Annotated in this window: 53 protein-coding genes (1 of these 53 running past the window's edge); 27 read left to right on the top strand and 26 right to left on the bottom strand. The window is 73.1% G+C overall.

The genetic code is table 11. The features are described 5' to 3' along the window. Positions 1–46: 46 nt before the first annotated feature. On the bottom strand, positions 47–784 hold the full coding sequence (locus tag ACTMS9_RS22135) for a GntR family transcriptional regulator (RefSeq protein ID WP_441165888.1): 738 nt from the start codon (positions 782–784) through the stop codon (positions 47–49). 184 nt (positions 785–968) lie between these two features. Here ACTMS9_RS22135 and iolC point away from each other — a divergent pair, with 184 nt between their 5' ends. The 5 genes from iolC (at position 969) to ACTMS9_RS22160 (ending at position 7,036) form a co-directional block, all read left to right on the top strand. Further along, positions 969–1,952: a 5-dehydro-2-deoxygluconokinase gene (gene iolC / locus ACTMS9_RS22140; RefSeq protein WP_441165889.1), complete on the top strand. Its 984-nt coding sequence runs from the start codon at positions 969–971 to the stop codon at positions 1,950–1,952. Further along, the gene (locus tag ACTMS9_RS22145; RefSeq protein WP_088961981.1) at positions 1,949–2,836 is read left to right on the top strand and encodes a Cgl0159 family (beta/alpha)8-fold protein; all 888 of its coding nucleotides are present in this window, start codon (positions 1,949–1,951) and stop codon (positions 2,834–2,836) included. Before iolC ends, ACTMS9_RS22145 begins: the two co-directional genes overlap by 4 nt. Beyond that, a complete protein-coding gene (gene iolB, locus ACTMS9_RS22150) occupies positions 2,833–3,735 on the top strand; it encodes a 5-deoxy-glucuronate isomerase (RefSeq protein ID WP_441148459.1) in 903 nt (300 codons plus the stop codon). The genes ACTMS9_RS22145 and iolB overlap by 4 nt, the downstream gene beginning before the upstream one ends. Continuing rightward, positions 3,735–5,591, top strand: coding sequence for a 3D-(3,5/4)-trihydroxycyclohexane-1,2-dione acylhydrolase (decyclizing) (iolD, locus tag ACTMS9_RS22155; RefSeq protein WP_441165890.1), 1,857 nt, complete (start codon positions 3,735–3,737; stop codon positions 5,589–5,591). Before iolB ends, iolD begins: the two co-directional genes overlap by 1 nt. Positions 5,592–5,746: 155 nt before the next feature. Further along, positions 5,747–7,036 (top strand): FUSC family protein, encoded by a 1,290-nt coding sequence (locus ACTMS9_RS22160; protein ID WP_441148457.1) that lies wholly within the window; start codon positions 5,747–5,749, stop codon positions 7,034–7,036. Positions 7,037–7,128: 92 nt separating this feature from the next. On the opposite strand, the gene ACTMS9_RS22165 is transcribed toward ACTMS9_RS22160, so the two are convergent. Together ACTMS9_RS22165 and ACTMS9_RS22170 are read right to left on the bottom strand one after the other, a co-directional pair. After that, a complete protein-coding gene (locus ACTMS9_RS22165; RefSeq protein ID WP_441165891.1) occupies positions 7,129–9,786 on the bottom strand; it encodes a glycoside hydrolase family 3 N-terminal domain-containing protein in 2,658 nt (885 codons plus the stop codon). 185 nt (positions 9,787–9,971) lie between these two features. Beyond that, the gene (locus ACTMS9_RS22170; RefSeq protein ID WP_441165892.1) at positions 9,972–10,730 is read right to left on the bottom strand and encodes a methyltransferase domain-containing protein; all 759 of its coding nucleotides are present in this window, start codon (positions 10,728–10,730) and stop codon (positions 9,972–9,974) included. A gap of 216 nt (positions 10,731–10,946) precedes the next feature. Here ACTMS9_RS22170 and ACTMS9_RS22175 point away from each other — a divergent pair, with 216 nt between their 5' ends. Then, positions 10,947–12,503, top strand: coding sequence for a PP2C family protein-serine/threonine phosphatase (locus ACTMS9_RS22175; protein WP_441148454.1), 1,557 nt, complete (start codon positions 10,947–10,949; stop codon positions 12,501–12,503). A 7-nt stretch (positions 12,504–12,510) separates the two neighbouring features. On the opposite strand, the gene ACTMS9_RS22180 is transcribed toward ACTMS9_RS22175, so the two are convergent. From ACTMS9_RS22180 to ACTMS9_RS22190, 3 genes are all read right to left on the bottom strand, one after another. Next, on the bottom strand, positions 12,511–12,909 hold the full coding sequence (locus ACTMS9_RS22180; RefSeq protein WP_441165893.1) for an ATP-binding protein: 399 nt from the start codon (positions 12,907–12,909) through the stop codon (positions 12,511–12,513). A gap of 27 nt (positions 12,910–12,936) precedes the next feature. Next, the gene (locus tag ACTMS9_RS22185; protein ID WP_441165894.1) at positions 12,937–13,269 is read right to left on the bottom strand and encodes an anti-sigma factor antagonist; all 333 of its coding nucleotides are present in this window, start codon (positions 13,267–13,269) and stop codon (positions 12,937–12,939) included. 194 nt (positions 13,270–13,463) lie between these two features. Beyond that, complete coding sequence (locus tag ACTMS9_RS22190; RefSeq protein WP_441148451.1) at positions 13,464–14,180, bottom strand: alpha/beta hydrolase; 717 nt, start codon at positions 14,178–14,180, stop codon at positions 13,464–13,466. Positions 14,181–14,358: 178 nt separating this feature from the next. On the opposite strand from ACTMS9_RS22190, the gene ACTMS9_RS22195 reads away from it, so the two are divergent. Further along, positions 14,359–14,913 (top strand): dihydrofolate reductase family protein, encoded by a 555-nt coding sequence (locus tag ACTMS9_RS22195; RefSeq protein WP_441148450.1) that lies wholly within the window; start codon positions 14,359–14,361, stop codon positions 14,911–14,913. Here the strand turns inward: ACTMS9_RS22195 and ACTMS9_RS22200 are convergent. Then, on the bottom strand, positions 14,879–17,959 hold the full coding sequence (locus tag ACTMS9_RS22200; RefSeq protein ID WP_441165895.1) for a BTAD domain-containing putative transcriptional regulator: 3,081 nt from the start codon (positions 17,957–17,959) through the stop codon (positions 14,879–14,881). The two genes, ACTMS9_RS22195 and ACTMS9_RS22200, sit on opposite strands and share 35 nt — an antisense overlap. Before the next feature lie 69 nt (positions 17,960–18,028). Between ACTMS9_RS22200 and ACTMS9_RS22205 the strand changes: the two genes are divergently transcribed. Both ACTMS9_RS22205 and ACTMS9_RS22210 read left to right on the top strand, forming a co-directional pair. Next, on the top strand, positions 18,029–18,793 hold the full coding sequence (locus ACTMS9_RS22205; RefSeq protein WP_441165896.1) for an alpha/beta fold hydrolase: 765 nt from the start codon (positions 18,029–18,031) through the stop codon (positions 18,791–18,793). A 51-nt stretch (positions 18,794–18,844) separates the two neighbouring features. Further along, the gene (locus tag ACTMS9_RS22210) at positions 18,845–19,351 is read left to right on the top strand and encodes an ATP-binding protein (RefSeq protein ID WP_441165897.1); all 507 of its coding nucleotides are present in this window, start codon (positions 18,845–18,847) and stop codon (positions 19,349–19,351) included. Between the two features lie 98 nt (positions 19,352–19,449). Here the strand turns inward: ACTMS9_RS22210 and ACTMS9_RS22215 are convergent, their stop codons facing one another. Both ACTMS9_RS22215 and ACTMS9_RS22220 read right to left on the bottom strand, forming a co-directional pair. Beyond that, positions 19,450–19,884, bottom strand: a complete 435-nt coding sequence (locus ACTMS9_RS22215; protein ID WP_441148446.1) for a hypothetical protein — start codon at positions 19,882–19,884, stop codon at positions 19,450–19,452. Beyond that, positions 19,881–20,330: a hypothetical protein gene (locus tag ACTMS9_RS22220; protein ID WP_441165898.1), complete on the bottom strand. Its 450-nt coding sequence runs from the start codon at positions 20,328–20,330 to the stop codon at positions 19,881–19,883. Before ACTMS9_RS22220 ends, ACTMS9_RS22215 begins: the two co-directional genes overlap by 4 nt. Positions 20,331–20,770: 440 nt before the next feature. Here ACTMS9_RS22220 and ACTMS9_RS22225 point away from each other — a divergent pair, with 440 nt between their 5' ends. Continuing rightward, positions 20,771–21,157 carry a DUF2267 domain-containing protein gene (locus tag ACTMS9_RS22225; protein ID WP_441148444.1) on the top strand — a complete coding sequence of 129 codons (387 nt, stop codon included), beginning with the start codon at positions 20,771–20,773 and terminating at the stop codon, positions 21,155–21,157. A gap of 100 nt (positions 21,158–21,257) precedes the next feature. On the opposite strand, the gene ACTMS9_RS22230 is transcribed toward ACTMS9_RS22225, so the two are convergent. The 7 genes from ACTMS9_RS22230 to shbA form a co-directional block, all read right to left on the bottom strand. Continuing rightward, positions 21,258–22,499: a styrene monooxygenase/indole monooxygenase family protein gene (locus ACTMS9_RS22230; RefSeq protein WP_441148443.1), complete on the bottom strand. Its 1,242-nt coding sequence runs from the start codon at positions 22,497–22,499 to the stop codon at positions 21,258–21,260. 21 nt (positions 22,500–22,520) lie between these two features. Next, positions 22,521–23,108 (bottom strand): GTP-binding protein, encoded by a 588-nt coding sequence (locus tag ACTMS9_RS22235; RefSeq protein ID WP_357609899.1) that lies wholly within the window; start codon positions 23,106–23,108, stop codon positions 22,521–22,523. Continuing rightward, on the bottom strand, positions 23,086–23,430 hold the full coding sequence (locus tag ACTMS9_RS22240) for a DUF742 domain-containing protein (protein WP_154936744.1): 345 nt from the start codon (positions 23,428–23,430) through the stop codon (positions 23,086–23,088). The genes ACTMS9_RS22235 and ACTMS9_RS22240 overlap by 23 nt, the downstream gene beginning before the upstream one ends. 29 nt (positions 23,431–23,459) lie before the next feature. Next, on the bottom strand, positions 23,460–23,921 hold the full coding sequence (locus tag ACTMS9_RS22245) for a roadblock/LC7 domain-containing protein (protein ID WP_357609896.1): 462 nt from the start codon (positions 23,919–23,921) through the stop codon (positions 23,460–23,462). Next, positions 23,921–25,099: an ATP-binding protein gene (locus ACTMS9_RS22250; protein ID WP_441165899.1), complete on the bottom strand. Its 1,179-nt coding sequence runs from the start codon at positions 25,097–25,099 to the stop codon at positions 23,921–23,923. Before ACTMS9_RS22250 ends, ACTMS9_RS22245 begins: the two co-directional genes overlap by 1 nt. Positions 25,100–25,742: 643 nt before the next feature. Continuing rightward, the gene (locus ACTMS9_RS22255) at positions 25,743–26,621 is read right to left on the bottom strand and encodes an anti-sigma-D factor RsdA (protein WP_441165900.1); all 879 of its coding nucleotides are present in this window, start codon (positions 26,619–26,621) and stop codon (positions 25,743–25,745) included. Beyond that, entirely contained in the window at positions 26,618–27,196 is a 579-nt protein-coding gene (gene shbA / locus ACTMS9_RS22260; RefSeq protein ID WP_441148440.1) for an RNA polymerase sigma factor ShbA, read from the bottom strand. The genes ACTMS9_RS22255 and shbA overlap by 4 nt, the downstream gene beginning before the upstream one ends. Before the next feature lie 161 nt (positions 27,197–27,357). Between shbA and ACTMS9_RS22265 the strand changes: the two genes are divergently transcribed. From ACTMS9_RS22265 to ACTMS9_RS22315, 11 genes are read left to right on the top strand one after another with little or no spacing between them, the layout of a single operon-like run. Beyond that, entirely contained in the window at positions 27,358–28,374 is a 1,017-nt protein-coding gene (locus tag ACTMS9_RS22265) for an ABC transporter ATP-binding protein (RefSeq protein WP_441148439.1), read from the top strand. Beyond that, entirely contained in the window at positions 28,371–29,141 is a 771-nt protein-coding gene (locus tag ACTMS9_RS22270; protein WP_441165901.1) for an MlaE family ABC transporter permease, read from the top strand. The genes ACTMS9_RS22265 and ACTMS9_RS22270 overlap by 4 nt, the downstream gene beginning before the upstream one ends. Position 29,142: 1 nt before the next feature. After that, a complete protein-coding gene (locus ACTMS9_RS22275; protein WP_210775907.1) occupies positions 29,143–29,946 on the top strand; it encodes an MlaE family ABC transporter permease in 804 nt (267 codons plus the stop codon). Positions 29,947–29,948: 2 nt separating this feature from the next. Further along, positions 29,949–31,232, top strand: coding sequence for an MCE family protein (locus ACTMS9_RS22280; protein ID WP_441148437.1), 1,284 nt, complete (start codon positions 29,949–29,951; stop codon positions 31,230–31,232). Then, positions 31,229–32,260 carry an MCE family protein gene (locus ACTMS9_RS22285; protein ID WP_441148436.1) on the top strand — a complete coding sequence of 344 codons (1,032 nt, stop codon included), beginning with the start codon at positions 31,229–31,231 and terminating at the stop codon, positions 32,258–32,260. Before ACTMS9_RS22280 ends, ACTMS9_RS22285 begins: the two co-directional genes overlap by 4 nt. After that, entirely contained in the window at positions 32,257–33,240 is a 984-nt protein-coding gene (locus tag ACTMS9_RS22290; RefSeq protein ID WP_441165902.1) for an MCE family protein, read from the top strand. The genes ACTMS9_RS22285 and ACTMS9_RS22290 overlap by 4 nt, the downstream gene beginning before the upstream one ends. Continuing rightward, positions 33,240–34,487: an MCE family protein gene (locus ACTMS9_RS22295; RefSeq protein WP_441165903.1), complete on the top strand. Its 1,248-nt coding sequence runs from the start codon at positions 33,240–33,242 to the stop codon at positions 34,485–34,487. The genes ACTMS9_RS22290 and ACTMS9_RS22295 overlap by 1 nt, the downstream gene beginning before the upstream one ends. Next, positions 34,484–35,893, top strand: coding sequence for an MCE family protein (locus ACTMS9_RS22300; protein WP_441165904.1), 1,410 nt, complete (start codon positions 34,484–34,486; stop codon positions 35,891–35,893). The genes ACTMS9_RS22295 and ACTMS9_RS22300 overlap by 4 nt, the downstream gene beginning before the upstream one ends. Further along, positions 35,890–37,146, top strand: a complete 1,257-nt coding sequence (locus ACTMS9_RS22305) for an MCE family protein (RefSeq protein WP_441165905.1) — start codon at positions 35,890–35,892, stop codon at positions 37,144–37,146. Before ACTMS9_RS22300 ends, ACTMS9_RS22305 begins: the two co-directional genes overlap by 4 nt. Continuing rightward, on the top strand, positions 37,143–37,931 hold the full coding sequence (locus tag ACTMS9_RS22310) for a hypothetical protein (RefSeq protein WP_441165906.1): 789 nt from the start codon (positions 37,143–37,145) through the stop codon (positions 37,929–37,931). The genes ACTMS9_RS22305 and ACTMS9_RS22310 overlap by 4 nt, the downstream gene beginning before the upstream one ends. A 14-nt stretch (positions 37,932–37,945) precedes the next feature. Beyond that, positions 37,946–38,473, top strand: a complete 528-nt coding sequence (locus ACTMS9_RS22315; protein ID WP_441165907.1) for a hypothetical protein — start codon at positions 37,946–37,948, stop codon at positions 38,471–38,473. 91 nt (positions 38,474–38,564) lie between these two features. On the opposite strand, the gene ACTMS9_RS22320 is transcribed toward ACTMS9_RS22315, so the two are convergent. Then, positions 38,565–40,715 (bottom strand): amylo-alpha-1,6-glucosidase, encoded by a 2,151-nt coding sequence (locus ACTMS9_RS22320; RefSeq protein ID WP_441165908.1) that lies wholly within the window; start codon positions 40,713–40,715, stop codon positions 38,565–38,567. 400 nt (positions 40,716–41,115) lie between these two features. Here ACTMS9_RS22320 and ACTMS9_RS22325 point away from each other — a divergent pair, with 400 nt between their 5' ends. The 5 genes from ACTMS9_RS22325 to ACTMS9_RS22345 all read left to right on the top strand — a co-directional run bounded on the left by ACTMS9_RS22325 (position 41,116) and on the right by ACTMS9_RS22345 (position 45,379). After that, positions 41,116–41,352, top strand: a complete 237-nt coding sequence (locus ACTMS9_RS22325; RefSeq protein WP_441165909.1) for a preprotein translocase YidC — start codon at positions 41,116–41,118, stop codon at positions 41,350–41,352. Positions 41,353–41,685: 333 nt separating this feature from the next. Further along, the gene (locus tag ACTMS9_RS22330) at positions 41,686–42,618 is read left to right on the top strand and encodes a hypothetical protein (RefSeq protein WP_441165910.1); all 933 of its coding nucleotides are present in this window, start codon (positions 41,686–41,688) and stop codon (positions 42,616–42,618) included. A gap of 221 nt (positions 42,619–42,839) precedes the next feature. Next, positions 42,840–43,658, top strand: a complete 819-nt coding sequence (locus tag ACTMS9_RS22335; protein WP_441148427.1) for a basic amino acid ABC transporter substrate-binding protein — start codon at positions 42,840–42,842, stop codon at positions 43,656–43,658. Positions 43,659–43,739: 81 nt separating this feature from the next. Then, positions 43,740–44,534, top strand: coding sequence for an amino acid ABC transporter permease (locus tag ACTMS9_RS22340; protein ID WP_210775896.1), 795 nt, complete (start codon positions 43,740–43,742; stop codon positions 44,532–44,534). Between the two features lie 5 nt (positions 44,535–44,539). Next, positions 44,540–45,379 carry an amino acid ABC transporter ATP-binding protein gene (locus ACTMS9_RS22345; protein ID WP_441165911.1) on the top strand — a complete coding sequence of 280 codons (840 nt, stop codon included), beginning with the start codon at positions 44,540–44,542 and terminating at the stop codon, positions 45,377–45,379. Between the two features lie 96 nt (positions 45,380–45,475). Here the strand turns inward: ACTMS9_RS22345 and prfH are convergent, their stop codons facing one another. The 7 genes from prfH to ACTMS9_RS22380 form a co-directional block, all read right to left on the bottom strand. Then, positions 45,476–46,165 (bottom strand): peptide chain release factor H, encoded by a 690-nt coding sequence (gene prfH, locus ACTMS9_RS22350; RefSeq protein ID WP_441165912.1) that lies wholly within the window; start codon positions 46,163–46,165, stop codon positions 45,476–45,478. Continuing rightward, positions 46,162–47,337 carry an RNA ligase RtcB family protein gene (locus ACTMS9_RS22355; protein WP_441165913.1) on the bottom strand — a complete coding sequence of 392 codons (1,176 nt, stop codon included), beginning with the start codon at positions 47,335–47,337 and terminating at the stop codon, positions 46,162–46,164. Before ACTMS9_RS22355 ends, prfH begins: the two co-directional genes overlap by 4 nt. Before the next feature lie 239 nt (positions 47,338–47,576). Then, positions 47,577–48,203: a response regulator transcription factor gene (locus ACTMS9_RS22360; protein ID WP_210775892.1), complete on the bottom strand. Its 627-nt coding sequence runs from the start codon at positions 48,201–48,203 to the stop codon at positions 47,577–47,579. Beyond that, entirely contained in the window at positions 48,200–49,438 is a 1,239-nt protein-coding gene (locus tag ACTMS9_RS22365; protein WP_441165914.1) for a sensor histidine kinase, read from the bottom strand. Before ACTMS9_RS22365 ends, ACTMS9_RS22360 begins: the two co-directional genes overlap by 4 nt. A gap of 4 nt (positions 49,439–49,442) precedes the next feature. Next, a complete protein-coding gene (locus tag ACTMS9_RS22370) occupies positions 49,443–49,898 on the bottom strand; it encodes an ABA4-like family protein (RefSeq protein ID WP_441148424.1) in 456 nt (151 codons plus the stop codon). After that, positions 49,895–50,824 carry a hypothetical protein gene (locus tag ACTMS9_RS22375; protein WP_441165915.1) on the bottom strand — a complete coding sequence of 310 codons (930 nt, stop codon included), beginning with the start codon at positions 50,822–50,824 and terminating at the stop codon, positions 49,895–49,897. Before ACTMS9_RS22375 ends, ACTMS9_RS22370 begins: the two co-directional genes overlap by 4 nt. Before the next feature lie 111 nt (positions 50,825–50,935). Then, positions 50,936–51,670 (bottom strand): FkbM family methyltransferase, encoded by a 735-nt coding sequence (locus tag ACTMS9_RS22380; protein ID WP_441165957.1) that lies wholly within the window; start codon positions 51,668–51,670, stop codon positions 50,936–50,938. A gap of 163 nt (positions 51,671–51,833) precedes the next feature. Here ACTMS9_RS22380 and ACTMS9_RS22385 point away from each other — a divergent pair, with 163 nt between their 5' ends. Continuing rightward, on the top strand, positions 51,834–52,577 hold the full coding sequence (locus ACTMS9_RS22385; RefSeq protein ID WP_441148422.1) for a YqjF family protein: 744 nt from the start codon (positions 51,834–51,836) through the stop codon (positions 52,575–52,577). A gap of 48 nt (positions 52,578–52,625) precedes the next feature. Here ACTMS9_RS22385 and ACTMS9_RS22390 read toward each other — a convergent pair whose 3' ends face one another. Together ACTMS9_RS22390 and ACTMS9_RS22395 are read right to left on the bottom strand one after the other, a co-directional pair. After that, positions 52,626–53,963 (bottom strand): serine hydrolase domain-containing protein, encoded by a 1,338-nt coding sequence (locus ACTMS9_RS22390; RefSeq protein ID WP_441165916.1) that lies wholly within the window; start codon positions 53,961–53,963, stop codon positions 52,626–52,628. Positions 53,964–54,466: 503 nt separating this feature from the next. Then, positions 54,467–55,492, bottom strand: partial view of an amylo-alpha-1,6-glucosidase gene (locus tag ACTMS9_RS22395; protein WP_441165917.1) — the 3' portion only. Its footprint extends 1,008 nt past the window's final position; 1,026 of the gene's 2,034 nt are visible here — the last part of the coding sequence; the start codon falls outside the window, past its right edge; its stop codon occupies positions 54,467–54,469.

Genomic DNA, 55,492 nt, shown 5'->3' on the forward strand with positions numbered 1-55,492 from the left:
GACGACGTAAATACCTGTCACTGAAATGAGCCCGAAACATCCACCGTCACCGCTCGGCGACGGTCACCTCAAGGGAGTAGCGGCTGGCCCGGTAGAGGTGCGCGCCGTGCTCCACGTACCGGCCCTGGTCGTCGTAGGCGGTGCGGGTCATGGTGAGCAGGGGCGCGCCGCGCCGCTCGCCGAGCATCTGTGCCTCGGCGGCGGTCGCCGCCCGCGCGCCGATCCGCTGGTGGGCGCCGCGGATGCGCATGCCGCCGGCGCGCAGGATCGCGTACAGGCCCTTGGCCTGCAACGCGTCCATGCTCAGCCGCACCAGGTCGGGCGGCAGCCAGTTCTCCATCACCGCGAGGGGTTCGGAATCGGAGAACCGCAGCCGGCGCAGGTGCTGCACCTCGCTGCCGACCGGTACGCCGAGCGCGGCGGCGACCTCGACCGGGCAGGCCACGGTGGCCAGTTCGAGCACCGAGGTGGACGGCTGCTGGCCGGCGCGCAGCAGGTCGTCGTGGAGGCTGGTCAGCTCCACCGCCCGGCGCACCTCGCCGCGTACCACCTGGGTGCCCACTCCGCGGCGGCGCACGATCAGTCCCTTGTCGACCAGGTGCTGGATCGCCTGTCGCACCGTCGGGCGGGACAACCCGAGCCGGTCGGCGAGCTGCAACTCGCTGTCCAGCCGGTCGCCGGGCGCGAGTTCGCCGCGCTGGATCGCCGCGGCGAACTGCTCCGCGACCTGGAAGTAGAGCGGGACCGGGCTGCTCCGGTCGACCGCGATCTCGGGGCCGGTCACGGCACCTCCTCGCTGGGCACGCGCGGGATCTCGGGGCACGATGATGGGCGCCACTGTACCGAAGCGATCACCGAACGCAGAGGGCGGATGTCATGACAACACATTGACAGAACTCGTAGAGCGCTGTTACCAATCAGGGGCAGGGCCGGCGGGCACGGCATCGCCGGCCGGGGAAGGACGCCGCATGCTCGATGTGCTCACCATCGGCCGGGTCGGGGTGGACATCTATCCGTTGCAGATCGGCACGCCGCTGGCCGAGGTCGAGACGTTCGGCAAGTTCCTCGGCGGCAGTCCCACCAATGTGGCCGTCGGGGCGAGCCGGCAGGGGCTGCGCGCCGGCGTGATCACCCGCACCGGCGCCGACGCGTTCGGCGACTACGTGCACCGGGCGCTGCGCGACTTCGGCGTCGACGACAGTCAGGTCCACCCGGTCGACGGGCTGCCCACCCCGGTGACCTTCTGCGAGATCTTCCCGCCGGACGACTTCCCGCTCTGGTTCTACCGCACCCCGACCGCCCCCGACCTGCAGATCCGCTCCGAGGAACTCGACCTGGACGCGATCGCCGCGGCCCGGGTCTTCTGGCTCACCGGCACCGGCCTGTGCCAGCAGCCGAGCCGGGACGCGCACGCGGCCGCGCTGGTCGCCCGCGACGGGCGCCCGCACACCGTGCTCGACCTGGACTACCGGCCGATGTTCTGGTCCGACCCGGCGGCGGCCACCGCCGCGGTCGCCGAGGTGCTGCCGCGGGTCACCGTGGCCGTCGGCAACCTCGACGAGGTGGAGATCGCCGTCGGCACCCGCGACCCCGAGCGGGCCGCCGGGCTGCTGCTCGACCGTGGGCCCCGGCTGGCGGTGGTGAAGCTCGGGCCGGCCGGGGTGCTGGCCCGCACCCGCACCGAGACCGTCCGGGTACCGCCGGTGCCGGTGACGGTGGTCAACGGGCTCGGCGCCGGCGACGCGTTCGGCGGCGCGCTCTGTCTGGGCCTGCTGCGCGACTGGCCGCTGGAGCGGACGCTGCGCTTCGCCAACGCCGCCGGCGCCATCGTCGCCTCCCGCCTGGCCTGCTCCGCCGCCATGCCCGATCACGCCGAGACCGCGGCGCTGGCCCGTGCCGTCCAGTCGGATCCGGCGTCGTCGACCGCCGCCGGGGGAGGAGAAGACCGGTGAGCACCGAGTACGACGCGCTGACCCTCACCCGCGCCCACCGGCCACAGGCGATCGCCGAGGCCGCCGCCCGCCGGACCCGCCGACCGTGGCCGGACCACGGCCGGCCGCTGTTCATCATCGCCGCCGACCACCCCGCCCGCGGCGCCCTCGGCGTGCGGGACCGGCCGATGGCGATGGCCGGGCGCGCCGACCTGCTCGACCGGCTGCGCCTGGCGCTGTCCCGGCCGGGCGTCGACGGCGTGCTCGGCACCCCGGACGTCCTGGAGGACCTGCTGCTGCTCGGCGCGCTGGAGGACCGCCTGGCCATCGGCTCGATGAACCGCGGCGGCCTCTCCGGCGCCACCTTCGAGCTCGACGACCGGTTCACCGCGTACGACGCCGACAGCATCGCCGCGATGCGCTACGACGGCGGCAAGATGCTCTGCCGCATCGACCCGGACGACCCGGGCACCGCCCCGACCCTGCAGGCCTGCGCCCGGGCGGTCACCGCCCTCGCGGCCCACCGGACGGTGGCCCTCGTCGAGCCGCTCTGGGTGGCGCGCACCGACGGCCGGGTGCACGCCGACCTGCGCCCCGAGGCGGTCATCAAGGGCGTCAGCGTCGGCCAGGCCCTCGGCGCCACCTCCGCGTACACCTGGTTGAAACTGCCGGCGATCGACGAGATGGAACGGGTGATCGCCGCGACCACCCTGCCGGTCCTGCTGCTCGGCGGCGACCCGGTGGAGGCGCCGGACGTCGTGTACGCGCGCTGGGCGCGGGCGTTGCGGCTGCCCGGTGTGCGCGGCCTGGTGGTCGGCCGGGCGCTGCTCTACCCGCCGGACGACGACGTGGCCGCCGCCGTGGACCTGGCCGGATCGCTGCTCCCCACCGGACAGCAGGCGTGAGCGCCGTCGAGGCGCACCTGCCCTGGGGCGCCACCACCCGGGCGCCGTGGGCGCTGGAGGTCACCCCCGAGCGGGCCGGCTGGCGCTACGCCGGCCTGCGGGTGCTCACCCTGCCCCCCGGTGGCACGGTCACCTTCGCCACCGGCGACGAGGAGATGCTGGTCCTGCCGCTGGCCGGCGCCGCGACGGTGCACTGCGACGGGCTGAGCCTCACCCTGGCCGGCCGCGCCTCGGCCTTCGCCGCCGTCACCGACTTCGCGTACCTGCCGCGCGACGCCACGGTGACGGTGCGGGGCGAGGGCCGGTTCGCCCTGCCGTCGGCGCGCGCCACCCGCCGGCTGTCGCCCCGCTACGGCGCGGCCCGGGACGTGCCGGTCGAGCTGCGCGGCGCGGGACCGGCCAGCCGCCAGGTCAACAACTTCTGCTCTCCGGAGGCGTTCGACTGCGACCGGCTGGTGGCCGTGGAGGTGCTCACCCCGGGCGGCAACTGGTCGTCCTACCCGCCGCACAAGCACGAGGAGGACCGCACCCACGACGACGGCCGGGTCGAGGCGGAGCTGGAGGAGATCTACTACTTCGAGGTGGCCGGCGGCGTGCCCGGCGACCCCGGGGGCCCGGTCGGCTACCAGCGCGTCTACGGCACCGCCCGCCGGCCGATCGAGGTGCTGGCCGAGGTGCGTGGCGGGGACGTGGTGCTCGTCCCGTACGGCTACCACGGGCCGTCGATGGCCGCGCCCGGCTACCACCTCTACTACCTCAACGTGCTGGCCGGGCCCGGTCCGGCGCGGAGCATGGCCTGTGTGGACGACCCCCGGCACCACTGGGTCCGGGGCAGCTGGGCGGACCAGCCGGTCGACCCGCGGCTGCCGCTGACCGGCCCGACGACGCGGGAGGCGTGATGCCCAGACTGACGGTGGCGCAGGCGCTGGTGACGTTCCTGGCCCGGCAGTGGTCCGAACGCGACGGGGCGCGGCAGCGGCTGATCCCGGCCTGCTTCGGCATCTTCGGCCACGGCAACGTCGCCGGGATCGGGGAGGCGCTGGCCGGGCCGGCGGGCGCGGAGCTGCCGTACCACCTGTGCCGCACCGAGCAGGGCATGGTGCACACCGCCGCCGCGTACGCCCGGATGACCGACCGGCTCAGCACCCTGGCCTGCACCACCTCGATCGGTCCGGGCGCGACGAACCTGGTCACCGGCGCCGCCGGGGCCACCGTCAACCGGCTGCCGGTGCTGCTGCTGCCCGGCGACATCTTCGCCACCCGGGTGGCCAACCCGGTGCTGCAGGAGCTGGAGGACCCACGGTCCCACGAGGTCAGCGTCACCGACGCGCTGCGGCCGGTCTCCCGCTACTGGGACCGGATCAACCGGCCGGAACAGTTGCCGGCGGCGCTGCTGGCCGCGATGCGGGTGTTGACCGATCCGGTGGAGACCGGCGCGGTCACCCTCGCGCTGCCGCAGGACGTGCAGGCGGAGGCGTACGACTGGCCGGCGGAGCTGTTCGCCGAACGGGTCTGGCACGTGCCGCGTCCCCGCCCGGACTCCGCCGCGGTCGCCCGGGCCGCCCGGGCCGTCACCGCCGCCCGGCGGCCGCTGGTGGTGGCCGGCGGCGGGGTGATCTACAGCGGGGCGTGCGCGGCGCTGCGCCGCTTCGCCGAGGAGCACGGGGTGCCGGTCGCCGAGACGCAGGCCGGCACCGGCGCCCTGCCGCACGGTCACCCGCTCGCGCTCGGCGCCGTCGGCGTCACCGGCACCACCGCCGCCAACGAGATCGCGGCGACCGCGGACCTCGTGATCGGGGTGGGCACCCGCTACAGCGACTTCACCACCGCCTCCGGCACCCTCTTCGGCGACGACGCCCGGTTCGTCAACGTCAACATCACCGGCTTCGACGCCGCGAAGCTCTCCGGCGTGCAGGTCGTCGGGGACGCCCGGGAGAGCCTGGCGGCGCTGGACGCCGCGTGCGCGGGCTGGGGCACCGCGCCGGCGTACCGGGCGTCCGTGGCGGAGCTGACCGAGCGGTGGGCGGCCGTGGCGGACCGGGCCCGGCACGCCGACCCCGAGGCACGGCCCACCCAGACCGCCGTGATCGGCGCGGTCAACGACGCCGCCGGGCCGCGCGACGTGGTGGTCTGCGCGGCCGGGTCCATGCCCGGCGACCTGCACCGGCTGTGGCGCAGCGCCGACCCGAAGAGCTACCACGTCGAGTACGGCTACTCCTGCATGGGCTACGAGATCCCCGGCGGGATCGGGGTCCGGCTGGCCGCGCCGGACCGCGAGGTCTTCGTGTTGGTCGGTGACGGCTCCTATCTCATGCTGCCCAGCGAGCTCGCCACCGCGGTGGCGGAAGGGGTGAAGCTGGTCGTTGTGCTGGTGGACAACCAGGGGTTCGCCTCGATCGGCCGGCTCTCGGAGAGCGTCGGCGCGCAGCGGCTCGGCACCGCCTACCGCGACCGGACCGGCGGCCGGCTCCCGGTCGATCTGGGCGCGAACGCGGCGAGCCTCGGCGCGGACCTGATCCGGGTGACCACCACGGCGCAGCTGCGGGCCGCGCTGGCCACCGCCCGGGCGGCGGAGCGCACCACGGTCGTCCACGTCGAGACCGACCCGTTCGAGGCCGGCCCGGACGGCGGCGCCTGGTGGGACGTGCCGGTCGCCGCCGTCTCGACCACCGCGCGGACGCGGGCCGCCCGGGCCGCGTACGAGGCCGGGTCCAAGGCCCGCCGTACCCGCCTGAGCGGTGATGCCACGGCCTGAACCGGTCCGGCCCGCCCGCTCCGAGCGGCGACACCGCCCACACCGGCCCGATCGGGACGCCGCGTCCGTCACGGGCGCCTGCGGTGGTGGGAGGTTGGACGCGAGCCTGCCGGGTAAACGCCGCCATGGCCCATCGTCGTCCGGGCGACGGTCCCGTGCGCTCAGCGCTCGACGCGGTCGCCGAGCGGACCGTCCGGTCGGTGGCCGAGGCCCGTCGGCGCGGCGGCGCGGGCGGCCGGGTACGGCTACGCCAGCTCGAGGTGACCGTCGTGATCGCGGTGCAGGCCGGACTGGCCGCGGCGCTGGCGGCCCTGATCGCCCAGCACCTGCTCGGCCCCGGGGCGCACGTCTTCGCCCCGGCCGCGGCGGTCGGCACCATCGCCACCGCCATCGGGCAGCGGGCCCGCCGTACCTTCGAACTGCTGGCCGGGGTCGGGATCGGCATCATGATCGGTGACGGGCTGCGGTTCCTGCTCGGCTCCGGCCCCTGGCAGACCGGGGCGGTGGTCGCGTTGGCGATCGCCAGCGCGCTGCTGGTGGCCGGTCGGGGCGGGGCCCTGGTCGGGCAGGCCGGCGGTACCGCGGTCCTGATCGCGACGCTCGCCCCGATGGAACGGGGCCTCGAGCTGCCCCGCGTCTTCGACGCGCTGGTCGGCGGCGCGGTCGGCCTGCTGGTGGTGGCGCTGCTGCTGCCGATCAATCCGCTGCGGGTGGTGGACCGGGCGGCCGCGCCGCTCTTCGCCGCCGTCACCGAGCAGCTGTACGCGGTGGCGGACGCCCTGTCCCGCCGGGACGCCGACGCCGCGATCCGGGCGCTGGACCGGCTGCGGGGGCTGGACGCGGACCTCGGGCGGCTGAACGAGTCGCTCAGCGGGGCGGACGAGGTGGTGACGCTGGCACCGGCCCGCTGGCACCGCCGGGCGCGGTTCCACCGCTACGCCCGCAGCACCGAACACCTGGAGCGCCTGATCCTCACCAGCCGGGCCCTGGCCCGCTGGAGCGCGACCGCCCTCCAGTACGGCGAACCCGTCCCGGTGTGCCTGCCCCGGGCGGTTCGTCGGTTGGGTGACGGCGTGGCGGAGCTGCGCCGGGAGAGCCGGGCGGATGAGGAGCCCGAGCGGACCCGGCAGCTGGTCCGGGAATGCGCCCACCTCGCCGGCCGGGCCTGGGCGGAGGGGGTGCGGTCGTACGGGGACGCCCTCGTCACCGATCTTCGTACCGCCGCCAGCGACCTGCTGCGGGGAACGGGGTGCGATCCGGAGGACGCCAACCGGATGGTGCGCCAGGCCGCGCTGGCCGGGGTGGCCGAGGTCCGTCCGCCGCTGCGCCGGGAGCTGCGCCGGCCGCGGCGTACCAGGATCACCGGCACCCGGCGGCGGGCGCGGCTCGCCAGGCGGGCCCGCCCCGAGGGGCGGGCAGCCGCGTCGTACCCGCCCGCGCGCTGAAGCGCTGCCCGGCACCCGGGCCGGCTGGCGGACCCCGGGTGCCGCGTGGGCGGCACCCGGGGTCGCGCCGGTGGTCGGCGCGGTCGGCCCGGTCAGGTGGCGACGCGGGCCAACAGCGTGAACGCCCGGACCGGATCGTCGGCGAGCTGGGCGCGGTCGGCCTCGGCGATCAGCGTCGCCCAGTCCGCCGGCGCGCTTCCCCGGACGACCGCCGCCTGGGCGGCCTCGCGGGCCACCGCGAGGATCGCGTCGTTCCGCGCGGCAGAGCCCTGACCCGTGCCGAGCTGCCGGCCGAGCGGCCGCAGCACCTCCGGCGCGTTGCGGAGTGAGCCGTCGGTGTTCCAGTTGCCCGGCGCCAGCGCCGCGCGCAGCTCCGGCCGCTGGTCGGCCACGGCCGCCAGCCCGGACCGGCCGTGGTCGGTGCGCAGTCCCCAGCCGAACGGGTACAGCGGTTGGTAGTCCCGGTCGCCGACGTTGATCGGCACCTGGGCCTCGCTGCGCGGCCAGGTCACCGGGAGGCGGCCGGTGAAGGGCCGCCGGCCGAAGAGGACGTCGGCGACCCCGGCGCCCTCGCTGCCGGGCAGCCATGACGCCACCAGGGCGTCGATCTTGCCGAGCTGGTCCGTCACGATCTGCGGCCGTCCGGAGACCATGAGGACGACGCACGTCTCGATCTCGGCGCAGACCTTGTCGATCACGGCCTGGTCGGCGGGCTGGAGGCGCAGCGACTTCTCCTCCTGCTGGGGCGTCGAGCACCAGCCGCACTCCGGGCCGCCGACGTCGCCGTACCCCTCGGCGTACGGCGTCTCGCCGACCACCACCACGCCGACGTCGGCGCCGGCAGTGGACGCCGAGGCGTCCGCGCTGTAGGTGACCCGGGCCTGCGGTGCCACCTGCCGGATGCCCTCCAGGATCGTGGTGCCGGGGATGAGGTCGCCCGACTGGCCCTGCCAGGTGATCGTCCAGCCGCCGGCCTGGTTGCCGATGTCGTCGGCGTTGCGGCCGGCGACGTACAGGTTGGCGTCGCGGCGCAGCGGTAGCGCCCGCCCGGCGTTCTTCAGCAGCACCTGCGACTTCGCCACCGCGTCCCGGCCGATCGCCCGGTGCTTCGCGCTGCCGACCTGGTCGACGTTCGCCGCCGAGGCGTACGGCTGCTCGAAGAGCCCGAGCTCGAACTTCTTGCGCAGGATGCGCCGCACGGCGTCGTCGAGGCGCGCCCGGCTGACCCGGCCGGCGGTCACCTCGGCCAGGAGCAGCTCCTCGAACTGCGGGGCGGTGTTCGGTTCCATGAACATGTCGGTGCCGGCGTTCACGCCGACCCGGACCTTGTACGCGGTCAGGCCGGTGTTGGTCGGCTCGGCCGGGTCGGGAATCTGGTGGATGCCCTCCCAGTCGGAGATCAGGAACCCGTCGAAGCCCATCCGGCCCTTCAGGACATCGGTGAGCAGCTCCCGGTTGGCGTGCATCTTGGTCGGGTTGCCGAGCCCGTCCTCGGTCCAGTCCACGCTGGAGAAGGAGGGCATCACGCTGCCGACGTGGTGTCGCCACAGGGCGGGACCGTAGGGCGAGAGGTCGGTCCGGGCGAAGTGGGCGCGGTCGGTCACCGTCACGCCCTGGTCGATGGGGTACCGCTGCTCCCACCACGGCTTGCCCTCGTTGGCGGCAGCAATGGCCTCGTCGTAGTCGGTGTCGCCGTCGCCGGCGTAGTGCTTGGCGGTGGCCAGCACCCGGTCGGCGTCGTCGAGCTGGCCGGCGCGGCGCCCCTGCAGGCCGTCGATGACGGTCTCCATCGGAATGACCAGCGCGGGGTCCTCGCCGAAGCTCTCGTAGCTGCGCCCCCACCGCTCGTCGCGGGAGACGCACACGCACGGAGCGAAGTTCCACGGGATGCCGGTGGCGCGCACCTCGGTCGCGGTGGCGTGCCCGACCCGCTCCACCAGGGCGGGGTCGCGGGTGGCCCCGAGGCCGACGTTGTGCGGGAAGACGGTGGCCCCGTACACGTTGCCGTGCCCGTGCACGGCGTCGATGCCGTAGATCATCGGGATCTGCAGTCGGGTGCTCAGGGCCTGGGCCTGGAACTCGTTGACCATGTCGACCCAGGCGGCCGGCGTGTTGGTGGCGGGCGTCGAGCCCCCGCCGGACAGCACGGAACCGAGCCGCCACTGCGCGACCAGCGTGGGATCGGCGGCCACGGCAGCCCGCTCGGCCTGGGTCATCTGGCCGATCTTCTCCTCGACCGTCATCCGGCCGAGCAGGTCGGCGACGCGCCGGTCGACCGGCAGCCTCCGGTCGAGGTACGGCAGGCCGTGCGCGTTGACCACCAGGGCCGGCTGGCCGTCGACGGTGGCGCCGGTGGAGCCCGTGGCGAGCGTCAGTGGGATGCTCTCGGCCGTCTCGGCCGTCCGGTCGCCGTGGACGGTGACGGTGATCGGCCGGGCGGTGCCGGACCGGCTGCCGGCCGGAAAGGTCAGTGCGCCGGCGGCGGGGGCGTAGTCGGCGCCGGCCGTGGCGGTGCCGCTGCCCGTGGTGTAGCGGACGGTCGTCGGGGCCGCCAACGGGCGTCCGTCCGACGTGGTCACCGAGACGGTGACCTCTGCCCGGCCACCCTCGCTGACGGTCTGGACCGACCGGTCCGCGGCGACGGTGACGGTCTGGGTGCTCGCGGCCGAAGCGGCCGACGCCGGCAGCAGCGATGCGGCCAGGACGACGGTTCCGACGAGTGCGACGCGGCTGCGCCAGCATGAACTCATGTGGTGCCTCCCTACGGGAGTCGGCCGCCCGCACCCTCTCGGTGGGGATCGCCCTCGTCCCGGTAAGGAATCCTTCCCAATCCCATCAGGGCGCGTCAATATTACGGCGCAATAAAAGTCGGGCGGAGGCGGGCGGCGGCACCGGACGGGGTGGCCGTGGCCGCGCGCGCTGTCGCCGGCGTCGGTCAGGCCAGGGCGGCCACGGCGGCGTCCGCGCCGTTGCGCCAGAGCACGCCGACCTCGCTGAAGCCGGCGGCGCGCAAGGCCGCCAGGTGCCAGTCCACCGGCGGGTTCCACTCCGGACTGTGCCCGGTCGGGTAGATCTGTCGCCGCTTCTCCACCAGGGGCCCGAGGGCCCGGTCCGCGGCGGCCTGCTCCCACCACCCGCTCCACGACTGGGCCGCCCCGGCGGCGTGGCGGGCCGTACGGCGCTGCCGGGCGCGGTCGGCCAGCCGGGCGGTCAGCGTGGGCAGGGCGTCGTCGGGCATGTGGTCGGCGTTGACGAACACGCCGCCGGGGCGCAACGCGGCGCGGATCTCGCCGTACAGGGTGGCCAGGCGGGGGCCGTCGAGCCAGTGCAGGGCGGTGGCGGTGAGCACCGCGTCGTACCCGTGGTGGGGGAGCGCGGCGGTCCAGTCGGGACGGTTGAGGTCGGCGGTGACGACGGTGGCGCGGCCGGCCAGGGCGGCCTCGGCGATCGTGAGCAGGACCGGGTCGAGGTCGACCAGGGTGACCTGCGCGTCCGGGTGACGGGCGAGGGCGCGCAGGCTGATCGAGCCGGTGCCGCCGGCGAGATCCAGCAGCCGCAGCGGTCCGTCGCCGGCGACGGCGTCGGCGGCGTCGAGCAGCGCGGCGAAGCGGTGTTCCCGGTCCGGCAGGTACGCCTCCTGCTGCCGGTCCCAGCTTTCCTGCCAGGCCCGCGCGTCAAATTGGTAAGGAGTCATGACCCTGACGTTAGTTACCGGGAGGCGGGCTGTCGAGAGCTGGCGCGAACTTGTTGCCAATGATTGGCAATTGCAGCACGCTGCCGATAGCGGGATGCGCCGGCGGTGCGCACCGCGCGGGCGGATCGATGTGGGCCGGGACGGAGATCCCTCGACCCGGACGCCGGCCGGGGTCGCCGGGACCGCTGTCCGGGGAGGGATCGCTACGCTGCTCGCATGGCAGACGAGGGCGTGTCGACCACGCATGCCGAGGTGGTGACATGGTCGGTGGACGACCCGATCGTGGCGGCGGTGCGGCAGGTGCTGGCGGCGATGCCGTCCGGGTGCAGCTGGCTGCTGCCGGTGATTCAGGACGGTGAGGTCGTCGACTTCCGCGTGGCCGCCACCAGCGAACAGGGCCGCGACGTCTACGGCCGGGGAGCCGGGCGGGTGGGCGGGCTGCTCAGCGCCCTCTATCCCGGCCTGGTCGGCGGCGTGCTGTGGCAGGCGTACCACCGGGTGCTGGCCAGCGGCGTGCCGGCCCGGGTGCCGGACTTCCGGTACGAGGGCAAGCAGGCCGGCGTGGTCGCCGACTCGGTGTTCGACATCAGCGTGCAGCGGGTGCTGGGCGGCCTGCTGGTGTGGTGGGAGCGGCTCGACGAGCACCAACGTCGGATGGAGCGTACCGAGCTGCTGGGCAGCCTCGGCTGGGCGGAGTACGACCTGATCACCGGCCTCAGCGAGTGGTCGCCCGGCATGTACCGGATCTTCGAGCGTGACCCGGCGCTGGGCCCGCTGTCGCGGGCCGAGCAGTCCGCGGCGATCGTCCCCGACGACCACGGGCTGCGGGAGGCCGCCTGGCAGACGTTGGACAGCGGCGCGGCGTCGGACGTCACGGTGCGCTTCCGGGCGGGCTCGTCGGTGAAGTACCTGCGCATCCTCTCCGACGTCGCCCGGGACGCCGACGGCGCTCCGGTGAAGATCTACGCCGTGGTGCAGGACGTGACGGCCCGGGTGGCCTCGCGTACCGCCATCGAGCGGCTCAGCGACCAACTGCACACCCGGGAGCTGACGGCGCTGGCGGAGCACCGCCTGGCCCGGCAGTTGCAGAACCTGATCCAGCCCGTGCCCCACGAGCCGGTCCCGTTGGCCGGCCTCGAGGTGCTGGTCGGCTACCTGCCGGCGGAGAGCGCCGTGCAGGTCGGCGGGGACTGGTACCACGCGCAGACGTTGCCCGACGGGCTGGTCGCGCTCGCCGTCGGCGACGTCGCCGGGCACGGCCTGGAGGCGGCCAGCGGGATGGCGCACCTGCGGTTCGCGCTGGTCGCCTGGCTCTCGATCGGCATCCGGGACCCCGGAGTGCTGCTCGGGCACATGAACCGGCTCTGCGGGCAGCTGAGGATCACCGCGACCGCGGTGGTCGCCGTCTACGACCCGCCGACCCGGTCACTGTCCTGGGCGCAGGCGGGCCACCTGGCCCCGTTGCTGGCGCGCGGCGGGACGACCGCCGAACTCGACCGGCCCGCGGGCATGCTGCTGGGCGCCGACGCCGACTCGACCTATCCGGTCGTCGCCCCACGGCTGCGCGGGGACGACCTGCTGCTCTTCTACACCGACGGGCTGGTGGAACGTCGGGTCGGCGACCCGGTCGACCTGCTCGGCCCGGTGATGCGGACGCTGTCCGACATCTCCCGTGACCCCGACGCGCAGACCCTGCCGCGGCTGCGCGACGTGCTGCACCAGCCCAGCCCGGAGGACGACACCTGCACCCTGGCCGTGCGCGTGCTGCGCTGACCCGTCCTCAGAGGTGGAACCGGAGCCGCACCACCGTCCCGGCCGGGGTGGGCTCGACGGCGACCTCGTCGCAGATCCGGGCGACGATCGCCAGCCCCCGACCGCGGATCGCCTCGGCGGCGGGCATCTCGCGGGCCACCGTGCGCGGTCCGCCCTGGTCGACGACGTCGCAGACGAGCTGGCCCGCCTCGGCCCACACCCGCACCAGGCCGCCCCCGTGGGTGTGCTGCAACGTGTTGGTCGCCAGTTCGCTCACCGCCAGCGCGAGCAGCTCCACCCGGGCCGCCGGCAACCCCCGGGCCAGGGCCCGGGAACAGACGAACGCGCGGACGTGCGCCAGCTCGTCGGCGTGCGCGTACGGCATCGTGGCGACGGCGGAGGACGGGCCGGCGGAACGGTCAGACATCGTCGTCCTCCACCGGCCGGCGGGCCGTCACCGCGGGTCCACTCCGTCGTCGGTGGGCGGTCGCAGCAGGTCGGCGACGCCGGTGATCGCCAGGACGTTCGCGACGGGCCCGCGGGCGTTGACCACGTACAGCCGGCCGCCGGCCGCGCGGGCCGCGTGGTGGGCGGTGACCAGGCCGTGGATGCCGGTGGAGTCGAGGAAGTCGAGCGCCCCCGCGTCGACCAGCACGACCGGGGCACCGGCCACCGCGGCCAGCAGCGCGGCCGTGAGCTCCTCCCGGGCGGCGAGGTCACACTCGCCGGCGAGCCGCACCACCGCCCGCCCGGGTTCGGTGGACGTCCTCGCCTCGAAGTGCACCATAGGGCAGCTCATCCTTCCCCGCGCGGAGCAGTCGGCCGGTTCGCGCACATGATGTCACCTCCCCGGCGAACGTCGCGCCCGGCGCGGCAGCCCGATGTTCCGCCACGGGACACCGGGTGGCGACCTGGCCGCTGGTGACCGCCGCCGGCGTGGCTCCGCCGCAGGTGGGGGCGGGTGGCGAACGCTCCCGCGGGTCAGGCGGCGGGCTCCAGCCAGGCCACCGCCCGGCGCGCGGTTGCCTCGGGTACGTCGTGCCCACCGTCGAACTCGTCGTAGGTGACGTCGTAGCCGAGGGTCTGCAAACGCGGCACGAGGGTCCGGCTGCACCGGTCGATCGGCAGCACCCGGTCGGCGGTGCCGTGCGAGATGTAGACGCGCGGCGTGCCGTGGGTGAGCAGCGGGGCGGCGAAGCCGGGAGAGAAGGCCAGGACGGCGTCGAAGACGTCGCCGTTGATCAGTCCGATCGACAGCGCGTACGAGGCGCCGTCGGAGAACCCGCCGATCAGCATGCCGGCGATCGGGTAGCCGGTGACGATCTCCTGGAGCACCCGGTCGATCCGCCGTACGTCGGGGCCGAAACCGACCCCGATCACGTCCCAGGTCGCCGCGGCGGACTGCGGTGCGACGAGCAGCAGGCGTTGGTCGTCGGCGACCGGCAGCATCAGCTCCAGGGCCTGCCGGGGTGACCCGCCGGCGCCGTGCAGCAGCAGGGCCAGCCGGTACGGGCCGCCGTCCGCCGGCGCCGGCACGTAGGCCTGGGCGACCAGCTCACCGTCCGGTGCGTCGAACGACACCAGGCCGGTGCGGCCCGAGGCGGCGACCGGTGGACCCGGTCGTACGCTCAGGCGGCCGTGCCGGGAGTTCTCCTCCGGCTGCTCGTGCGGTCGGGCGGTCTCCGGGGTGATCGGCATGGGTGCCTCCGCTTCGGCGGGACTGTCCGGCGGGCTACCCGGTCCGGCGCGAAGCAATCCCGCCCCGGCGGGCGAAGTGGTCCGGCGTGCGTAAGGGCGCCTGAAGCGAATCGTAAGCGGGATCCGGCAATGTTCTGGGCGTCACCGGAGAGCACCACCGACATCCCAGGAGATCCCGATGCGCAAGCTCATCAACTCGACCTACATCACCCTCGACGGCGTCATCGAGAACCCCATGTGGACCATGCCGTACTTCGACGAGGAGGCCGCCGCCTTCGCCGCCGGGCAGACCAACGAGGCCGACGCGCTGCTGATGGGTCGGATCACCTACGACGGCATGTCCGCCGCCTGGCCGACCCGGGACGAGAGCGACCCGAGCACCGGCGCCGCCTACTTCAACAACGTCAAGAAGTACGTCGCCTCGACGACCCTGACCGACCCGACCTGGAAGAACAGCGAGGTGCTGCAGGGCGACCTGATCGAGGAGGTGACCCGGCTCAAGGCGCAGGACGGCAAGGCCATCCTCCAGTACGGCTTCGGCTCGGTCACCACCCAGCTGATCGCGGCCGGTCTGCTCGACGAGGTCCGGTTCTGGATCCACCCGGTGCTGGAGGGCGGCGACAGCGTGACGGCACCGCTGAAGGACTTCAAGGCGTCGTTCGAGCTGGTCGACACGAGGGTCCACCGCAGTGGCGTGATCATCGCCTCGTACCGGCCGACGGCGGCCCGCTGACGGACGCGCTCTCCAGCTGGGCCCGGGCCTCGCCCGGGCCCAGCTTGCCACCCTCGGCGACCAGCGCGTCGAAGCGGTCCCGGCCGAGGGCGGCGACCAGCCGTACCGTCACCCGGTCGGTCTCGTCGCGCTCCGCCGGCGCGGCCGGGGCCCGGGCGGCCTCCCGCGCGGCGGCCGCGGCGCCCAGCAGGCGGGCCGCAGCCTCGGGCGAACGCACCGCCGAGGCCATCCCCTCCAGCGCGTTGACGGCGTCGCGCGGGGACTCCATCGCCTGCGCGGCGTCGAACGCCTCGACGTGCAGGGCCAGAGCGGCGGCCGGGTCGCCGTTCTGTTCGGCCGCGTAGCCCAGCTCGACCAGGACCATCGGCAGGTACAGCGCGGGCTGCGTCTCGCGGCGGCCCTGCTCGGCGATGCGGGTCAGGTGCGTGACGGCCACGTCGAGCTTGCCCTCGCGGCGGGCGGCCAGGCCGAGGCCGATCTCCGCGAAGATCATCGCGTTCGGCGCGTCCTGCTCCACCGCCAGCTGGTACGCGCGTTCGGCCAGCTCCCGGCCCTGCCCGTAGTCGCGGGTCTGCACCGCCAGCCAGGCCAGCCAGGACAGCTTGCTGCCCACCTCGGGCCAGAGCGACAGCTCCTCGGCCCAGCGCAGCCCCTCCCGGTGCAGGGCGGCGGCGCGCTCGTGCTCGCCGCGCATCTCGGCCAGGCCGCCCACCCAGTCGGTCGCCTGCAACCGGCCCCAGCGGTCGCCGAGCTGCGCGAACAACGCCGCGCTGCGGGTACCGGCGTGCTCCAGCGTGGCCAGGTCGCCGGTGGCGTGGGCGAGCTTGGCCCGCGAGCTGAGCACGGCCGCCTCGGTCCAGGCGTCGTCGACGGTGGTGGGCAGCAGCTCCGCCGCCAGGGTCAGGTCGCTGCGATCGAGGACCGCGTTCGCGACGAACCACGCGGCCCGGCCGCCGGGGTCGCCGGCCAGGGCGGCGCGCAGGTCGCCCGGCGCGATCGGTTCGCCCTGCAGCAGCGCGAACCCGGCCCGCCACGGCGCGGCGCGCGCCTCCTCGGCCGGGTCGCCCCGCACCGCCAGCGCCCGCCGCGCCTCGGTGAGCCGGCCGCGCAGGAACCAGTACCAGCTCAGCGCGATCGCCAGGCGCAGCCCGCCGCCGTGGGCCAGCGCCGAGCGCAGGTTCGCCGTCTCGGCGTCGAGCCGGGCCAGCCACTCCTGCTGGTCGGCGCCGCGCAGCTGCGGGTCGGCGCGTTCGGCCAGGTCGGTGTAGTACGCCGCGTGCCGCGCCCGGACGTCGTCGGCGTCCTCGAGGCGTTCCAGGCAGAACGCGGCGACCGACTCCAGCAGCCGGTAGCGGGGGCTCCCGCCCGAGTCGTCCACCACCACCAGCGAACGGTCCACCAGCCGGGCCAGCGCGTCGAGGTCGGTCCGGCACACCTGCTCGGCCGCGTCGGGCGTGCAGCCGTCGCTGAACACCGCGAGCCGGGCCAGCACCCGGCGGTCGGCCTCGGCCAGCAGGTCCCAGCTCCAGCCGATCACCGCGGTCAGCGTGCGCTGCCGCGGCGGCATGTCCCGCTGCGCGGTGGCGAGCAGTTTGAACCGGTCGTCGAGCCGGTCCACCACGCCCTGCACGCCGAGCGCGCGTACCCGGGTCGCGGCCAGTTCGAGGGCCAGCGGCAGGCCGTCCAGCCGGCGGCAGAGCTGCGCCACCGCCGGCGCGGTCCGCTCGTCGAGGTGGAAGCCGCGGTGCTGCGCGGCGGCGCGGGCGGCGAACAGCCGGGCCGCGGCCGAGCGCCGGACCGCGTCGAGGTCCCGGTCGTGTTCGGGTACGGCCAGCGGCGGCACCTCCCAGAGCAGCTCACCGGTGAGGCCGAGCGGTTCCCGGCTGGTGGCCAGCACGGTGACGCCGGGCGCGTCCCGCAGCAGCCGGGCGACCAGCGCGGCGACCGGCTCGATGACGTGCTCGCAGTTGTCCAGCACGAGCAGCAGCTGCCGGTGCCGGAGCACCGCGGACAGCCGGTCGACGGCGGACACGCTGGCGCCCGCCGCCTCGCGCAGGTCCAACGCCCCGAGCACCTCGTCGGCGACGCGCGGGTCGCCGACCGGCAGCGGCGCCAGCTCCACCAGGTGGGCGCCGTCCGGGAGGACCAGCTCACGGGCGGCCTCGGTGGCCAGCCGGGTCTTGCCGACCCCGCCCGGCCCGACCAGCGTGACCAGCCGCTGCGCCGGGAGCAGGGCGCGCAGCTCGGTCAGCGCCTCGGCCCGTCCGACGAGCCCGTCGAGGCGGGCCGGCAGGCTGTTCCGGATGATCGCGGCCTTCGGCGGGGGGCTCAGGCCGGCGTCCTGTGCGAGGATCCTGCGGTGCAGGGCGACCAGCTCCGGCCCCGGGTCGAGGCCCAGCTCGTCGACGAGTCGGTCGCGCAGGTCGGCGTAGCTGTCCAGAGCCTCGGACGTACGGCCGGCCGCGTAGAGCGCGCGCATCTGCAACGCCCGCAGACCCTCGCGCAGCGGGTGCCGGGCGACCAGCTCGGCCAGGTCGGCGGCGACCAGGTCGTGCTCGCCGCGGGCCATCCGGGCGTCGGCGAGCCGTTCGTGCACCACGAGCCGCTGCTCGGCCAGGCGGGTGGCCTCGGCGCGGGCGAACTCGGCGTCGGCCACGTCGGCGTACGCGTCGCCGCGCCACAGCGCGAGGGCGGCGGTCAGCCGGTCCACGTCGGTGGCGGTGGCCAGGTCGGCGAACCGGTCGGCGTCCACCGCGCCGGTACGCAGCAGGTAACCGGGCGGCCGTGACTCGACCAGCTCGCGGGCGCCCGGCTCGGCGTCGTTGAGCGCCTTGCGCAGCTGGGACACCCGCACCTGGAGGGCGCCGGCCGGATCGGCCGGGACGTCCTCGCCCCACAGGTCGTCGATCAGGCGGTCCGCCGAGACCACCTGGTTGCGGTGGGCCAGCAGGTCGGCCAGCAGCACCCGCACCTTGGTGCCGGGTACGACGACCGGCTCGCCGGCGTCGGTGCTGACGGCGAGCGGCCCGAGCACCCCGAACTGCACGGCGGCCATCCTATCGACGCGGAAGGCGATCTGAAGCCGACCGTAAGCGCCGTGGCCCACCGTGGGCACATGGACATCCACCACGAAGAACACGGCACCGGCGAGGGCCGCCCGGTCGTCCTCGTCCACGGGGCGCTCTCCGGCATCGGCACCTCGTTCGGCAGGATCCTGCCGCTGCTGGCGAAGAGCCGGCGGGTGATCGCGGTCGAGCTGCAGGCACACGGCCGTACCCCGGACATCGACCGTCCGCTGACCGTGGAGAACTTCGCCGCCGACGTGGTCGAGCTGCTCGACCGCCTCGGTGTCGAGCGGGCGGACCTGTTCGGCTGGAGCGTGGGCGCGGCGGTCGCGCTGCGCCTCGGCACCGACCACGCGGACCGGGTCGGGCGGCTGGTGCTCGCCTCGGTGAGCTTCGACGACGCCGGCCTGCACCCGGGACTGTTGGACGGCATCCAGGACCTGCAACCGGAACACCTGCACGGCTCGGAGTTCCACGAGGAGTACCTGCGGACCGCGCCCGACCCGGCCGGCTGGCCCAACCTGGTCACCAAGATGAAGGTCCTGGACGCGAACCTGCCGCAGTGGACGCCCGAGCAGATCCGCGCGCTGGCCGCGCCCACGATGATCGTGCTGGCCGACTCGGACATCGTCCAGCCCGAGCACGCCGTGCGGATGTTCCGGCTGCTCGGCGGGGCGGTGGCCGGGGACCTGACCGGCCTGCCGTCCTGCCGCCTGGCCATCCTGCCCGGCACCACCCACACCACCATCCCGCACCGCGCCGACTGGCTGGCCCCGATGATCGACGAGTTCCTGGACGAGGATCACCGCGGGTAGTTGCCTTCTCGCAACGGTCGCGGAAATTTCCACCGTGGGTAACCTGCGAGCGTGAACGACGATGCTGCGGCTTTCGACCCGGGGCTGGTGAGCCCCCGGCCGACCGCGGTGTCCGTGCTCATGTCCGAGGACTTCACCGCCTCCACCGTGACCGCCCTGCGGCACCGGTTGCGGGCGGCGGTCAGTGGCGCGGGACTCGTGGGTGACGAGGGCTACGACTTCGTTCTCGCCGTGCACGAACTGGCCACCAACGCGGTGCGCCACGGTGGCGGCCACGGCCACCTCGACCTGTGGCGCCAGGACGACGTGCTGATCTGCGAGGTCAGCGACCACGGGGTGACCGCGTCAGGTCTGCCGGTGCGGCTGCCCCCCGTCGACGTCGCCGGGGGACGCGGCCTGTGGCTGGCCCACCGGCTGAGTGAGGGCCTGCTGCTCACCCGAGGGGTCGACGGCGTCACCGCCACCGTGACCGCGTGCCTGGACGCCGTCGCCGGCCCGCCCGTCGTCGACGGCGCGACCGCCGAGCCGCACCGGTCCGCCGAGGACGACCCGCGATGACGCCGCGGTCGGGCTGACGGCACCGGATCAGCGCCGGCGATACCAGCCCGACGGTCGACTCCGGACTCCGCCCGGTGCCGGCCCGTCGGCGGTCGCCGTCAGGGTCGGCGGCGCGTCGGGTCGGGCCCCTGGTCCCACTGTTCGCCGCGCCTGCGGCGGTCCTCCCGTACGGCGCTGCGGATCGACCGCAGGGTGGCGTCGGGGGCGAAGATGAGCGCGTACCAGCGGTCGAGCATCGCGTGCAGGTCGCTGAGCGTGGCCGTCGCCCGCTCCGTCTGTTCCCGGGCCGTCCTCAGCTGCTCGCGGGCCGCCTGTGCCTCCGCCTCCAGCTCCGCCACCCGCACCCGCATCGGTTGCACGAGGGTCAGTGCCGCGTCGGTGAGCATGTCCGCCGCCTCCGCCTTGAACTTGCCGCGTTGGGCCACGACGGCGGCGATGGCGGCCAGGCCGCTGGCGCCGCCGAGCACGCCCAGCACGGACAGGAGGACCTGCACCCACTGTGGCGCGGTGCTGGTGTCGGCCGGCGGCGTCATCGTCGGCCGCCGGTGGGACAGTTGCCGCTGTCCACGTCGGTGTTGCGGATCAGCCTCCGCAGGTCGAGCAGGATCTCCGTGGCGCGCCACCACGAACCCACCGCGACCGCGGTGATGAACGACGCCGCGGCGATCGCCATCCGGCCGGACATCACCACCAGGGCGACGGAGTACATCCCGGCGAGGGTGCCCAGCAGGAGCATCGCCGCGAGTTCGATGCCGAGGGCGGTGGAGACCCGTCCCGGCCAGGTCAGGCCGAGCAGGCCGCCCAGCCCGGCGACGATGAGGCCCAGTTCCCAGCCGATCCGGATCGGTTGCGGCATCGCCATCTCCACCGAGGGTGGGCGCACGTTGAGGGTGATCAGCAGGAGCCCGCACACCGGCGCGGTGACCAGGACGGTGTTCTCGAACGGTCGCCGGTTGCGCCAGATTCGCATGCTCTGCACGGCAACTCCCTGAGGTCGTTGCGGGTACCCCGTCGGGAGCGGTTGCCGGAGGCGTACGACCACGCTGCCCGGGGTGGCACCCGCTGCGGTACCGGGGTGTGACGACGAGCGCCATCGGTGGTCGACACCTCTAGTCATACCACCCGTTTCCGGTCGCCCCAACTGATGGGATCCGACATAAGCGCTGGTCAGGGGTGGCGCGAGCGGTCTCGGACGGGCCGCCGCGGGAGGTTGAAGGGGTGAGTCGAGCGACGTCCGGATGTCCCCTCTCGACTGTCGAGCAGGCGGCCTCGCCACTGTTCAGGAACAAGACACCTTCCGGGCAAATAGCCAAAAAAGCGCAAAACACCAATGAACCCGGTCACCAGGTGCCGACGGCGGAGCGTTTGCCGACCGTGGCCGCGGGTAGCCACGCTGCCTCGCCACCGGAAGGACGTCGCATGGCCGAGCTGAAGTTCGTCGAGAAGGTCGCCGCCCGGGCGGGCGTGCCGCCGGAGACGGCGCGGTCCCTGACCGAGGCCACCCTGGGCACCCTCACGCAGCGGATCAGTGGCGGCCAGGCCGGGGCCCTGGCCGGCCACCTCGCCGACGAGTTGAGCCCGTTGCTGATCAAGGGCACGGAGGATCCGGAGGTGTTCGGCTACGACGAGTTCCTGCGTCGGGTGGGCGACCGCGCCGGGGTGGACCGCGGGGTCGCCGAACGGGGCGTACGGGCCGTCCTGCAGACCCTGCACCGGGTGGTCGGACACCGGGAGTTCGAAGACGCCATGGTGCAACTGCCGGCGGACCTCCGGGCGCTGGCCGAGCCCCTGCCCCACGGGCCCTGACCGACGCCGGCCCCCGGTCGTACCCGGGCCGGCCGGCGACGGTGGATCCCCCGGCGCGCCGCCGCGCGGCCGACCGGCGCCGGCCGGGGGTGGGGGCGGGTCAGCCGACGGCGACCGCGGCCAGGTACTGCTCCGCGCGGTCCGGCGCCATGAACCAGTCGTCCAGGTCGTTCGGGTCGCAGAAGCCGTAGGCGAACCGACGGGCGACCGCCGGACTGGTCGCGGCGGTGGCGAGGATCTGCTGCACGTGTGGGGGCAACGGCTGGAGCATGGCGTTCGTCCAGTGGGTGACCGCCTGGCCGGTGTCGGCCCAGAACCGCTCGAACGTCCGCTCCATCCACTCCGGGTCGAAGGGCTGGTCGGCGCGGTCCAGGATCGACCGCAGGTACGCGTCGGCGCACTTCGCGGCGGTGTTGCTGCCCTGGCCGGTGATCGGGTCGTTGGCGATCACCACGTCGGCCATGCCGAGGACGGCGCCGCCCGAGGGGAGTTCGCCGACCGGGTGGCGCACCGTGGGGGTGTACCGGCCGGACAGGGTGGCCCGCCCGTCGGTCAACTCCACCCGGGCGCACCGCTCGTGGATCCACGGCGTGTACTGCCGGGTCAGCTCCAGGGTCAGCCTGAGGTGCTCGGCCGGATCCCGCCGCTCCTGCCACAGGTCCAGCGGCCCGCCCGGCACCGCCTCCCAGAACAGGATGTCGCACGGTCCGGACATGGTGAGCGCGGGAATGACGAAGAGTTCCCCGAGCCCGGGCACCGCGTTGAAGCTGACGTGCGGCTGCGGCCACAGCGGGTCCGGCGTCATGCCGTGCACGTACGCGACGGCCAACCCGCGCTGTGGCGTCGCGTAGACCGACCGCTGCGGGTCACGGTCGAAGACACCCACCAGATCGCCCTTGCCGGCCGCCACGACGGTCAGGTCGTAGCGGCCGAGCCGGGTCAGCCCGTCCAGGTCGGCCGTGGTCACGCCCTGGTAGTGCACGGTGCCCCCCCGCTGCTCGAACAGCTCCAGCCAGGCGGCCATCTTCAGCCGCTGGTCGGTGCTCTGCGCGGGGTCGTCCAGCGGGCAGGGAACGCGCAGGGCCCGCTCGCCGGGCGGCGCGGACAGCGACACGTGCAGCCCCTGAATCTGCGGCGTCTGCTCCGTCCAGAGATCCAGGCCGTACCGGCGTTCGGTGTGCAGGGCGGCGGCGAACATGGCCTGTGTGCTCATCACCCAGCCACGGCGGATCTCCTCGGGCGTACGGGCCGACATGATGGTCACGTCGTAGCCCTCGGCGAGCAGGCCGAGTCCGAGCTGCAGCCCGGACTGACCGGCCCCGACGATCAGGATTCTGCGCATCTGTACCTCCAGGTGGGTGAGCTACCGGACCGCGCCGGCGGTGCTGGCCATGGTGTGTTCCACGACCGTCACCAGGGCCCGCGCGACCGACGAGGGGTCCCGGACGTCGCAGGCGACCAGGGGAACGTGGGCGGACAGTCCGAGGGCCGCCCGGACGTCGTCCAGGCGGTGGGTGAGCACGCCGTCGAACAGGTTGACGCAGACCACGAACGGCAGGTCGGTGTCCTGCTCGAAGTAGTTGACCGCGGGGAAGGACGCCTCCAGGCGTCGGGTGTCGGCCAGGACGAGGGCGCCCACCGCGCCGCGACACAGGTCGTCCCACATCGGCCAGAACCGGGGCTGGCCGGGCGTGCCGAACAGGTACAGCACCAGATCCCCGCCGATCGTCAGCCGGCCGAAGTCCATCGCCACGGTGGTGGTCGTTTTGTCGATCCCCGGATCGAGCCGGTCCACGGTCTCGCTCGCCGCCGTCATCCACGCCTCGGTGTTGATCGGCGGAATCTCCGAGATGGACTGCACGCACGTCGTCTTGCCGACCCCGAAGCCGCCGGCAATGACGATCTTCGCCGACGTCGGCAGGGGGTGCTCAGGCGAGCTGACGGAGGCCATCGCGGAGTCTCTCCAGAAGGCGGTGGTCGAACGGGGAGGCGGCGGTGTCGCCGTGGATGCACAGTCGGTCGGTCGCGGCGAGATCGTCTACGACCACCCGGGTCACCCCCAGCGACATGCCGCAGACGGCGGACAGCTCGGCGACCGACCGGGTCGTGCGGGCGTGCTCGTAGAGCGAACGGGGCTCTGGCAGCAGGCCCGAGGCGAACACGGCGTCGTAGTACGGCACCGACACCAGGGTGTGCACCAGCAGGTGCTGCCGGGTGCGGGTGCGCCCGCCGGTGAGGACGTAGGGCCGCACCTTCCAGTACGGGGTGGGCATGGTGGAGACCTCCTTGGGCTCCGGGACGGTCAGCGGGCCGGCCGGCCGGCGGTGTGGCGGTGCAACTCGCTACGGACCTGCGGGGTGAGCGCGTGCCGGACGGCTCCGACGAACTGTGTCATCCGGTAGGCGACGACGCGGAGGTCGCAGCCGGCCGTGGCGGCCACGGCCAGGCCCGCCGACTCGCCCACCCGCATGAACAGCAGGTGCCCGTGGGGCAGCCGGACCGTCAGGTACTCCGACGTCCCCAGGTCGAGCAGGGCGGCGCTGCGGTCGGCGATGCTGAGCAGCCCGGAGGTCAGGGCGGCGAGCTGGTCGCCGAGGTCGCGGGGCACCCGACCGGACGCGGCGAGCTGCAGTCCGTCGAGGGAGACGAGCACTGCGTGGGTGACGCCGGGTACGTCGTCGGCGAACTGGCGGACCAGCCAGGCGCAGTCCGGCGGGCTCTGGCCGGCGATCTGCTGGTGGCGTGCGTCGAGCGGTCCGGTCATCAGGGGTGTCCTTCGTCGAGGGTGGCTGGTCGGGCGTCGCCGACCCCGGCGGCGAAGTCGGCTGTCTCATCGGGCCAGGCAGACCCGCCGGGCGCTGGGGCCGGGGGCTGGGGTGCCGTACCCGGTGGCGGCGGGCGGTGCGCCCCGGGCGAGGGAGTCTGCCCACGTACGCTCTCGCGTACCCGGCGGGGCAGGCCGCCGGCCGGCTCCGGCGGGCGGGTGTCCGGGGCCGGGCCGTCGCCGGCCGGCGCGGCGTCGAGGAGGGTGGCCAGGCGCACCGTCGGGGCGCGCCTGCTGTCGTCGGACCTGGACATCTGCGCGCTCCCTTGCGGGATTCCGGCCCAGACGGGTGGCCGGCCGCCCGCCGTCGTCGGCGCGGTGCCGGCAGGCCCCGGCCGGGCGGCGGGCGCCACCTCGCAGAGCAGGGATCCGGGGATCAGCACCGTCGCGGTGGTGCCGCCCGAGGGGCGGGCGGTGAGGTTGACCCGCAGCTGGTGGGCGCGCGACAGGTGCGCGACGACGAGCAGGCCCAGGTGGGCCGCGGGGTTGCCGGTGGCCGGTGCCGGCGCGGTGCCGGCCAGCATGGCGTTGAGCTGCGGTAGTTGGCCAGGGTCGATGCCCACGCCGGCGTCCTCGGCCCGGAGCAGCACGCTGCCGTCCTCGGTGACGTAGGCGGAGACGACCACCGACGAGGTGGGCGGCGAGAAGCGGGTCGCGTTGTCGAGCAGTTCGGTGAGCACCCGGATGACGTCGTCGGCGGCGAACTCGACGACGCCCAGGTCCACGACGTGTCCGACCCGGACCCGCGGGTAGTGCTCGATGGCCGAGGAGGCGGCCCGGACCACGTCGACCAGGGTGACGGTCTGCGGGCTGGCGTCTTCGACCCGGCGGCCCAGTAGCACCTGGAGGTTCTCCGCGTGGCGGCGGATGCGGGTGTTCGCGTGGTCGATGCGGTAGAGCCGTTCGAGCCGTTCCGGGTCCTGCTCGTCGGTCTCCACTGCTTCGAGGTGGCTGCCCATCTGGTACGCCGAGGCGAGGATGCGCAGCGCGAACTGGTCGCAGATCGCCGGCCAGAGATCCTCCGCGTGGTTCTCGGGTGGGGGTGGGCTCGCCGCGGCGGGGTCCGCCTGCGCGAGCGCGGGATCGAGCCACCGGGCCGCTCGCTGCCGCCACGTCATGCGTCGACGATGCGGTGCCGTCACTGTGGACATCTCGTCGTCTTTCACGAAATAGCAGACCTATCGGTAATCAGGGTTTCTGACACGGTGCAGCAGTCAACCACCGTTGCCTGATGGTGGCAACGCCGTACGGCCGATCTGAGGCTTTTCGCACCGCGCCACCACCCTGTCCGAGGCCGCGCAGGACGGGGTGGGCTGCGCGATGACGGCAGGCGTACGGGTCGACCTGCGTCGATCAGCCGGTGGTCGTGCCGCCGCATGCCTGCCGTCCCGGTTCCGGGCCGGTCGCGTCGATGCCATGTCTGTACATCGCGCGCAACGGTCAGAGCGCAACATCATTTTCTGGGTGACCACCGCGCACGGCTGGTCAGGTGCCGTCCACCGTCCCCGCTGGCCCCGACGAGGCGGTGTCAGGTGCGGACGTCGGGCGGCGGAGTCACCGGCCGGTACGGGGTCACGGACCGCGCCCCGCCAGTGCGCACGAGGGCCCCGCCCGGCGGCCGGCGCCGCCAGTGCGCACGAGGTGGTGGCTGCGGAAGCCGGTCGGGTCGGCCGGGGCGGTGGCGGCCGGTGTGCAGCGCCGATCCGTTGCCGTGACCGACCGACCCGGCCGGGTGGCACGACGCCGCGCCGGCCCGGACGGTCAGCCGAGCAGGTCCCCGGTGGGCAGCGGCAGCCCCGGCAGTGACGGCAGCAGCGACGGGCTCGGCGCCGGCGGCGGGGGAGGCTTCGGTAGCGACGGCAGCGACGGCAGGAGCCCGGATCCGGAGCTGGGCCGCGGCGAGGGCCGCGCCGACGGCGACGCCGGGGCGGTCGGGGGTGGAGCCGGGGCCGGAGCGCTCGGGGAACCGCCGGTCGTCGAGGCGGCCGGCGCGGGCGGCGCAGGCGGGGCGCACCGGGGCCAGCCGGGGCAGCTCGCCGCCGCCAGGTCGCGCAGGACGGCGTCGATCTCGGCGCGCAGCCGGGCCGCGTCGGCGGGGTCGGTGACCGAGGTCAGGTCCTGTTGGGCCCGGTCGACCCAGTGTCGGGCGTCGTCGAGCCGGCCGGCGGCGACGGCGTCGCGGGCGCGGGCGATGCTCTGCTCGACGGTGCGCACCGCGGCCTGCTCGGGATGCAGGACCTTGGTCAACGACCACAGCGGGCTCGTCGGCCCGGCGTTCTTGCTGCCCACCCCCAGTCCCGTCGCCAGCACGAGGACGGCGGCCACGGCGGCGGCCAGCCGCAGTGCCCACGGCCGGGGCCGTCGCGGTCGGACGCGGCCGGCCCGGGCGTCGTACGGCCCGGAACGGAGGTCGGCCCCGCCCCGCCCGCCGGCGTGGGTGCCGACGGCGGGGAAGCGGTCGCTCGTCCCGGTCTCGTCGACGCCGGCGGTGACGTCGGCCTGCCAGGCGGCGAGCATGGCCGCGAGGTCGTCGCCGTCGGTGCCCTCCTCGCCCCGCCCGAGCGCGTCGAGGAGCAGGTCGTCGCGGGTGACCGTACCGAGGTCCAGCTGCTCGCCGCCGTCGGGCTCGTTCCTGGTCATGCCGCCACCTCGTCAAGTCCGCTGCCCGCAAGGGTACGGAGCCGGGCGAGGGCCCGGGACTGGGCCACCCGTACGGCCGCCGCCGACATGCCGAGGATCGTGCCCACCTCCTCGGCGGTCAGGCCGACCGCCACCCGCAGCGTGATGATCTCCCGCTGGACGTCGGGCAGCCGCTGCAACAGCACCGACAGCCGGCGGGCCAGGTCGGTGGCGACGGCCTGCTGCTCCGGACCCGGCGCCGCGTCCGGGTGCTCCACCGGGGTGTCGGTCATGGTGACGGCGGAGTCGCGTACCGCCGCCCGCTGGGCGTCGGCGACCTTGTGCGCGGCGACGGCGAAGACGAACGCCGAGAACGGCTTGCCCTGCTCCCGGTAGCGGGGCAGGGCCTTCAGCACCGCCAGGCAGACCTCCTGGGCGACGTCGTCGGCGGTGGTGTACGCCCCGCCGACGCGGCCCAGCCGAGCCCGGCAGTACCGCACCAGCCCTGGCCGTACGTCGGTGAGCAGGGCCGAGACCGCCGTCGGATCGCCGACAGCGGCTCGACGGACGAGCTCTGGCTCGATCGATGTGGTCATGGATTGCGAGACACCTTCGTTACCGGCGGGTTAACCGCACGCTATCGAGACGTGGGCCACTTTGCATAGGTCACCCTGGGTGCCCGCCCGCCTGCGCAAAGAAGTGTGTTGCGTTCCGTCCGGCCGGCGCGATGTCAGTGATGTCGACGGAGGGAGGGCGCATGGGTGTCGAAGTGGCGGTGCAGGGACTGACCAAGTCCTTCGGCGGACAGCCGGTCTGGTCGGACGTCAGCCTGACCCTGCCGGCGGGCGAGATCTCCGTGCTGCTGGGTCCGTCCGGCACCGGCAAGTCGGTGTTCCTGAAGACCCTGGTGGGACTGCTCCGGCCCGACGCCGGTTCGATCTGGATCGAGGGCAAGGACCTGCCCCGGCTCTCCGAACGCGCGCTGTACGAGGTGCGAAAGCTGTTCGGCGTGCTGTTCCAGGACGGCGCGCTGTTCGGCTCGATGACCATCTACGACAACGTGGCGTTCCCGCTGCGGGAGCACACCCGCAAGTCCGAGTCGCAGATCCGCGACGTGGTCAACGAGAAGCTCGACATGGTCGGCCTGGTCGGCGCCGAGAAGAAGCTGCCCGGGGAGATCTCCGGCGGCATGCGCAAGCGGGCCGGACTGGCCCGCGCGCTCGTGCTCGACCCCCGCATCGTCCTGTTCGACGAGCCCGACTCCGGGCTGGACCCGGTGCGCACCGCGTACCTGAACCAGCTCATCATCGACCTCAACCAGCGGACCGGGGCGACGTTCCTGATCGTCACGCACGACATCAACACCGCGCGTACGGTGCCGGACAACATCGGGCTGATCTACCACGGGCACCTGGCCATGTTCGGGCCCCGGGAGATGCTGCTGTCCAGCACCGAGCCGGTGGTGCGACAGTTCCTCAACGCCCAGCGGGTCGGCCCGATCGGGATGGCCGAGGAGAAGGACGCCGAGGAGTTGCAGGCCGAGGCGGACGCCGGGGCCGAACTGCCCCCGCTGCCGCCCATCCCGCTGCAGCTGCCGCCCTCGGACGGGCTGCCCCGCCAGGCCGAGCGCCCGCCGGGGCAGTGGTGCCGGGACAACGGCGTCACCCCGCCACCCGGCTCCTTCGAGGGCCGTCGCGACACCGCGCAGCCGACCATCGAGCTGGGCCGGGAGCTCGCCGCCGACAGGCGGCACCACCGGGAGGTGGCCGGATGAGCGCCCCCGTCGCCGCCGTCCGCGCCACCGGCGACTTCTTCGCCTTCTGCCTGGACACCCTGCGCGGCCTCGGCCGCCGGCCGGTGCAGGTCCGCGAGTTCGTCCAGCAGGCCTGGTTCATCAGCTCGGTGTCCATCCTGCCGGCCGCGTTGGTCGCCATCCCCTTCGGCGCGGTCATCGCGTTGCAGCTCGGCTCGCTGGTCCGGCAGCTCGGCGCGCAGTCGTTCACCGGGGCCGCGTCGGTGCTCGCGGTGGTCCGCGAGGCGGGCCCGATCGTCACCGCGCTGATCATTGCCGGCGCGGGTGGCTCGGCCATCTGCGCCGATCTCGGCTCCCGCAAGATCCGCGAGGAACTCGACGCGATGCAGGTGCTCGGCATCGACCCGATCCAGCGCCTGGTGGTGCCGCGCGTGCTCGCCTCGATGCTGGTCGCCGTCCTGCTCAACGGCCTGGTCAGCGTGGTCGGGGTGAGCGGTGGCTACCTGTTCAACGTGGTCATGCAGGGCGGCACGCCCGGCGCGTACCTGGCCAGCTTCCAGGCGCTGGGGCAGCTGCCTGACCTGCTGGTGGGCGAGGTCAAGGCCCTGCTGTTCGGTGCGGCCGCCGCGCTGGTCGCCTCCTACAAGGGGATGACCGCCAAGGGCGGCCCGAAGGGCGTCGGCGACGCGGTCAACCAGAGCGTCGTGATCACCTTCATGCTGTTGTTCGCGCTGAACTTCGTCGTGACGGCCGTGTACTTCCAGCTTGTACCGCAGAAGGGAAGCTGACATGCCGGGCCTGCGGTACCTCGACGACCTGGGCGGCCAGCTCGCCTTCTACCTGCGCGCCTTCGCCTGGACCCCGCGCACCGTGCGCCGATACAAGCGCGAGGTGGTCCGGCTGCTGGCCGAGGTGAGCTTCGGCTCCGGCGCGCTCGCCGTGGTAGGCGGCACGGTCGGCGTCATCTGCTTCCTGACCTATTTCACCGGCACCGAGGTCGGCCTGCAGGGCTACCAGGCGCTCAACCAGATCGGCAGCAGCGCCTTCACCGGCTTCGTCTCGGCGTACTTCAACACTCGTGAGATCTCCCCCCTGGTGGCGGCGCTGGCGCTGTCGGCCACCGTCGGCTGCGGTTTCACCGCCCAACTCGGAGCGATGCGGATCTCCGAGGAGGTGGACGCCCTCGAGGTGATGGGCGTGCCGTCCCTGCCGTTCCTGGTCACCACCCGCATGATCGCCGGCTTCATCGCGGTCATCCCGCTCTACGTGGTGGGGCTGCTCACCAGCTACCTGGCCACCCGCACCATCGCCGTTTTCTACTTCGATCAGTCGGCCGGCACCTACGACTACTACTTCAATCTGTTCCTGCCCCCCGTCGACGTGCTGTGGTCCTTCTTCAAGGTGCTGGTCTTCAGCGTGATCGTGGTGCTGGTGCACTGCTACTACGGCTACACCGCGAGCGGTGGACCGGCCGGCGTCGGCGTCGCGGTCGGGCGGGCCGTCCGGCTCGCGATCGTCGCGGTCAACATCGTCGACTTCTTCCTGTCGCTGGCCATCTGGGGCGCGACCACCACCGTCCGGATCGCGGGGTGAACATGAGAAATCGCATTCTGGGCATCGTCTTCATCGCCCTGCTGACCGCGGCGCTGACCGCCTCCGTGCTGCAGTACAAGAAGGCGTTCACGCCGGTCGCCTGGGTAACCCTGCACGCCGGTCGGGCCGGGCTGCAGCTCAGCCCGGGCGCCGACGTCAAGGTACGCGGGGTGGTCGTCGGCGAGGTGCGCTCGGTGGGCAGCGAGGGCGCCGGCGCGAGGATCCGGCTGGCCCTGGACCCGGCCACGACGCCACTGATTCCGGCCGACGTCAGCGCGCGGCTGCTGCCCAAGACGCTCTTCGGCGAGCGGTACGTCGAACTCGTCCCGCCGACCGGCGGCCCGGCCGCACCGATCCGCGACGGCGCGGTCATCGGCCAGGACCGCAGCCGTACGGCCGTCGAGCTGGAACGGGTCCTCGACCAGGCGCTGCCCCTGCTGCAGGCGGTGCGGCCCGACCAGCTTGCCGCGACGCTCGGCGCCATCGCCACCGCGCTGGAGGGACGCGGCGAGCAGCTCGGCGCGAACGTCGAGCGACTCGACGCATACCTCAAGCAGCTCAACCCGGCCATGCCGACCATCGCGGAGGACATCCGGAAACTGGCGGTCGTGCTGGACAGCTACGACGCCGCGCTGCCCGACCTGCTCGCCCTGCTGCGCGACGTGACCGTCACCTCCCGCACCGTCACCGACCAGCGTGAACAGCTGGCGGCGTTCCTCATCGAGACCACCGACACGGCGGACCTCACGCGCGGCTTCCTGGACCGCCACGGCGACCAGCTCATCTCCCTCGGCCAGGTCAGCCGACCGGTGCTGCAACTGCTTGCCACGTACTCCCCGGAGTACGCGTGCATGATGAGCGGCCTGGTCGCCCTGCAACCCCGCGTCGAGGAGGTCTTCGCCGGCGGGCGGATGCACATCACCCTCGAGGTCACCCGTGACGGCGGCAAGTACGAGAAGGGCCGCGACGAGCCGGTCTACGGCGCGCACGACGGCCCGCACTGCCGGGGCGTGCCCGACCCGGGGAAGCCGGCGCCCGAGGTGCCCATCAACGACGGTTACGACTACCGGGGCGAGCGCCCTCGTACCCCGCTGCCGGTCGGCCTGCTGGGGACCTCGCCGGCCGGCGGGTCCCCGGGCATGGGCCGGGCCGGCACCGCTGAGGAGCGTGCCCTGGTCAATCCGCTCGTCGGTGCCGTCACCGGCACCCCGCCGGCGGAGGTTCCCGACATCGCGGTCCTGCTCTGGGGGCCGTTGCTACGCGGAGGGGTGGTGAACGCCCGATGAGCAGCAAGACCATGGCGCCCCTGCTGAAGCTGGTGGTCTTCGCCGCGGTGACCCTGCTGCTGACCGCGCTGCTCGCGCAGACCCTCGGTGCCTTCCCGCCCGGCGGCGTCACCTACCGGGCCCGGTTTACCGACGTCACCGGGCTGCTCCCCGGGGACGACGTACGCGTCGCGGGGGTGAAGGTCGGCCAGGTCAGCCGGATCAAGGTGGTCGACAGCACCGTCGCGGAGGTGGCCTTCAACGTCACCCGCGACGTCCCGGTGGCTACCAGCGTCCGCGCCAAGATCCGCTACCGGAACCTGGTAGGTCAGCGATACCTGGCGCTCAGCGAGGGGCCGGGGGAGGGGCGGCCGCTGCGGGCCGACGGCGTCATCCCGCTCGGCCAGACCACGCCGGCGTTGGACCTCACCGTGCTGTTCAACGGGTTCCGGCCGTTGTTCACGGCCCTCGACCCCGACGACGTCAACAAGCTCGCCTACGAGATCATCCAGGTGCTGCAGGGCGAGGGCGGCACGGTGAGCAGCCTGCTGCAACGCACCGCGTCGCTGACCAACACCCTTGCCGACCGGGACGCCGTCATCGGACGGGTCGTCACCAACCTCAACGGCGTCCTGGCCACGCTGGCCGAACGGGACCGCAACCTCGACCAGAGCATCAGCCAGCTGCAGCAGTTCGTCTCCGGGCTCTCCGCCGACCGCAAGGCCATCGGCGAGTCGCTGGTCAGCATCGGTGAGCTCACCACCGCCACGTCCGCGCTGATCGACGAGGTACGACCACCGCTCGCCGCGGACATCCGAGCCCTGGACGAACTCAGTGGCAACCTCAACCGCAACGCGGCCGTCATCGACGGCACCCTCGGCCGGCTCCCGGAACGGTACGCGTCCCTGACCCGCGTCGCCTCCTACGGCTCCTGGTTCAACTTCTACCTCTGCGACTTCGACGGCAACGTGGCGGTGGCCGGCCGGGCGCCGATCGACGTGCCCACGTTCAGCGCCCCGGCCGCCCGATGCGCGGGAGGTAGCCAGTGAAACCGTTCCGGGAACGCAACCCCGTCGTCATCGGCACGGTCGGGCTGGCGCTGATCGTCGCCGCGCTGCTGGGCGCCTTTCAGCTCGACCGGTTGGCCGACCTGACCGGACGCGCCTACCAGGCGGCCTTCCACGACGCCAGCGGCCTCACCTCCGGCAACGAGGTGCGGGTCGCCGGGGTGCGGGTGGGCAAGGTGACCGCGGTGGAGCTCGCCCGAGACGGTGCGCCCTACGTCCGGGTCCGGTTCCGGCTGGACGACGACAGCGTCCGCCTCGGCAGCGACACCAGCGCCATGATCAGGATCAAGACGGTGCTCGGCCAGAAGTACCTGGCCCTGATACCGGCCGGGCCCGGGCGGCTGCGCGAGGGCGGGCAGATCCCCCTCGCCCGGACCGCGGCGCCGTTCGACGTGGTGCAGGCGGTCACCGGACTCGCCGACACCCTCGACAAGATCGACACCGAACAGCTCGCCGCCGCCTTCACCACCCTGTCCGAGACCTTCGCCGACACGCCCGACAGCGTGAACGCCTCCCTGGTCGGACTCTCCCGGCTCTCCCGCACGGTCGCCGACCGCGACGCCGAACTGCGGACCCTGCTCTCCCGCGCCCGCTCGGTCACCACGGTGCTGGCCAGCCGGGACGAGGAGTTCCGCAAGCTGGTCGCCGACGGCGAGGCGCTGCTGGCCGAGGTGAGCCGGCGTCGGGACGCCATCCACAAGCTGCTCGTCGGCACCGACGAACTCGCCACGCAGCTCTCCGGACTGGTCACCGACAACCGCGCCCGGATCGAGCCCGCGTTGCGCAAGCTGCGCGAGGTGGTCGCCATCCTGCAGCGCAACAAGGAAGACCTGGAGAAGACCATCCAGCGGATGGGCCCGTTCGTCTCGACGTTCGCCAACGTGGTCGGCAACGGCCGCTGGTTCGACTCGTACGTGGCCGGTCTGCTCCAGCCGTACCAACCGACGAGGGGAGGCCGCTGATGCCCGGTCCCATCCAGCGCTGGCGACGACCGGTCGCCGTCGCCACCGCCCTGCTGGTGGCCGTCGCCGCCGGCGTGGTCGTCCTCCGTGACGGCACACCCGACCGGCGGGTGGTCGCCTACTTCTCGCGTGCCGTCGGGGTGTACCCGGGATCGGACGTGCGGGTGCTGGGCGTTCGCGTCGGCGAGGTGCTGACGGTCACCCCGCAGGGCCGCAGTGTCAAGGTCACCATGTCCTACGATCCGGGGATCGACGTCCCCGCCGAGGCGCAGGCGCTCATCGTTCCGCCCAGCGTGGTCAGCGACCGGTACGTGCAGCTCACCCCCGCCTACGCCGGCGGCGCCAGGCTCACCGACGGGGCGGAGATCCCACTGGAGCGGACCGCCGCGCCGATGGAGATCGACGATGTCTACCAGGCGCTCGACGACTTCAACCGCACCCTCGGCCCGGAGGGGGCCAACCGCGACGGTGCCCTGTCCGACCTCGTCGCGACCGGCCGGGCCAACCTGGAGGGCAACGGGCAGAACCTGCACGACACCCTCGACGGCCTGTCCCGGGCGCTGACCACCCTCTCCGACGGCCGGCAGGACCTCTTCGGCTCCGTCGCCAACCTGCAACGCTTCACCACCGCGCTGGCCCGCAGCGACCGGGAGGTGCGCGCCTTCAACCAGCAACTCGCCGACGTCGCCGAACAACTGGCCGGCCAACGCGACGAGCTGGCCGCCGCGCTGCGCAACCTCGCCACCGCGCTGGCCGACGTCACCGCGTTCGTCAAGCAGAACCGAGCCGCGCTGACCTCCAACGTCGCCGCGCTGACGGAGATCACCGGCGTGCTGGTCGGCCAGCAACAGGCGGTCATCGAGATCCTCGACGTCGCCCCGCTCGCCGTGAACAACCTCGCCCTCTCGTACAACCCACGGTCCGGGACCCTGGACACCCGCAACAACGCGATGGGCCCGTACGACCCAGCCAGCTTCGCCTGCTCCCTGTTGGTCGACCAGCTTCCCGCCGCTGAGGTGCCCGCGAAGTGCATGGCGCTCGCGCAGACCCTGCACCAGCGCGGGCTGCCCATGACCGACCAGCTGCGCAAGCTGCTCAAGCTGCCGCCCGGCGCCCCGGCGACCGGCGGGTCCTCACCGGGACCTCCCATCAGCTCCCCCGGTGCGTCGATCCCCGACCAGGCGCCGGGCGGCTCCGGCATCACCAGCGACCCCACCCTCGGCGGCATCCTGCGGGGCACCCCGTGACCGCCCGGGCGCTGCGCGCCCTGGCCGGCGCGGTCCTGATGGCGCTGCTCCCGACCGGGTGCGGCCTGCCCGACCTCGCCGACCTGCCGCTGCCCGGCGGCGCCCCGAAGGGCGAGGGGTACACCGTCACCGCCGAGTTCAGCGACGTGCTCGACCTGGTGCCGCAGGCCGCCGTCAAGGTCGACGACGTGACCGTCGGAAGCGTGGAGAAGATCTCCCTCGCCGGCTGGACCGCGCGAGTCACCCTGCGTATCGGCACCGACGTGCGCCTGCCGTCCAACGCCACTGCCGCGGTCCGGCAGAGCAGCCTGCTGGGCGAGAAGTACGTGACCGTCGCGGCGCCGATCACCGGAGCCTCGACCGGCCGACTCGCCGACGGCGACGTCATCCCGCTGTCCCGCACCAACCGCGGCGCCGAGGTCGAAGAGGTCCTCGCCGCCCTCGGCCTGCTGCTCAACGGTGGCGGGTTGGCTCAACTGCGGACCATCAACCAGGAACTCGGCACCGCACTCGCCGGACGGGAACCCGCCGTCCGGGACGCGCTGGGCCAGCTCGACGAGTTCATCGGCGGGCTGGACAAGCAGAAGGCCGACCTGGTCCGCGCCCTCGACGCCCTCGATCGGCTGACCGGCCGGCTCAACCGGCAGAAGCAGGTGCTCGGCGACGCGGTGGACTCCCTCGCCCCCGGCCTGACCGTGCTGGCGCAACAGCGCGCCCAACTGACCAGCGCGCTGACCGCCCTGGACAAACTCGGCGACGTCGGCACCCGGGTCGTCAACCGCAGCCGCGACGACACCGTGGCCAACCTCCGGTCGTTGCAACCGATCCTGGAGGAGCTGGTACGCGCCGGTGACGACCTGCCGAAGTCCCTGGACTTCATGCTGTCGTACCCGTTCCCGCCGAACGTCACCGGCGCGATCGTCGGCGACTTCGTCAACCTGTCCGTCACCGCCGACCTCGACTCGGCCTCGATCCTGGCGAACCTGGCCGCCGCGGCCCCCTCGCCGGCAGGCCCGGCGGCGCCGCCGAGAACGGCCACTCCGGCCAGGCCGCCCGCCGCCGGCGGGCCGTCGCCCGCCGTCCCGCTGCCCGGCACCGGTCCGTTGCCCGGCCTGCCGATCCTTGAGTGCCTGCCCGACCCGGACAGGTTCCCCGCCACCTGGACGCCGCCGAAGGACTGTCTGCTGCCGGAGGGCTGCGTCCTGCTCAAGCCCGGCTCGACGGTGCCCGTCGGCGGACTGATCCTGCCCAAGGGCGTCGTGCCACCGGGCACCGCCTTCCCCGCCGGGACCGAACTGCCCCCGGGCACCGTCATGTCGGCGCAGTGCGTGCTGCCGGTGACCGGCGCGGTGACCGGACAGATCGGCGGCCTGCCGGACATCCTCGGAGGGGGACTGAAGCCATGATCGGACGTACCGCGAAACTGCAGGTTCTGGCGTTCGTGCTGGTGAGCGTCCTCGGCGTCGGCTACGTCGCCGTCCGCTACGTCGGTGTCGGCGACCGGCTGCTCGGCGGAAGCTACGTCGTCCACATGGACCTCACCCGAGCCGGTGGGATCTTCCCCAACGCCCCGGTCACCTATCGCGGGGTGCCGGTCGGCCAGGTCACCGCGGTCGCCCTGCACGGCGACGGGGTCCGCGCCGACCTGCGGTTGCAGCGCGACGTCCGGGTGCCCGACGACCTGCGGGCCGTGGTGGCGCAGCGCTCCGCCGTCGGCGAGCAGTACGTGGACCTGCGCCCGGACCGCGACGGCGGGCCGTACCTCGCCGACGGGGCGGTGATTCCGGCGGACCGGACCGGCGTCCCGCTCGCCCCGGAGGTCCTGCTGACCAACCTCGACGCCCTGGTCCGCTCGGTCGACCCGGAGGACCTCACCGTCCTGATCACCGAACTCGGCACCGCGTTCGAGGGCAACGAGACGGCGCTGGCCAGCATCCTCGACGCTGGGGATGCGCTGCTGACCGAGGCGGACGCCCGGCTGCCGGAGACGCTCGCGCTGATCGACGACGGACGTACCGTGCTCACCACCCAAGCGGAGTCGGCCGAGGCGCTGCGCCGGTGGGCGGCGGGCCTGGCCCAGCTGGCGGCCACCCTCCGCGAGGCCGACCCGGACCTGCGGCGGCTGCTCGCCGCTGGACCTCCCGCCGGGCGTGAACTGTCCGCGCTGCTGCGGGGACTGGAACCGACGGTCGGCACCCTGCTCGGCAATCTGGTGACCGTCAACGGCATCGCCGCCCGGCGGCTGCCCGGCATCGAGCAGATGCTGGTGGTGTACCCGATCGCCGTCGCCGGCGGTTTCACCGTCACCCCGGGCGACGGCACCGTGCACCTCGGTCTGGTGGTCAATGCCAACGACCCGCCGTCCTGCGTGTACGGGGGTGGCAACGCGAAGTGCGACGCCGGGGAGCGGGCGGCCGGCGCCAGCGTGCGCGGCAACGCCAACGCGCCCCGACCGGGGGGCCGGGAACCGGCGGCCGGCCCGGCGTCGTCCGGCGCCGAGCCGAGGGCCGGAACCACCACCGGTGGGTACGACCCGGCGACCGGCCTGGTGCTCGGCGCCGACGGTCGACCGTTGCAGTTCGGCGGGACCGGTGGTCAGTCCCGGATGGCCGGGGACCAGTCGTGGAAGCAGTTGCTGCTCGCCGGGGTGACCCCGTGACCGGCGCGAAGAAGGAGGTGGCGATGCAGGCACGCAGGAACCACACGCTGAAAATCATCAAGGGGGCGAAGCCTGGAGTGCCGGGCCGGGCGGCGCAACGCCGGATGGTCCCCCGTCAGCTTTCCCAGCCGGAGGAGCCGATCGAGGACCTGCTGCAGCGGCTCGACCAGGAACCGGTCGAGGACCCGGCGGAGTTGGCGGATCCGGCGGCCGGTGACGACCCGGCGGACGCGGACGCTCCTCCGGAGGAGGCCGCCGGGGGCCGCCCCGCGGAGAAGCGGGCCACGCCAGCGCCGACGCGACGGCGGCGCCCGCTGATCGTCCTGCTCGTGGTGGTGCTCGCTGCGGCCCTCGCCGCCGCCGGCATGACCGGTCACCGGTGGTACGTCGACCGGGCGACGGACCAGGCCCGGCAGGAGGCGATCGCCGCCGCCAAGCAGGCCAGCGTCAACTTCGTCTCGGTCAGCGCGGCCAGCGTGGACCGGGACATCCAGCGGATCACGGCCGGGGCCACCGGTGACTTCAAGGACGAGTTCAGCCGGGGACAGTCCCAGGTCCGGGCCGCGGTGGTGGAGAACAAGGTCGACTCGCGCGGGTCGGTGCTGCGGGCCGGGCTGGTCTCCGGCGACCGCAGCCGGGCGGTCGTGCTGGTGGCGGTCGACGCCACCGTCAAGAACGTCAAGTCGCCCGAGGGGCGGCCGTCGCACTACCGGATCCAGATGGACCTGGTCCACGACAAGGACTCCGGCCAGTGGCTGGTGTCCCGCCTGCAGTTCGTCGGATGAGAGAGGGAGGACCCGTGCGTACCCTGGTCGACTTCGCGCGACGGCCGCGCGTGCTCCGGCGGCCCGCCGCCCGGATCGGGCTCGTCCCGGCTCTGGTCGTGGCGATCGTGCTCGTGACCGCCGTCGCCGGTCTGGCGTGGTGGGGCGATCACCGCGCCGAGCAGCGGGACAGCGCCGTACGTCAGGCGCTGGCCACCGCGCCAGCCGCCGCCAAGGCGATCTTCTCCTACGACTACCGCACCTTCGACGACAGCGTCGCCAACGGCCGCAGCTTCGCCACCGGCTCCTTTGGCAAGGAGTACGAGCAGACCACGGCGGCGTTGAAGCAGACCGCCGCGAAGCAGCAGGCGGTCGTGGCTGCGGAGGTGTCCGCGACGGGCGTGGTGACCGCGACCACCGACCGGGTCGAGCTGCTGGTGTACCTCAACCAGTTCCGGCGCAACGTGAACACCGCCGGGGAGAAGGTCGACCAGAACCGCGTGGTGCTCACGCTGGTCCCGGTCGACGGCGAGTGGAAGGTAGCCAAGGCCACGGCCATCTGAGGTCCTCGTAGGCGGCTCCCGGACGGCATCGCCATCCCTCCTGCCCGACGGCGGCGATCCGGACCGACGGGCGCCGGCGGCGTACCGCTGGTCAGGAGCGGTGGCGGGTGACCGCCGTCGCCTGCAGCGTCGCACGGCGCACCACGGCTATCCGGTCGCCTCGGGCGCGGATCGACGTGCGCCCGCCGCGCCGGCGGCGCACCGTGAGGTCGACGGTGGCCCGTCCCACCTGCACGCCCTCCAGCGTCAGGTCCGGCAGCCACTCCGGCAGGTGCGGGTCCACGAAGATCGTCCGCAGTGGTGCGGCCGGGCGCAGCGCCAGCAGCGCCTGGACCAGCGCGACCACCGAGCTGGCGGACCACGCCTGGGGCGAGCAGGAGTCGGGATAGACGCCGGGATGCGGATGGGCGTCGTCGCGGGGCAGGCCGCTGAGCACCTCGGGCAGGCGGTGGTCCTCGAAGAGCGCCGCCGCGGCGAACATCCCCTCGGCCAGCCGGTGCAGCTGTGCCCAGCAGCCGTACCGGGCCAGGCCGAGACCGATGGTGCCCGCCTCCACCGGCCACACGCTGCCCCGGTGGTAGCTGAACGGGTTGTACGCCGGATGCGCGGCCGACAGGGTCCGCACCCCCCAGCCGCTGAACATGTCGGGCGCCAGCAGCCGGCGGGCGACGAGGCCGGCGACCCGGGTCGGCACGATGCCGGTGGTCAGCAGGTGGCCGTCGTTGGAGTTGACCGACCGCACCTGCCGCCCGTCCGGCCCGAGCGCCATCGCGTAGCAGCCCTGCTCGGGCATCCAGTAGGCCCGGTGGAAGCGGCGACGCAACCCGCGGGCCCGGGCCACCAGCTTCGCGCCGAGGGCGGGCCGGCCCGTCGCGGCGAACACCACGGCGGCGTGCCGCAGCGCGGCGTACCAGTACGCCTGGAGTTCGCTGCTCGCGATCGGGTTCGGCACCACCTGCCCGTGCTCGTCGACGACGGCGGTGTACGAGTCTTTCCACCCCTGGTTCTTCAGGCCGGACCGGGCGCGGCAGTGGTACTCCAGGAAGCCGTCCCGGTCCAGGTCGCCGTACCGGTCGAGCCAGCCCAGGGCGCGGTGCGCCGTCGGCAGCAGTTCCCGCACCGTGTCCAGGTCCCCGGTCCAGGCCAGGTACTGCCCGAGGAAGACCAGGAAGTCCGGCGCCGTGGACCAGTCGCCGTGGTAGTGGGTGAACGGGTCGAGCCCGAGCACCGACACCGGGCCCAGGCGGGCCTCGTGCAGCGGTTTGCCCGGCTCCTCGTCGCGCCGGTCGTCGACGCGCTGCCCGACGTGGCGGGCGTTGAGCCGCAGGCTGTCCGCCAGCATCGTCGGCCCGGCCAGCAACGCCTGCCACGACGCGGTCATCGTGTCCCGGCCGAAGATCTCCTGGTAGATCGGCAACCCGGCCATCGGCGCCGTCGGCCCGGCCGGCTCGCCGAGCGGCAGCACGGTCAGGTCGTCGACCGCGCAGCGCCAGGCCGCCGTGACGTCGAAGTTGCTGCTGCTCAGCCGGGTGAACTCGCGGGCGAGGCGGGCGCCGGCGGCCGTGGCGGCGTCGGTGGGGCCGGTGAACGTCGGCGGCGGCGCGGCCAGGCGCTCGCCGTCGAAGACGGGCTCGACGAGGAGATCCACCCGGCTGCTGCCACCCGGCGGCACCGTGACGTCGACGGCGAGCGCGCCGTCGACGTACCGGACGGGGGCGTCGGCGCGTATCCGGATCGCCACCGCCCGGTCCAGGTCGTCGCGCAGGTAGGTCAGGAGCAGTTCCCGCTCCGCCGGGTCCCACGCGCGGTCGACGTCGCCGAACTGCCGGCGGCGTCCCGTCTCGGCCTCGCTGGTGTCCGCGAAGTCGGCGGCGAGGTGGATCCGCACCGCCAGGGTGAGTGGCCGGGCGGCGTAGCTGACCACGCTCAGCCGGGTGCGCAGCCCGTCGCCGACGAAGCGTTCCGTCAGCAGGTAGACCGCCTGCGAGGGCAGCGCCTCGCCGTCGCCGAGTTCGGCGTACGACAGTTGCGCGTGACCCCGTACGTTCGCGGTGCTGAACGCGACCGGTTCCCGGCCGTCCACCGTGAGCCGCTCGGCGCTGAGCACCAGGGTGTTGCGCGCGAAGAAGCCCTGCGGCTCGGCGCCGGTGATCCGGCCGCGCACGTCGGTGACCAGGGTGCTCCACCCGCTCGCCACGTACAGCAGGTCGGGGCGGACGCGCAGGTTCCGGACCCGGCTCATCGGCGGTGCGGCGGCGGGTGGCGCCGGCCGGGTCGGACGCGGTGACCAGGTGACGCCTGCGCAAGCGGCATCGCTCCCGCCCCCCTGATCCGCGATTCGAGCCCGGCCGCGGCGCAGCCGGTCGGCCGGGCCCGCCTACCCGCTCCCGCCGCCGGTACACCCCGCCGCCTCCCGGCGCCCTCCTTCAGAGAAGGAGTGGCCATTCCAGCTTCCAAGGCCACTCATTCTCCGAAAGGGCACCCGCATGCGCGGGCGGGCGTCGGCGCGGGCCGGGGGGTGCGGGCCGGAGGCACCGGCGGCCCCCGGACGCACGAGGGTGCGGGCGTGCACCGACAAGGTTTCGCCCGGACGGCGGCGGGTAGCCGTCGCCGGACAGATCCACCACCGACGGGAGACGGCCGTGGGGTACAGGGCGCGGCAAGGAAAGCAGCCGGTCGATCCGAAGCACGCCGAGAACGAGGCCGGCCAGGCCCGCCTCGTCCAGGTGGAGGCGGACACCGAGGTCCCGGCCCCGGACGACACCGACGTACGCCCGGACCTGGTCACCGAGGACGACGGGTCGGGCGTGGCCGGTGGGTCCTCCGGTGGTAGCGGCGGTGGCTCCGGCATGCGCGGGCACCCGGACGCCGCCCGCTGACCCGTCCACCGGTTGACAGCGGTACGCGACCAGCCGGGCGTTCACACCACTGCAATCGACGGCAGCGAACAGCAGTACCCGGCGGTCCACGTCGCCTGGCTAGGGGACCGGGATGAACCCATGGTTAACGGGTCGGATGCGATGCTTCACACCCTTTGGGGTTCTTCGCTCGTTTAGCCCGGCTTACCCGGCGGTAGCTATTGGCACATGAAGAACCTGATGAATGCGCCGCGGTTGGCCGCGGGCGCGCTGACCCTGTCGTTGACCGTCGTCTCAGTCCCCGGCGCCCCCGCTTGGGGCAGTGCGGTAACCCCGCCGCCGGGGAGGTTCGAAGTGGACAGCACCTCCGACGCTCCTGATCGGACGCCCGGGGACGGGCGGTGCCGCACCGCCGACGGCGTCTGCACGCTGCGGGCTGCGGTGATGGAGGCCAACGCACAGTCGGACTCGACCATCGTGGTCCCCGCCGGGCGGTACACCCTGCGCATCCCGCCGCTGGCCGGCCGCGCCTTCACCGACTACACCCTCGCCGACACCGCGCACGGCAACCTGAAGATCTTCAAGCCCACCACCATCGTGGGCGCCGGCCGGGACCGTACGGTGATCGACGGCGGTCGGCTCGACCGGGTCTTCACCGTCCTGCGACCGGCCACCATCTCGGACCTCACCATTACCGGCGGCGTGTCGGCCCCGGTCGCCTCGGTCTACAACTACTACGGCGGGGGCGCCGCGCTGAACGCATCCGACCTCACGATGGAGCGGGTCCGGCTCACCGGCAACAGCGCCCGCTTCGGCGGCGCGGTCCAGAGCATCCCGTTCACCTCCTTCACCCTGCGCGACAGCCTGGTGGACGACAACGAGGCGGGTGAGGCCGGCGGGCTGCGGTTCGACTCGGTCGGCCTGGTCGAGCGGTCGACGATCACCCGCAACAGGGTCAGCAATCCGCACGACCCCACCCGCCCGGGGGAACTGGCCGGGCTGGGCGGTGGCATTGACGTCCGCGGCGTACGTACCGTCACCGTGGTCGACTCCGAGGTGACCGAGAACTACGCCGAGGACGGCGGGGGCGGTATCAACATCTCCCTGGCCTACCTGCCGGGGAGCACCGAGGACCGGTCCGGACCCGGCGCGGTGGAGCTGAAGGGTTCCGTGATCAGCGGAAACACCAGCCGGGGTGGTCCCGGCAACTGCCGGGCCGTCCGGGCGCGCATCGTCGACCTCGGCGGCACGACCGACTCCGACGGCAGCTGCGCGACCACCCGGTAGCCCACCGGGCGGCGTCGGTTGACCGGGTCTGCTGGCGCCGCCCACTGGCACCCGGTTTCGTACCGAGTGCCGGGTTTACTGACCGTGACGGCTACAGGATCGACTCAAGAGTCGACGTGATCTAGGTACGTCCTGCCGAATCAGGTACCGTCGCCTGTCACATCGTCTTTGCACCAACACTGGCTGCCTGTCACACGGGCGCCGAACCGGAGGGACACAGCGTGACTTTCCACAGCGCAGTCCGTAAGGCTGGCCTGATCGTGGCGATCGCCACCCTCGCGGTGAGCGCGGGATGCGCCAAGAAGGATGACAGTGAGGTCCAGGCCAGCGGGGTCAAGCTCGTTGAGAAGGGCAAGCTGACCGTCTGCACCCACCTGCCGTACGCGCCGTTCCAGTCCAAGGATCCCAGCGGCAAGGTGATCGGGTTCGACGTCGACGTGATGGACCTGGTCGCCAAGGAACTGGGCGTGGAACAGAAGATCGTCGATACACCGTTCGAGGGGATCAAGTCCGGCCAGGACCTGAACACCGGCAAGTGCGACGCGGCTGCCGCCGGCATGACGATCACCGAGGAACGGCAGAAGGTGATGAACTTCTCCGACCCGTACTTCGACGCGACGCAGGCGATGTTGGTCAAGACCGGCAAGCCGCTCAAGTCGCTGGACGACCTCAAGGGGAAGAAGCTGGGCGTCCAGGCGGCGACCACGGGCCGTGACTACGCCCGGAAGTTCGAGAAGGAGAAGGGCCTGCAACTCGTCGAGTTCGAGGATCTCGCCGCCCTGCAGCAGGCCCTCGCCAACGGCCAGGTGGAGGCCGCCATCAACGACCTGCCGGTCTGGACCGAGTACATCAAGGAGCACCCCGGCGGCTTCGAGGTGGCGGCCGAGTTCGACACCGGCGAGCAGTACGGGTTCTCGGTGAAGAAGGACAGCAACCCGGAACTGCTCAAGAAGATCAACGAGGTGCTGGCCAAGGCCAAGCAGGACGGCAGGTACGACGCCGTCTACGAGAAGTGGATCGGCAAGCGGCCGAACGCCTGATCGAACCCCACGACCGGAGGGTGCGCGCCTGTCGCGCGCCCTCCGCGTATTCAACCTGTGCGTAGCAAGGAGCATCGAACAGTGAAGCTGCGACGCCGCCAGCGAGAGCGGCTGTTCCTCTGGCTCCAGTACCTGGCCTTCATCGCCGTCATCGCCGCGGTGATCTTCGCCGCGGACTGGGACAGGCTCAGCGAGGCGTTCTTCCGCGTCGACATCATCGAGTCGATGTTCCCGACGATCATCACCGTCGCGCTGCGCAATACGATCCTCTACACGCTGGGTGCGTTCGCCTTCGGCCTCGTGTTCGGCACCATCCTCGCGCTGATGCGGCTGTCCCGGGTGGCGCCGTACCGCTGGGTCGCAACCGCGTACATCGAGCTGTTCCGGGGTCTGCCCGCGCTGCTGGTGCTCTTCCTCGTCGGGTACGGCATTCCGATCGCCTTCCCGGAGCGGGAGATTCCGGGCGGCGTGTTCGGTTCGATCGCGATCGGTCTCGGGTTGACCGCCGCGGCGTACATGGCCGAGACCATCCGGGCGGGCATCCAGGCCGTGCCGAAGGGGCAGATGGAGGCGGCGCGCACCCTCGGCATGTCGCACTTCACCGCGATGCGCACCATTGTCATCCCGCAGGCGTTCCGGGTCGTGATCCCGCCGCTGACGAACGAACTCATCCTGCTCACGAAGGACTCGTCGCTCGCGTACGTGCTCGGCGTGACCGCGCAGACCATCGAGGTCACCAAGTTCGGTCGGGACACGCTGAACGACCGGGTGAACGCCACCCCGCTGCTGGTGGCCGGGTTCGCCTACCTGGTCATCACGCTGCCCCTCTCCCAGGTGGTACGACGTCTCGAACTCCGCTACGCCAAGGCTCGGTGACCAACATGACGACCACCCAACCCCGCCCCGCCGTCGAGATCCGCGACCTGCACAAGTCCTTCGGTCCGCTCGAAGTGCTCAAGGGCATCGACTTCGAGGTCGGCCACGGCGAGGTGGTCTGTGTCATCGGGCCGTCCGGATCCGGCAAGTCGACGCTGCTGCGGTGCGTCAACCTGCTGGAGGAGCCGACCGCCGGCAAGATCTGGGTGAACGGGGTCGAGATGACCGACCCGGATGTCGAGATCGACTCCGTACGTCGCGGCATCGGGATGGTCTTCCAGTCGTTCAACCTCTTCCCGCACCTGACCGTGCTGAACAACCTCACCATCGCCCAGCGCCGGGTGCTCCGGCGCGGCCGCGCCGAGGCAGAGCGGATCGCGCGCAACAACCTGGAGCGGGTCGGGCTGACCGACAAGGCCGACGCGTTCCCGGCGCAACTCTCCGGCGGGCAGCAGCAGCGGGTGGCGATCGCCCGGTCGCTGTCGATGGAGCCCAAGCTGATGCTCTTCGACGAGCCGACCTCCGCGCTCGATCCGGAACTGGTCGGTGACGTGCTCACCGTCATGCGCAACCTGGCCGAGGACGGCATGACGATGATGGTGGTCACCCACGAGATGGCGTTCGCCAGGGACGTGGCCGATCGGGTCGTGTTCATGGATGGCGGCGTGGTGGTCGAGCAGGGGCGGCCGCAGGAGGTGCTCGGTGCGCCACGGCACGAACGGACCCGCTCGTTCCTCTCTCGGGTCCTCGATCCGACCCAGGTCGCGCAGCTTGGTCAGCCCGACCAGTCGCCCGAGCCGCCGGAACCGCCTCGCCTGCCGGCCGACGACCGCCACAATCTGTGACAGCCTGGGTACGCCGCCGCATTGACCCGCCCCGCGTCAGCTTCTCCTGAACGCCGCTTCGCTGCGTCGATCCCGCTGGTGGCGGATGCGATGTCCCTACCGCGGTGAGCGCGGCTGTGCGGACTGCCGCCGTCGCCGGCGTGGCCGATGCGGTGTGGCCGTGTCCTGTCCTGACGGATGCGGACGTTCAATGCGGGTGGGGTTGCCCCGTACGAGCTCGTCGTGGATGCGCCATCGGGCGGTGGTGGCGGCGCGCCGCGCTGTCTCGTCGCCGTGCTCGATGCGCTGGCGCAGCAACTGGACGGCAATGCGGCGGTTGAGGCTGAACTGCCGCTCGGTGTCGACCACGACGACAATGCCGGAGGGACGGTGGGTCGCCCGTACCGCCGTGCTGGCCTTGTTGCGGTGCTGACCGCCGGGGCCGCCGGTACGGCAGGCGACGATGTCGACATCTGCTTCCGTAAAGGTCGTGACCGGGCTGTCGACCCGGCACGGTCGGACGGTGACGTACCAGTTCTTCCGGCCGGCGTCCGCGCGGTAGGGGCTGGGGGCCTGCCAGCACAGGGTTCCGCTCCACGAGGCGGCGAACGCCTCGGCGCCGGCGCCGGAGATCTCGACCAGTGCCGACCGGTAGGTGCCGGGCCGGTCCCCGGGTACGGTCTGGACCCGATGGGTCACCAGGTTCTGCCGGGTGGCGTCGGCCGCCAGCCGGCCCAGCAGCTGGGCCAGCGCCCAGGCGCACTCCTGCGGGCCACGCCCGGCGGACATGAGCAGGTGGACGCTCATGGCCGGCCCCGCTCACGGCGGTGGTTCCGGCGGTCCGATCGGGGCGTGGACCCGATGTCGGGCGTCTTGTAGGTGACCAGGGGGACGGTGGTGGCCACGGGGGTGGCCAGGTCGTGGTCGACGAGGTCGCTGATCACCTGCTCGATGCGTTTGTAGGCAGTGGGCGCCTCCTCGAAGAGCAGTTGACGGTCCCCGCACACCACCAGCGACCCCACCGGGGTACGGCGCAGTTCCTCGACGGTGTGCTTGGCCCGGCCCCGGCGCAGGGCGTCCGCCCGGGACATCTTGCGGCCCGCGCCGTGGGCGACGGAGTGGTTGGCATCCGGGCCGGCGTGGGCGGCCACGAGGTAGGAGGGAGTGCCGCGCGTACCGGCGATGAGCACGTCGCGGCCGTCACCCGGCGCCGCGCCCTTGCGGTGCAGGTAGACCCCGTCGCGGACCTCGACCAGGTTGTGGCACTGATCGACGATCGGCTCGGTGGGTTCCGCCCCCAGGGCGTGGGCGACCCGGGCGGCCATCAGCCGCCGGTTGAGCGAACCCCAGCGTACGGCGTCGTCATGCATCGCCAGGTAGGCGGCGGCATCAGGGGTGCGGCCCGCGCCGTGGACCTCGGTGTGCGCCCGCAGGATCCGCTCGCCCAGCCCTCGGGAACCGCTGTGGACGATGAGAACGAAGTCGCCTGCGGCGAGCCCGAGACGGCTCGCGTGGCCCGGCTCGACGACGCTGTCGATCCGCGCCAGCTCGACGAAGTGGTTACCCCGGCCGACCGTTCCGAGGCCCTCGACGTGACCGGCGGGAACGTCGCCCGCCATGACGGCCCAGGCCGGGTCGTCGGCATCCCGCTCGGGGTCCAACGGGCGGTCGAGGTCGGGGAATCGGGCGGCGAGCTTCTCGGGTACGGCGCGCTTGAGCTTGATGGGAAACACGGCAATGCCGCAACCGATGTCGGAGCCCACCAGGAACGGATACAACACGGTCGACGCCATGGCGGCGCCGATGGGGGCGCCCTTGCCCGGGTGCAGGTCCGGCATGCCGGCGACGTGGATCATGCCGTCGAGGGCGGCCACCTGCTGGCACTGCGCGAGGGCATTCGACTCGATCCAGCTTGTGGGGGAGGCGAACACGGTGACGGTGGCCGGGGTGGACGGCGGCCGGGAGTGTTGCTGAGACAAGGACGCTCGCTTCTCGCGAAAGGGTACGGACGGGCGGCATGACGGCGCCGGTCGGCGCCGCGGTGGCCTGAGCAGGGGTGCTGTCCGTCAGAACGTCATGGACACCACCATCCCGGAGCCCACCGTGCGCGGCAAGCGACTTTCGACCGCGCGGGGCAGCGGGGCAGCGGCCCGGAGACCCTCCGGCACCTCCTCGCCTGACCTGATCAGCGCGCGCATCCAGCCTGCGCAGGCGTCACTCAGCCGCCGCGGGCGAACAGGGCCAGGCGTACCCGGTTGGGGCTGTTGGTCTTGGTCATCAGGCTGGTGATGTGGGTCTTCACCGTGGTGACGCCGATGTGCAGCCGGTCGGCGATCTCGGTGTTGGACAGCCCCTCGGCGACCAGGTTCAGCACGTCCTGCTCGCGCGCCGTCAGCCCCGGGGCCGGCTGCGGCGTCTCGGGGCGGGCGTGCACCGCGCGCTGGACCAGGCGTTGCAGCACCTCCTGGCTGAACGGGCTGTCGCCCACGGCGGCCCGGCGGACGCCGTCGAGCAGGTCGGCGGGGGGTGCGTCCTTGAGCAGGAACCCGCAGGCACCGGCGGTCAGGGCCGGATAGAGGTGGTCGTCGTCGCCGAAGGTGGTCAGCACCAGCACGCGGGTCGCGGGCCGGTCGGCGAGGATCCGGCTGGTCGCGGTGATCCCGTCGACGCCGGGCATGCGCAGGTCCATCACGACGACGTCGGGCACCAGCCGCGCGGCGAGGCTGATCGCGTCGCGACCGTTGTCGGCCTCGCCGACGACCTCGATGTCGGGCTGGGCGTCGCAGAGCATGCGCAGGCCCGCGCGGATGAGGTGCTGGTCGTCGACCAGCAGGACGCGGATCATGCGAGCTCCGTCTCGTGGGGTGCGGCCGAGCCGGCGCGGGGGACCGGCGGGCAGGGGGGAGCGGTCGACGCGGCGGCCGGGAGCACGGTGCGTACCCGCCAACCCGCGCCGGTCGGGCCGGCCTCCAGCCGGCCGCCGAGGACCTCGACGCGTTCGCGCATGCCGGTGATGCCGTGGCCACCGCCGGGCGGTACCGCCGCCGGCACCCGGCCGTGCCCGTCGTCGCGGACCTCCCAGTGCACGGCCCCGTCGACCACGGACACGGCCAGGCGCGCCCGCGCCGACGTGCCGACGTGTTTGGCCACGTTGGTCAGTGCCTCCTGGGTCAGCCGCAACACCGCCAGGCCCCGGACGGCGTCGAGCGCACCGACCGCCGGATCGATGTCGGCCTCCACGGTGACACCGGCCTGGCGGGCCCGGTCGACCGCCGCGCCGAGTGCCGCCGGAAGCGCCGCCGGCTCGATCGCGGTCAGCGCCGCGTCACCGCGTACCCCGTCGGGGTCGCGCAGGACCGCGACCAGCCGGCGCAGGTCCGCCAGGGCGGCGGTCCCCGTGCCGTGCACGTCGTCGAAGACCTCGCCCACCCGCGGATCCAGCTCCGTCAGCACGTGCCGGGCCACGCCCACCCGCAGCACCATCGACGCCACGTGGTGCGCGACCACGTCGTGCAGCTCGCGGGCGATGGCGCTGCGTTCGTCCGCGCGGGCGGCGCGGCTCTCCGACTCGCGCCGGCGCTGCTCGGCCGCGGCCCGCTCCTCGGCCTGCCGGCCGAGCTCCCGGGTGGTGCGGATGACCAGGCCGAGCAGCAGCGGCACGCCGACCTCCACGGTCAGCCCGAAGACGCCGGAGAGGAACCGCCGGAACGGGTCGCCGATCGAGTCGGTCAGGTCCACCGCGGCCAGCAGCCCGGCGGCCAGCCAGATGAGCCGCGGCCGGTCCGCCCGCATGGCCAGCTCCAACAGGGCCCAGCTGGCACCGACCTGGTTGATCGTGGTGTCGTCGACGACCTGGATGGCGACCGCCAGCAGCGCGGCCTGCGCCACCAGGTTGACCAGCGCCCGGCGGTGGCACACCAGCCCGACGGCGAACGCGACCAGCGCGAGGATCCACTGGGTGGTCGTCGGTGAGCGTCCGGCGTGGGCGCCGAAGACCAGGTAGCCGACGCCGCTGAGGTCGAGCAGCAGCATCCGCGCGAACGTGTCGCGCGCGTCGAAGAGCCGTCCCACCCACCCCACCGGATCAGCCTAGGCGCTGCGACTCGCGGGCCGGAACGACCGCCGGCCGGGCCCACCTCGCCCGGAGACCGAGGTAGGCGGCCAGCCCGAGCGGCCCGAGCAGGATCGTCAGCACCAGCACCGGAGCCATCACCAGCGCCGGCACCCCCCGTTCCCGACCGTCCAGCCAGGCCCACCGGCCGACGAACAGGTCGAACCCGACCATGTGCGCCCAGGCCGCCGCCGCGCCGTCGGTGCTGCCGAGCAGGTCGCGCACCCCCGGCAGGGTCGGCGCCGTCACGGCCGGCAGCACGTCGGCGAGCGCCGGGAGCACCAGCAGCGCGTAGCTCACCAGGACCGGCAGCACGATCAGCGGAGAAGAGATGATCCGGGCGGTCCCGGACCAGCGCGGCAGCAGCAGCATCAGCGCCCAGAACGGCGCGGCCAGCGCGAAGGTCAGGGTGAACAGCGTCCCGGTCATGCGGCCAGCGCCAGTTCGGAGCGGCGTCGGCGGACGAGGACCAGCGCGGCGGCGGTCGCGGCCGCGGCCGCCAAGGCCGCGGCGGCGGCCAGCGTGAGGGCGTCCGGCCGCAGCAGCGGCTGTCCGCGCAGCGCCTGCCAGGTCAACAGCATCGTGAGTACGCCGTAGGCGGCGCCCGCGACGACCACCAGCCGCACCTGGCTGCGCTCGTCCAGCCACGCCCCGAGGAACCGGCTCAGCAGGATCGCCAGGATCGGTAGCGCCTGCAGGGCGTGCAGCCCCACGAAGTGCCCGATCCGCAGGTCCCCGCCGGTGGTGCTCCAGCCGACCAGCGGGAGCCCGGGCCCGCCGTCCGGTACGCCCACGCTGTGCGCCCCGGCGATCCCCTCGGCCGCCAGGTCCTGGCCGGGCACCACCATCGGTATCGCCGCCAGCATGCCGAGCAGGGACAGGCCGAGCCCCCACCCGACCGCGTACCTGGCGACCCGGTTCGCCATCGGCTGCCGCAGGACCACGATGCCGATGACGAGGTGCGCGACGAAGAGCACCATGATCGACGCGCCCATCACCTGCCACAGTGCGGCGTTCAGCGGAGTCGTCTCGTTGTAGTGGCTGGTCGTGCCGCGCAGCACCTGCCCGACGATCACCGCCATCTCGGCCAGCGACATCGCGACGATGACCGTGCCCGCCCGCTCCGCGGTCCGGCTGCGTCGCGGCAGCAGGGAGAGCATCCAGGCGAGGGTGGTGCCGTACAGCACGAACGACACGGCGAACTTGAACGGCTTGAGCCAGATCGGGACGCCGGTGAGGACGCGGGGATCGGCGAGGATGCCGATCGCGGCGACGACGGCGAGCACCGCCATCCCCGCGACGAAGACCATCATGGGGCGGTGCCAGTGTGCCGCCCGGCGCAACGAGGTAGTCATACCTGTAGATGCTCGTGAACCGGTCGTCGGGGCGCGCCCGACCTCGGGCCCCGGTTGCGGCCGGCGGTCGGAGCCCGGTCTCCTCCCGCGGGAGGAGGCGGCGCATGGGCGCTACCCGGCGGTCGGCGCCACGCAGTAGACGTCCCCGGAGTTGACCTCGTGCGGCAGCGACCTGAGCCGCTCCGCCAGTTCCGTCGCCGACATCCACTCCCCGAAGGCCAGGGCCATGTGGTCGCCGAACGCGATGTTGAACGCATCGAAGCCGAGCGCGGTGAGGCGGGCGACGCAGCGCCGCGCCACGGTCCGCTCGATCGTGGTGAACTCGAAGGACAACGCGGGTAGCGGGCGGCTCAGCCCCGCCAGCACCGCCTCCTCGAAGCCCTCCACATCGATCTTGACGAAGGTCGGCGTGCCGTGGCGGCGGATCAGGGAGTCGAGCGTCGTGGCGGCCACCTCGACCGTGGCGTCCCACACCTCGTCCTCCCAGCCGCCGGCGCCGTGCGCCGCCTGCAGGAAGTGCGAGGACGCCGTGGTAACCGTGGGATTGCGGGAGTTGACGTGCAGGCGGACGCTGCCCTCGTCCGCTCCGCAGGCCGCCTCGACGACGACGACGTCGTCCTCCCCGGCATAGATGCGCCGGATGGCGCGCACGCACAGCTGTTGCGGCTCCACAGCCACGACGCGTGCCCCGAGGCGACGGAAGCTGCCGGTCCGGTCGCCCACGTGGGCCCCGATGTCGAAGACCACGTCGCCGGGCCGGACGAAGCGGGCGTAGAACTCGTCCATCGCCGCCTCGCGTTCCGGATCGCCGTAGTAGGACTCCAGCGACCGACGCAGCGACGACATGGCCGGATCAGCCTTGAGTGCCTCCACCGCGCGGGTACGAGCCCTCACCGGAAGACCGTAGCCCGGACCGGGCCCGGAAAGGCCGGCAATCGACAACAGTCAGGTGATCCCCGGCCGGGCGGGGGAGGCTCCGCCGGCCGCGGGGACGGGGCAGGATGGGTGGGTGGACATCGAGCCGGTCGACTGCGCCCCGGAGCAGCGGTTCCGGCGGGCGATCCTGGGGCAGCGCTGGGAGCACCTCACCTTCCTGCACTGGGCGGTCGCGCCGGAGGTGGTCGCGCCCCTGCTGCCCGCCGGCACCCGGCCGGACACGCTCGACGGGCTCAGCTACGTCGGCCTGATCGGTTTCCGGATGGTGGGGCTGGGCCTCGGCACCGGGCCGGGGGTGCCGTACTTCGGCAGCTTCTGGGAGACGAACGTCCGGCTCTACTCGGTCGACCACACCGGCCGGCGGGCCGTGGTGTTCCGTTCGCTCGACGCGTCCCGGCTGGTGCCGGTGCTGGTCGCCCGGGCGACCCTGCGACTGCCGTACCTGTGGTCGGCGATGCGGCTGGACCGCGACGGTGACCACTTCACCTACCGGTGCCGGCGGCGTTGGCCCGGACCGGTCGGAGCGACGAGCCGGATGGTGGTACGGGTGGGGGAGCCGATCGCCGACCCGACCCCGCTGGAGCACTTCGTCACCGCCCGCTGGGGGCTGCACACCCGCGCGTACGGGCGCACGCTGCACCTGCCGAACTGGCATCCCCGCTGGCCGCTGCACCGGGCCGAGCTGCTGCGCCTGGACGACGAACTGGTCGCCGCCGCCGGGTTGCCGCCGCCGGCGGGACCGCCGGCCAGCGTGCTGTATTCGCCCGGCGTTCCGGTCCGGTTCGGCCCGCCGGTCACCCTGCCCGAGACCCGGTGACCGCGACGCCCGTCGCTCGGGGAGGTGGGACGGGACGCCGCGCCGCCGTCATCTGGTGGCGGTGGCCGACAGGATGGGCAGGCGGGCCAGGACGTTGGCGGTCGCGACCCGCACCGGATCGGGGTTGGCCCAGCTCCAGTTCGGGTGGGCCCGGTTGGTGAGGAGCACGAAGACGGTCCGGCGGGCGGGGCTCACCAGCAGCGACGTGCCGGTGAAGCCGGTGTGCCCGAAGGTGGTGGGGGCGCTGAGCCGACCCATGAACCACGGCTGGTGCAGCACCACGCCGAGCCCGTGGTCGGCGGTCCGGTTCGGGCGTTCCGGGTCGACGGCGGGCAGCCCGGCGTTGGCGTTGGTCAGCATCCGGCGGACGGTGCTCTCGGCCAGGATCCGCTGGCCGCCGTACGTGCCGCCGTCGAGCAGCAACTGGCCGATGACGGCGACCTCCTCGGCGGTGCTGAAGATGCCGGCGTGCCCGGCGATGCCGCCCAGGTGGTTGGCCACGTCGTCGTGCACCACGCCCCGGAGCAGCCCCCGCGAGGAGCGCGCGTCGGTGGCCACCAGCCGGATGGCCCGGTCGGTGGCGCTGAGCCAGGTGTTCGGGTTGAAGCCGGTCCAGCGCAGGCCGAGCGGGTCGGTCAACTCGGTCTTCAGCGCCTGGTCGAGCCGTTGGCCGGTGACCTTCTCCACCAGCCTGCCCACGACCATCAGCCCCACGCTCGAATAGCGGAACACCCGGCCCGGGATCGCCCCGCTGACCAGCGGGGTGGCCAGGACGGCCTGCCACTTCTCGGCCAGCGTGGCGTAGCCGGTCACCGTGGCACCCACGGGGAGCCCGCTGGTGTGCGCGAGCAGCATCGCCACCGTGACGGCCGACTTGCCGGCACCGGTGAACTCCGGCAGGTAGCTCACCACCGGCGCGTCGAGGTCGAGTCGGCCCTTGTCGACCTGCCGCAGGGCGAGGATGGACGTGTAGACCTTGGTGATCGAGGCGAGGTCGAAGATGGAGTCGGTGCGCATCCGGACCCGCTCGCCGGCGGGCAGGAGGACCGGCCCGGCACCGAAGCGCAGGGCCTCGCCGACGGCCGTCTCGGCGTACGGCTGCCCACCGTTGAGCGCGAGCGCGACCGCCCCGGCGTACATCGGGTGGGCGGGGTTCAGGCTGGTCGGCTTCAGGTGGCCGGTGAGGACGGTGGTCAGCCGCCGGCTGACCGGGGAGGTGCGGACGACCGGCCCGGTGACCGCGGCGGCGCCCTGGCCCGGGGCCGACGCGCCCGGCGTCCGCCACGAGCCGGCGTGGCCCGTGGGCGGTGCCGCCCGGCAGCCGGTGAGCGCCGCGGTGGCGGCGGAGAGCCCGAGTCCGAGCAGCGAGCGACGGTCGACCGGCATGGCTGGATCATGCCAGGCCGGCGGGTGCGGAGACACCGTCGTCCGCAACCGCCTGACGGTAGTGGAGCAGCTACGGACGCAGGACCGGCCGGTTAGCCGACCCGGCATCGACCGAGCGCGAGACGCCTAGACCCAGACCGACCCCCTTCGGGAGCAGTTTGTCCAGGACGATGTCGCCGATGTGCGGGATGAGGTGCACGCGGACGTGGGATTCGTAGCCGCGGCGGGTGTTGTCGTCGACGGTGAGCCGCTGCAGCCAGGAGGAACCGGGCGGTCGACGGCATCGGCACGTTCGTCTTCCAGGATGGGCTGATCCGCTTGCAGACCGTGCGCTACACCCTCCTACCGAAAGACTGACCTCTACTTTGGATCCCTGTCCTGAGAACCCGGGGCACCTCAGCCAGGCTGAGCAGGGCTTGGCAGACGTCAGCTCTGCGTTCGTAACGGGCCGATTGAAGCAGTCCGCCCAGCCGGGTCAGCGGCGGTTTGAGGATGGGTAGCTGCTACCGTGGGCGGCCGAGGGCGTCTATCCGCCCCCATCGTCCAGGAATGTCGAGAAGTTCGAGCCGGCCGATCAGCTTCGGCAACGCGGGCCGGATAATCAGATGATCAGCGTGCGGTTCAAGGCCGAGAATGACGCGCAGCAGCAGCAGCGGGGCGCCTGATGACAACGCCCGAGGACTGCAGGCGGCCGGATACTCGACCGGGTACTCCGTCAGCGCTCGGTCATAACCGGCGAACGCCTCCGGTAGCCGCCCGTCGAAGAACTCGGCCGCCTCGATCATCGCCCCAGCGATCCGCCCCGCCTCTTCCGAAAGGCCGCAACGGCGCAATCCCCAGGCGATGAACGAGTTGTCGAAGGGCCACACCGTACCCACGTGACGGCCGACCGGATTGTACCGCCCCGCATCCGCGGCCAGGGTCCGCACGCCCCAACCAGAGAACAACTTCGGGCCGAGCAAATGCTCGGCGACCTTACCGACCCGGGACTCATCGACGATTCCGCTCCAGAGCAGATGGCCCATGTTCGACGTGAGTGCGTCGACCGGTCTGCCCTCGGCGTCGAGGGCGAGGGCATAGTACTGCCGATCCTCAATCCAGAAGTCCCGGTTGAACCGCTCCTTGAGGTCGGCGGCCTCTCGCTCCAGCCGGTCGGCATACGCTGGGTCACCCCAGAACCGTCGGGCCAGCCGGGCACCGCGGAGCTTGGCGTCGTACGCGTAACCCTGCAACTCGCAGGTCGCTCGCGGGAATCCCGGCAGCTGGCCATCGTTGTAGGAGATCGAATCCCAGGAGTCCTTCCAGCCCTGATTTTCCAGGCCGCTCTGCTCGTTGCGGCGCTGATACCAGACGTAACCATTGCCCATGATGTCGGCGTACGTGTCGAGCCAGGCGAGCGCGGCACGTGCCTCGTATTCGAGCTCGTGCACCACGGCGTCGTCACCGGTCCAGCGCTCGTACTCGTCGAGCAATATCACGTAGAGCGGGGTGGAGTCGGCGCTGCCGAAGTATGCCGTGTGCGGCTGCTC

The organism is Micromonospora sp. L31, assembly GCF_052068075.1.
Taxonomy (GTDB): Bacteria; Actinomycetota; Actinomycetes; order Mycobacteriales; family Micromonosporaceae; genus Micromonospora; species Micromonospora purpureochromogenes.

Excerpts from the sequence above, each read along its gene's own strand:
- iolC (WP_441165889.1), top strand. The coding sequence starts at position 969 with ATGCTCGATGTGCTCACCATCGGCCGGGTCGGGGTGGACATCTATCCG.
- iolD (WP_441165890.1), top strand. The coding sequence starts at position 3,735 with ATGCCCAGACTGACGGTGGCGCAGGCGCTGGTGACGTTCCTGGCCCGG.
- ACTMS9_RS22165 (WP_441165891.1), bottom strand. The coding sequence starts at position 9,786 with ATGAGTTCATGCTGGCGCAGCCGCGTCGCACTCGTCGGAACCGTCGTC.
- ACTMS9_RS22170 (WP_441165892.1), bottom strand. The coding sequence starts at position 10,730 with ATGACTCCTTACCAATTTGACGCGCGGGCCTGGCAGGAAAGCTGGGAC.
- ACTMS9_RS22175 (WP_441148454.1), top strand. The coding sequence starts at position 10,947 with ATGGCAGACGAGGGCGTGTCGACCACGCATGCCGAGGTGGTGACATGG.
- ACTMS9_RS22180 (WP_441165893.1), bottom strand. The coding sequence starts at position 12,909 with ATGTCTGACCGTTCCGCCGGCCCGTCCTCCGCCGTCGCCACGATGCCG.
- ACTMS9_RS22185 (WP_441165894.1), bottom strand. The coding sequence starts at position 13,269 with ATGGTGCACTTCGAGGCGAGGACGTCCACCGAACCCGGGCGGGCGGTG.
- ACTMS9_RS22190 (WP_441148451.1), bottom strand. The coding sequence starts at position 14,180 with ATGCCGATCACCCCGGAGACCGCCCGACCGCACGAGCAGCCGGAGGAG.
- ACTMS9_RS22195 (WP_441148450.1), top strand. The coding sequence starts at position 14,359 with ATGCGCAAGCTCATCAACTCGACCTACATCACCCTCGACGGCGTCATC.
- ACTMS9_RS22205 (WP_441165896.1), top strand. The coding sequence starts at position 18,029 with ATGGACATCCACCACGAAGAACACGGCACCGGCGAGGGCCGCCCGGTC.
- ACTMS9_RS22215 (WP_441148446.1), bottom strand. The coding sequence starts at position 19,884 with ATGACGCCGCCGGCCGACACCAGCACCGCGCCACAGTGGGTGCAGGTC.
- ACTMS9_RS22225 (WP_441148444.1), top strand. The coding sequence starts at position 20,771 with ATGGCCGAGCTGAAGTTCGTCGAGAAGGTCGCCGCCCGGGCGGGCGTG.
- ACTMS9_RS22230 (WP_441148443.1), bottom strand. The coding sequence starts at position 22,499 with ATGCGCAGAATCCTGATCGTCGGGGCCGGTCAGTCCGGGCTGCAGCTC.
- ACTMS9_RS22235 (WP_357609899.1), bottom strand. The coding sequence starts at position 23,108 with ATGGCCTCCGTCAGCTCGCCTGAGCACCCCCTGCCGACGTCGGCGAAG.
- ACTMS9_RS22240 (WP_154936744.1), bottom strand. The coding sequence starts at position 23,430 with ATGCCCACCCCGTACTGGAAGGTGCGGCCCTACGTCCTCACCGGCGGG.
- ACTMS9_RS22245 (WP_357609896.1), bottom strand. The coding sequence starts at position 23,921 with ATGACCGGACCGCTCGACGCACGCCACCAGCAGATCGCCGGCCAGAGC.
- ACTMS9_RS22250 (WP_441165899.1), bottom strand. The coding sequence starts at position 25,099 with ATGACGTGGCGGCAGCGAGCGGCCCGGTGGCTCGATCCCGCGCTCGCG.
- ACTMS9_RS22255 (WP_441165900.1), bottom strand. The coding sequence starts at position 26,621 with ATGACCAGGAACGAGCCCGACGGCGGCGAGCAGCTGGACCTCGGTACG.
- shbA (WP_441148440.1), bottom strand. The coding sequence starts at position 27,196 with ATGACCACATCGATCGAGCCAGAGCTCGTCCGTCGAGCCGCTGTCGGC.
- ACTMS9_RS22265 (WP_441148439.1), top strand. The coding sequence starts at position 27,358 with ATGGGTGTCGAAGTGGCGGTGCAGGGACTGACCAAGTCCTTCGGCGGA.
- ACTMS9_RS22270 (WP_441165901.1), top strand. The coding sequence starts at position 28,371 with ATGAGCGCCCCCGTCGCCGCCGTCCGCGCCACCGGCGACTTCTTCGCC.
- ACTMS9_RS22275 (WP_210775907.1), top strand. The coding sequence starts at position 29,143 with ATGCCGGGCCTGCGGTACCTCGACGACCTGGGCGGCCAGCTCGCCTTC.
- ACTMS9_RS22280 (WP_441148437.1), top strand. The coding sequence starts at position 29,949 with ATGAGAAATCGCATTCTGGGCATCGTCTTCATCGCCCTGCTGACCGCG.
- ACTMS9_RS22285 (WP_441148436.1), top strand. The coding sequence starts at position 31,229 with ATGAGCAGCAAGACCATGGCGCCCCTGCTGAAGCTGGTGGTCTTCGCC.
- ACTMS9_RS22295 (WP_441165903.1), top strand. The coding sequence starts at position 33,240 with ATGCCCGGTCCCATCCAGCGCTGGCGACGACCGGTCGCCGTCGCCACC.
- ACTMS9_RS22305 (WP_441165905.1), top strand. The coding sequence starts at position 35,890 with ATGATCGGACGTACCGCGAAACTGCAGGTTCTGGCGTTCGTGCTGGTG.
- ACTMS9_RS22320 (WP_441165908.1), bottom strand. The coding sequence starts at position 40,715 with ATGAGCCGGGTCCGGAACCTGCGCGTCCGCCCCGACCTGCTGTACGTG.
- ACTMS9_RS22345 (WP_441165911.1), top strand. The coding sequence starts at position 44,540 with ATGACGACCACCCAACCCCGCCCCGCCGTCGAGATCCGCGACCTGCAC.
- prfH (WP_441165912.1), bottom strand. The coding sequence starts at position 46,165 with ATGAGCGTCCACCTGCTCATGTCCGCCGGGCGTGGCCCGCAGGAGTGC.
- ACTMS9_RS22360 (WP_210775892.1), bottom strand. The coding sequence starts at position 48,203 with ATGATCCGCGTCCTGCTGGTCGACGACCAGCACCTCATCCGCGCGGGC.
- ACTMS9_RS22370 (WP_441148424.1), bottom strand. The coding sequence starts at position 49,898 with ATGACCGGGACGCTGTTCACCCTGACCTTCGCGCTGGCCGCGCCGTTC.
- ACTMS9_RS22375 (WP_441165915.1), bottom strand. The coding sequence starts at position 50,824 with ATGACTACCTCGTTGCGCCGGGCGGCACACTGGCACCGCCCCATGATG.
- ACTMS9_RS22380 (WP_441165957.1), bottom strand. The coding sequence starts at position 51,670 with ATGTCGTCGCTGCGTCGGTCGCTGGAGTCCTACTACGGCGATCCGGAA.
- ACTMS9_RS22390 (WP_441165916.1), bottom strand. The coding sequence starts at position 53,963 with ATGCCGGTCGACCGTCGCTCGCTGCTCGGACTCGGGCTCTCCGCCGCC.